Source organism: Nocardioides sp. Z13_37 (genome assembly GCF_058355585.1).
Window position 1 is genome coordinate 734,991 of sequence record NZ_JBZGDV010000001.1, and the last position, 57,671, is coordinate 792,661.

Annotated in this window: 46 protein-coding genes, 1 tRNA gene and 1 pseudogene (2 of these 48 cut by a window edge); 30 read left to right on the forward strand and 18 right to left on the reverse strand. The window is 72.2% G+C overall.

Annotation, left to right across the window (positions count from 1 at the left end; translation table 11 throughout):
* A protein-coding gene (locus AC4H2S_RS03450; protein WP_491495556.1) for an FAD-binding oxidoreductase crosses the window boundary here: on the forward strand, positions 1-638 show its 3' portion. The gene continues 748 nt to the left of window position 1, outside the view; the window shows 638 of its 1,386 coding nt (coding positions 749-1,386); its start codon lies off the left edge, out of view; it ends in the stop codon at positions 636-638.
* A 771-nt stretch (positions 639-1,409) separates the two neighbouring features.
* Here the strand turns inward: AC4H2S_RS03450 and AC4H2S_RS03455 are convergent.
* Positions 1,410-2,372: pseudogene (locus AC4H2S_RS03455) on the reverse strand (IS481 family transposase); the annotation flags it as partial.
* 62 nt (positions 2,373-2,434) lie between these two features.
* Between AC4H2S_RS03455 and leuE the strand changes: the two are divergent.
* From leuE to AC4H2S_RS03490, 7 genes are all read left to right on the forward strand, one after another.
* Complete coding sequence (leuE, locus tag AC4H2S_RS03460; protein WP_491495557.1) at positions 2,435-3,106, forward strand: leucine efflux protein LeuE; 672 nt, start codon at positions 2,435-2,437, stop codon at positions 3,104-3,106.
* Positions 3,107-3,225: 119 nt separating this feature from the next.
* Entirely contained in the window at positions 3,226-3,558 is a 333-nt protein-coding gene (locus tag AC4H2S_RS03465; RefSeq protein WP_491495558.1) for a YciI family protein, read from the forward strand.
* A gap of 3 nt (positions 3,559-3,561) precedes the next feature.
* Entirely contained in the window at positions 3,562-4,833 is a 1,272-nt protein-coding gene (locus tag AC4H2S_RS03470; RefSeq protein ID WP_491495559.1) for an RNA polymerase sigma factor, read from the forward strand.
* Positions 4,834-4,858: 25 nt separating this feature from the next.
* Positions 4,859-5,593 carry an SURF1 family protein gene (locus AC4H2S_RS03475; protein WP_491495560.1) on the forward strand — a complete coding sequence of 245 codons (735 nt, stop codon included), beginning with the start codon at positions 4,859-4,861 and terminating at the stop codon, positions 5,591-5,593.
* Between the two features lie 10 nt (positions 5,594-5,603).
* On the forward strand, positions 5,604-5,984 hold the full coding sequence (locus AC4H2S_RS03480) for a DUF3817 domain-containing protein (protein WP_491495561.1): 381 nt from the start codon (positions 5,604-5,606) through the stop codon (positions 5,982-5,984).
* Between the two features lie 19 nt (positions 5,985-6,003).
* Positions 6,004-6,834 (forward strand): patatin-like phospholipase family protein, encoded by an 831-nt coding sequence (locus AC4H2S_RS03485; protein ID WP_491495562.1) that lies wholly within the window; start codon positions 6,004-6,006, stop codon positions 6,832-6,834.
* Positions 6,831-7,847 carry a 1-acyl-sn-glycerol-3-phosphate acyltransferase gene (locus AC4H2S_RS03490; RefSeq protein ID WP_491495563.1) on the forward strand — a complete coding sequence of 339 codons (1,017 nt, stop codon included), beginning with the start codon at positions 6,831-6,833 and terminating at the stop codon, positions 7,845-7,847. Before AC4H2S_RS03485 ends, AC4H2S_RS03490 begins: the two co-directional genes overlap by 4 nt.
* Positions 7,848-7,963: 116 nt before the next feature.
* On the opposite strand, the gene AC4H2S_RS03495 is transcribed toward AC4H2S_RS03490, so the two are convergent.
* On the reverse strand, positions 7,964-8,776 hold the full coding sequence (locus AC4H2S_RS03495; RefSeq protein WP_491495564.1) for a hypothetical protein: 813 nt from the start codon (positions 8,774-8,776) through the stop codon (positions 7,964-7,966).
* A 203-nt stretch (positions 8,777-8,979) separates the two neighbouring features.
* On the opposite strand from AC4H2S_RS03495, the gene AC4H2S_RS03500 reads away from it, so the two are divergent.
* Positions 8,980-9,492, forward strand: coding sequence for a peptidylprolyl isomerase (locus tag AC4H2S_RS03500; protein ID WP_491495565.1), 513 nt, complete (start codon positions 8,980-8,982; stop codon positions 9,490-9,492).
* Between the two features lie 51 nt (positions 9,493-9,543).
* Positions 9,544-10,488: a rhomboid family intramembrane serine protease gene (locus AC4H2S_RS03505; protein WP_491495566.1), complete on the forward strand. Its 945-nt coding sequence runs from the start codon at positions 9,544-9,546 to the stop codon at positions 10,486-10,488.
* A gap of 357 nt (positions 10,489-10,845) precedes the next feature.
* On the opposite strand, the gene AC4H2S_RS03510 is transcribed toward AC4H2S_RS03505, so the two are convergent.
* The gene (locus tag AC4H2S_RS03510; protein ID WP_491495567.1) at positions 10,846-11,298 is read right to left on the reverse strand and encodes a cell division protein CrgA; all 453 of its coding nucleotides are present in this window, start codon (positions 11,296-11,298) and stop codon (positions 10,846-10,848) included.
* 92 nt (positions 11,299-11,390) lie between these two features.
* Here AC4H2S_RS03510 and AC4H2S_RS03515 point away from each other — a divergent pair, with 92 nt between their 5' ends.
* Positions 11,391-12,143 (forward strand): DUF881 domain-containing protein, encoded by a 753-nt coding sequence (locus AC4H2S_RS03515; RefSeq protein WP_491495568.1) that lies wholly within the window; start codon positions 11,391-11,393, stop codon positions 12,141-12,143.
* A gap of 86 nt (positions 12,144-12,229) precedes the next feature.
* Here the strand turns inward: AC4H2S_RS03515 and pknB are convergent, their stop codons facing one another.
* From pknB to AC4H2S_RS03550, 7 genes are read right to left on the reverse strand one after another with little or no spacing between them, the layout of a single operon-like run.
* Positions 12,230-14,056, reverse strand: coding sequence for a Stk1 family PASTA domain-containing Ser/Thr kinase (gene pknB, locus AC4H2S_RS03520; protein ID WP_491495569.1), 1,827 nt, complete (start codon positions 14,054-14,056; stop codon positions 12,230-12,232).
* Positions 14,053-15,591, reverse strand: a complete 1,539-nt coding sequence (locus AC4H2S_RS03525; protein WP_491495570.1) for a serine/threonine protein kinase — start codon at positions 15,589-15,591, stop codon at positions 14,053-14,055. Before AC4H2S_RS03525 ends, pknB begins: the two co-directional genes overlap by 4 nt.
* Positions 15,588-17,048, reverse strand: coding sequence for a peptidoglycan D,D-transpeptidase FtsI family protein (locus AC4H2S_RS03530; RefSeq protein ID WP_491495571.1), 1,461 nt, complete (start codon positions 17,046-17,048; stop codon positions 15,588-15,590). Before AC4H2S_RS03530 ends, AC4H2S_RS03525 begins: the two co-directional genes overlap by 4 nt.
* Positions 17,045-18,451 carry an FtsW/RodA/SpoVE family cell cycle protein gene (locus tag AC4H2S_RS03535; protein WP_491495572.1) on the reverse strand — a complete coding sequence of 469 codons (1,407 nt, stop codon included), beginning with the start codon at positions 18,449-18,451 and terminating at the stop codon, positions 17,045-17,047. Before AC4H2S_RS03535 ends, AC4H2S_RS03530 begins: the two co-directional genes overlap by 4 nt.
* Before the next feature lie 13 nt (positions 18,452-18,464).
* Positions 18,465-19,712, reverse strand: a complete 1,248-nt coding sequence (locus tag AC4H2S_RS03540) for a PP2C family protein-serine/threonine phosphatase (protein WP_491495573.1) — start codon at positions 19,710-19,712, stop codon at positions 18,465-18,467.
* On the reverse strand, positions 19,712-20,200 hold the full coding sequence (locus AC4H2S_RS03545) for an FHA domain-containing protein FhaB/FipA (protein ID WP_491495574.1): 489 nt from the start codon (positions 20,198-20,200) through the stop codon (positions 19,712-19,714). Before AC4H2S_RS03545 ends, AC4H2S_RS03540 begins: the two co-directional genes overlap by 1 nt.
* The gene (locus AC4H2S_RS03550) at positions 20,193-20,912 is read right to left on the reverse strand and encodes an FHA domain-containing protein (RefSeq protein WP_491495575.1); all 720 of its coding nucleotides are present in this window, start codon (positions 20,910-20,912) and stop codon (positions 20,193-20,195) included. Before AC4H2S_RS03550 ends, AC4H2S_RS03545 begins: the two co-directional genes overlap by 8 nt.
* A 211-nt stretch (positions 20,913-21,123) precedes the next feature.
* On the opposite strand from AC4H2S_RS03550, the gene AC4H2S_RS03555 reads away from it, so the two are divergent.
* Positions 21,124-21,210, forward strand: a tRNA-Leu gene (locus tag AC4H2S_RS03555).
* A 142-nt stretch (positions 21,211-21,352) separates the two neighbouring features.
* On the opposite strand, the gene AC4H2S_RS03560 is transcribed toward AC4H2S_RS03555, so the two are convergent.
* Both AC4H2S_RS03560 and AC4H2S_RS03565 read right to left on the reverse strand, forming a co-directional pair.
* On the reverse strand, positions 21,353-21,742 hold the full coding sequence (locus AC4H2S_RS03560; RefSeq protein WP_491495576.1) for a tautomerase family protein: 390 nt from the start codon (positions 21,740-21,742) through the stop codon (positions 21,353-21,355).
* 37 nt (positions 21,743-21,779) lie between these two features.
* Positions 21,780-23,252, reverse strand: a complete 1,473-nt coding sequence (locus AC4H2S_RS03565; protein WP_491495577.1) for an aminotransferase-like domain-containing protein — start codon at positions 23,250-23,252, stop codon at positions 21,780-21,782.
* A 126-nt stretch (positions 23,253-23,378) separates the two neighbouring features.
* Here AC4H2S_RS03565 and AC4H2S_RS03570 point away from each other — a divergent pair, with 126 nt between their 5' ends.
* Positions 23,379-24,008: a LysE family translocator gene (locus AC4H2S_RS03570; protein WP_491495578.1), complete on the forward strand. Its 630-nt coding sequence runs from the start codon at positions 23,379-23,381 to the stop codon at positions 24,006-24,008.
* A complete protein-coding gene (locus tag AC4H2S_RS03575; RefSeq protein WP_491495579.1) occupies positions 24,005-24,490 on the forward strand; it encodes an anthrone oxygenase family protein in 486 nt (161 codons plus the stop codon). The genes AC4H2S_RS03570 and AC4H2S_RS03575 overlap by 4 nt, the downstream gene beginning before the upstream one ends.
* Here the strand turns inward: AC4H2S_RS03575 and AC4H2S_RS03580 are convergent.
* Genes AC4H2S_RS03580 through AC4H2S_RS03590 form a run of 3 tightly spaced genes read right to left on the reverse strand, consistent with a single transcriptional unit; the run spans position 24,435 to position 25,301 of the window.
* Complete coding sequence (locus tag AC4H2S_RS03580) at positions 24,435-24,662, reverse strand: thiamine phosphate synthase (protein WP_491495580.1); 228 nt, start codon at positions 24,660-24,662, stop codon at positions 24,435-24,437. The two genes, AC4H2S_RS03575 and AC4H2S_RS03580, sit on opposite strands and share 56 nt — an antisense overlap.
* Entirely contained in the window at positions 24,659-24,808 is a 150-nt protein-coding gene (locus tag AC4H2S_RS03585) for a hypothetical protein (RefSeq protein WP_491495581.1), read from the reverse strand. Before AC4H2S_RS03585 ends, AC4H2S_RS03580 begins: the two co-directional genes overlap by 4 nt.
* A gap of 49 nt (positions 24,809-24,857) precedes the next feature.
* Positions 24,858-25,301, reverse strand: a complete 444-nt coding sequence (locus tag AC4H2S_RS03590) for a VOC family protein (protein ID WP_491495582.1) — start codon at positions 25,299-25,301, stop codon at positions 24,858-24,860.
* Between the two features lie 154 nt (positions 25,302-25,455).
* Between AC4H2S_RS03590 and AC4H2S_RS03595 the strand changes: the two genes are divergently transcribed.
* On the forward strand, positions 25,456-26,031 hold the full coding sequence (locus tag AC4H2S_RS03595) for a TetR/AcrR family transcriptional regulator (protein ID WP_491495583.1): 576 nt from the start codon (positions 25,456-25,458) through the stop codon (positions 26,029-26,031).
* A gap of 84 nt (positions 26,032-26,115) precedes the next feature.
* Here AC4H2S_RS03595 and AC4H2S_RS03600 read toward each other — a convergent pair whose 3' ends face one another.
* Complete coding sequence (locus tag AC4H2S_RS03600) at positions 26,116-27,156, reverse strand: LacI family DNA-binding transcriptional regulator (RefSeq protein WP_491495584.1); 1,041 nt, start codon at positions 27,154-27,156, stop codon at positions 26,116-26,118.
* Between the two features lie 155 nt (positions 27,157-27,311).
* Here AC4H2S_RS03600 and AC4H2S_RS03605 point away from each other — a divergent pair, with 155 nt between their 5' ends.
* The 14 genes from AC4H2S_RS03605 (at position 27,312) to AC4H2S_RS03670 (ending at position 52,129) form a co-directional block, all read left to right on the forward strand.
* Positions 27,312-28,829: a sugar ABC transporter ATP-binding protein gene (locus tag AC4H2S_RS03605; protein ID WP_491495585.1), complete on the forward strand. Its 1,518-nt coding sequence runs from the start codon at positions 27,312-27,314 to the stop codon at positions 28,827-28,829.
* On the forward strand, positions 28,826-29,917 hold the full coding sequence (locus AC4H2S_RS03610; RefSeq protein WP_491495586.1) for an ABC transporter permease: 1,092 nt from the start codon (positions 28,826-28,828) through the stop codon (positions 29,915-29,917). The genes AC4H2S_RS03605 and AC4H2S_RS03610 overlap by 4 nt, the downstream gene beginning before the upstream one ends.
* On the forward strand, positions 29,914-30,984 hold the full coding sequence (locus AC4H2S_RS03615; RefSeq protein WP_491495587.1) for an ABC transporter permease: 1,071 nt from the start codon (positions 29,914-29,916) through the stop codon (positions 30,982-30,984). The genes AC4H2S_RS03610 and AC4H2S_RS03615 overlap by 4 nt, the downstream gene beginning before the upstream one ends.
* Positions 30,985-31,005: 21 nt before the next feature.
* Positions 31,006-32,049 (forward strand): rhamnose ABC transporter substrate-binding protein, encoded by a 1,044-nt coding sequence (rhaS, locus tag AC4H2S_RS03620; protein WP_491495588.1) that lies wholly within the window; start codon positions 31,006-31,008, stop codon positions 32,047-32,049.
* Positions 32,050-32,138: 89 nt separating this feature from the next.
* Positions 32,139-32,582: an L-rhamnose mutarotase gene (locus AC4H2S_RS03625; RefSeq protein ID WP_491495589.1), complete on the forward strand. Its 444-nt coding sequence runs from the start codon at positions 32,139-32,141 to the stop codon at positions 32,580-32,582.
* A complete protein-coding gene (gene rhaI / locus AC4H2S_RS03630) occupies positions 32,582-33,745 on the forward strand; it encodes an L-rhamnose isomerase (protein WP_491495590.1) in 1,164 nt (387 codons plus the stop codon). Before AC4H2S_RS03625 ends, rhaI begins: the two co-directional genes overlap by 1 nt.
* 64 nt (positions 33,746-33,809) lie before the next feature.
* Complete coding sequence (locus AC4H2S_RS03635; protein ID WP_491495591.1) at positions 33,810-35,861, forward strand: bifunctional aldolase/short-chain dehydrogenase; 2,052 nt, start codon at positions 33,810-33,812, stop codon at positions 35,859-35,861.
* 38 nt (positions 35,862-35,899) lie between these two features.
* Positions 35,900-37,390, forward strand: coding sequence for a rhamnulokinase (locus AC4H2S_RS03640; RefSeq protein ID WP_491495592.1), 1,491 nt, complete (start codon positions 35,900-35,902; stop codon positions 37,388-37,390).
* Positions 37,391-37,394: 4 nt separating this feature from the next.
* Complete coding sequence (locus AC4H2S_RS03645) at positions 37,395-37,601, forward strand: hypothetical protein (RefSeq protein ID WP_491495593.1); 207 nt, start codon at positions 37,395-37,397, stop codon at positions 37,599-37,601.
* Between the two features lie 114 nt (positions 37,602-37,715).
* Positions 37,716-38,486: a (Fe-S)-binding protein gene (locus tag AC4H2S_RS03650; protein WP_491495845.1), complete on the forward strand. Its 771-nt coding sequence runs from the start codon at positions 37,716-37,718 to the stop codon at positions 38,484-38,486.
* Positions 38,483-39,973, forward strand: a complete 1,491-nt coding sequence (locus AC4H2S_RS03655; protein WP_491495594.1) for a lactate utilization protein B — start codon at positions 38,483-38,485, stop codon at positions 39,971-39,973. Before AC4H2S_RS03650 ends, AC4H2S_RS03655 begins: the two co-directional genes overlap by 4 nt.
* Positions 39,970-40,554 (forward strand): LutC/YkgG family protein, encoded by a 585-nt coding sequence (locus AC4H2S_RS03660; RefSeq protein ID WP_491495595.1) that lies wholly within the window; start codon positions 39,970-39,972, stop codon positions 40,552-40,554. Before AC4H2S_RS03655 ends, AC4H2S_RS03660 begins: the two co-directional genes overlap by 4 nt.
* A gap of 158 nt (positions 40,555-40,712) precedes the next feature.
* Positions 40,713-46,250, forward strand: a complete 5,538-nt coding sequence (locus AC4H2S_RS03665) for a family 78 glycoside hydrolase catalytic domain (RefSeq protein WP_491495596.1) — start codon at positions 40,713-40,715, stop codon at positions 46,248-46,250.
* Positions 46,251-46,318: 68 nt separating this feature from the next.
* Positions 46,319-52,129 carry a family 78 glycoside hydrolase catalytic domain gene (locus AC4H2S_RS03670; RefSeq protein WP_491495597.1) on the forward strand — a complete coding sequence of 1,937 codons (5,811 nt, stop codon included), beginning with the start codon at positions 46,319-46,321 and terminating at the stop codon, positions 52,127-52,129.
* 87 nt (positions 52,130-52,216) lie between these two features.
* On the opposite strand, the gene AC4H2S_RS03675 is transcribed toward AC4H2S_RS03670, so the two are convergent.
* Positions 52,217-52,579 (reverse strand): hypothetical protein, encoded by a 363-nt coding sequence (locus tag AC4H2S_RS03675; RefSeq protein ID WP_491495598.1) that lies wholly within the window; start codon positions 52,577-52,579, stop codon positions 52,217-52,219.
* A gap of 313 nt (positions 52,580-52,892) precedes the next feature.
* Here AC4H2S_RS03675 and AC4H2S_RS03680 point away from each other — a divergent pair, with 313 nt between their 5' ends.
* Entirely contained in the window at positions 52,893-53,189 is a 297-nt protein-coding gene (locus tag AC4H2S_RS03680; RefSeq protein ID WP_491495599.1) for a hypothetical protein, read from the forward strand.
* 407 nt (positions 53,190-53,596) lie between these two features.
* Here the strand turns inward: AC4H2S_RS03680 and AC4H2S_RS03685 are convergent, their stop codons facing one another.
* Positions 53,597-57,671, reverse strand: the 3' portion of a protein-coding gene (locus AC4H2S_RS03685; protein WP_491495600.1) for an alpha-L-rhamnosidase-related protein. It continues 1,874 nt past the right edge of the window; only the last 4,075 of its 5,949 coding nucleotides appear in the window; its start codon lies off the right edge, out of view; its stop codon occupies positions 53,597-53,599.

A 57,671-nucleotide genomic window follows, 5' to 3' on the forward strand; every position in this document is an offset into this window, starting at 1 on the left:
GTCCCTCGATGCTGGAGTTCATGGACAACACCTCCATCAACGCTGTGGAGGACGTTGCGCGGATGGGGCTCGATCGCTCCGCCGCCGCGATGCTCGTGATCCAGTCCGACGAGCCGGGGCCCCACGCTGCCGACGAAATCGCGCGGATCGAGGAGATCTGCGCCGGACACGCCGCGGACGAGGTCTACTCGACGGACGATCCCGAGACGGGCGAGCAGTTCGTCGGCGCACGTCGCATGGCTGTCCCGGCCGTCGAGCGGCTGGGCTCCCTGCTGCTCGAGGACGTCGGCGTACCGGTGCCGCAACTGGGATCGTTGGTGCGCGAGGTCGAGAGGATCAAAGCGGAGCGAAAGGTACTCGTCGCCGTGATCGCCCATGCCGGCGATGGCAACGCCCATCCCCTGATCGTGTTCGACCCTGCTGACCCTGAGGAGGTGGCCCGAGCGCAGCTCGCGTACGGCGACATCATGGACCTCGCCATGACCCTCGGCGGCACGATCACCGGCGAGCACGGGGTCGGTCGGCTCAAGAGGCCCTGGCTCGGCGCTTACCTCGGCCCGGAGGCACTCGCCCTCAACCAGCGGATCAAGAGCGCCCTGGATCCTGCCGGCATCCTCAATCCGGGGGCTCTGCTGTAACAGTGCTTGTTCAACAAGTCGTAAGAACTGTCAAGATTCGCAGCGAAGTCTGGAAACTCGACCTCGTTGTTGAACAACTGGGGTTATGTCGGGCCGACGGCGGTGGTTCCTGGTCGATCGCGCGATGAGGGGGATGCCTGTGTCCAGGGAGCGCGCGCTCAGCTCGCCGGACACGGAGAGGTCCTCGGCGGTGAGGGCGGGCTGCTCGACGTCCTCAGGTAGCGGGTCGCGCCTCGTGACCAGCGCGGCGTAGGTTCGCGGAGTGAACACCTGGCACAGCCGGGAGCGCCCGGAGCCTTGTCGCTGCCATCGGCCGCGTGGTCCGAGGGCGAGGTCTGCGCCGAGCAATGCCCGAGGGCGCGGATCCAGAGTTTGGGATCTACCTGCTCGCCGAACGGCCACCACCCGTACCTTGGGAGAGTCGATGGGTCCGCTGGCCAGACTTTCGGCTGCCCGCCGACCGCCGCGACGCTGAGGACGCAATGCGCGAGGCCTCGCGTCGTTCGGCATCGGAGCGGGTCGAGATCGCGTGCACGGGCGGCAGCGACAGGACAGGAACCGCTCTAGCCTGCACCTCCGTGCTGGACGGCGTACCCGCCACTGAGGCCGTCGCCTATGTCCGTGCGCGTGAACGACCACCGTGCCGTCGAGACTCCTTGGCAGCGTTGGTAGGTCCGCCGTTTCGCACGTGCTGCCGCTCCCCAGTAGCGGATCCGCTTGCGGTTTCGTGGCGCGGCGGCGCACCCTGCGGCTTTGACTCCTCCGCGTGGTCTATGGCCGCAAGTCTCGAAGGCCGACACGGAACCCTTCGCACCTAGGTGTATCGGTGAGGTTGGTCAGGCGGCTGATCGGCGCTGATCCTCCGATTGCGGGGTGGGGCCGGTGGTGGTTGTACTGGTGGAGCCATGCTGGCAGAGCTGCTCGGCGGGCTGATTCGGAGTTGTAGAACTTCTTGAATGCCCAGCCTTGGGCCATGGTGCGGTGGAAGCGTTCGATCTTGCCGTTGGTCTGCGGCCCGTAAGGACGGGTGCGCTTTGGAGTGATCCCGAGGTCGGCGCAGGTGTCGCGCCATAGGAAGCTTCGGTAGGCCGACCCGTTGTCGGACAGGACGCGTTCGACGATCACACCGCGGGCGGCGAACCAGGCCACGGCGCGGTGGAGCACACCGGCAGCGGTCGCGGCGGTCTCATCGTCGTGGATCTCGGCGTAGGCGACGCGGGAGTGGTCATCGATCACGGTGTGCACGAACGCGGTGCCCATCTTGGCGTGGTGCCACTGGTTGCGTGGCTTGCCCGGCGGTGCCTGCCTGTTGTGGCGTCCTTGCTGCCGTCCGACGTAACGCCAGCCACCACCATCGGGGACGTTGCCGAGCTTCTTGACGTCGACGTGGGTCAGGGAGCCGGGGTGGTCGTGTTCGTAGCGGCGGATGGGTTCACCGGTGGCTCGGTCGACGTGGGTGAGGCGGTTGAGCCGGCACCGGACCAGGACCTTGTGGACCGTCGAGGGAGCCAGACCGACCCGGTCGGCGATCTGCACGGGTCCGAGCCGGTGCTTCCAGCGCAGGTGCACGATCTTGCGGACCATCGGTTGGGGGACGCGGTTCGGCGAGTGATGTGGGCGTGAGGACGCATCACCCATTCCGTCCGGTCCGAGCTGGCGGTAGCGCTCGGCCCACCGCTTCGCGGTCGGCCAGGACACGTCGTACCGCTCAGCAGCTGCGCGCAGGGCGGTGTGACATCGCTTCCACAGCCCGGAATCCGCTGGGCGCGGGCGCTCCGGGGTCGCACACTGGTGCCGTGCTGGGCATCACCGACCTCCCGACCTACCTGGTCGGGCTCATCCTCATCATCCTGCTGCCGGGACCGAACTCGATCTACGTCCTGTCCGTCGCCGCGCGCCGCGGCGTGCGGAGCGGGTACGCCGGCGCGGCGGGCGTGTGGACGGGCGACGCGGTGCTGATGACCCTGTCGGCCGCGGGGGTCGCCTCGCTGCTCCAGGCCAACCCGGCGGCGTTCGCAGTGGTGAAGTGGGCGGGCGCGTCCTACCTGCTGTGGCTGGCGGTCGGGATGCTGCGCACCGGCTGGACGACCTGGCGCTCGCGCGTACCCGTCGCCGAGCAGATCGCCGACGCGGCGCAGGAGGCCGGCGTCGAGCCGCAGGCACGGGGCGAGCGCCCCTACCGGCGCGCGCTGGTGATCAGCCTGCTCAACCCGAAGGCCATCTTGTTCTTCGTCGCGTTCTTCGTGCAGTTCGTCGACCCCGCCTACGCCCACCCGGTGGTCTCGTTCCTGGTGCTCGGCTCGCTGGCGACGCTGGCCAGCGCGACCTACCTCAGCGTGCTGATCTTCGCCGGCAGCCACCTCGCCGCGGCGTTCCGGCGGCGGCGGGCGCTCTCGGCGGGCGCGACGTCGGCCGTGGGCGCGGTGTTCGTCGGGTTCGCCGTCAAGCTCGCCCTCGCCTCGGCCTGACGCCGGGCGAGGGACCGGAGGAAACCCGGCGTCGCGCGGTGTCGTATCCCGGTCACGCCGTTCGTGGTAGGGGTGAGAGGCCGTCCGACAGGGGCGGCCACCGACAACGGGAGACCGACATGCACTACCTCCTCAGCGTCATCGGCGACACCGACAACCCCGCCGACGACTCCGCGCCCGGCGCGATCGACGCGTTCAACGACCGGATGCGGGCCGAGGGCCGCTGGGTCTTCGCTGGCGGCCTCACCGAAGCGCACGACGCGACCGTGACCGACAGCCGTGGCGGCGAGCCGGTGTTCAGCGACGGGCCCTTCGTGGAGTCCAAGGAGTTCCTCGCCGGCTTCTGGGTGCTCACCGCCGACGACCTCGACGCGGCGCTCGCGCTGTCGGTCGACGCCTCGCGCGCCTGCCACCGCAAGATCGAGGTCCGCCCCTTCGGCGGCGTCGCCTGACCCGTGGCCGATCCCGACGCCGACGCCGACGCTGACGCCGACCGGGTCCTCACCCGGGTCCACCACGACGAGTGGGCCCGGGTGGTCGCCGCCCTAGCGCGGCGCTTCGGCGACCTCGACGTCGCGGAGGAGGCCGCCGCCGAGGCGTTCGCGACCGCCGTCGAGCGGTGGCGGGTCGACGGCGTGCCCCCCAACCCGGGCGCCTGGCTGACCACCACGGCCGGCAACAAGGCGCTCGACCGCCTGCGCCGCGAGGGCAGGCGCGAGGCCAAGCAGAGGCAGGCCCACATGCTCACCGACCAGCACGCCGGACCCCCCGAGCCCACCGGAGCCGTCGCGGACGAACGGCTGCGGCTCCTCTTCACCTGCGCGCACCCCGCGCTGGCGCCGGAGGCGCGCGTCGCCCTCACCCTGCGCCTGGTCGGCGGACTCACCGTCGCGGAGATCGCGCGCGCCTTCCTGGTGCAGGAGACGACGGTCGCGCAGCGGATCACCCGCGCCAAGTCCAAGATCCGTGCCGCGCGCATCCCGTGGCGGGTGCCGGACGCCGCCGACCTGCCCGCCCGGGTCGACGGCGTTCTTGCGGTGCTCTACCTCGTCTTCAACGAGGGCTACCTGGCCACGAGCGCCGACGCAGAGCCGGTGCGGGCCGACCTGACAGCGGAGGCGATCCGGCTGACGCGGTTGGTGCGCGAGCTGCTGCCCGACGACGGCGAGGTGGCCGGGCTCCTCGCCCTCATGCTGCTGACCGAGGCTCGTCGCGACGCCCGGGTCTCCGCCGGTGGCGAGCTGGTCACCCTCGACCAGCAGGACCGCGGTGCCTGGGACCGGACCCTCGTCGCCGAGGGGCACGCGCTGGTGCGGGAGCGCCTCGCCTCGGGCCGCGCGCCCGGGCGCTACCAGCTCCTCGCCGCGATCAACGCCGTCCACACCGACGCCGCCGACGCCCGCGACACCGACTGGTCGCAGGTCGTGGCCCTCTACGACCAGCTCGCGCGTCTCGACCCGTCCCCGATCGTGAGGCTCAACCGGGCGATCGCGGTCGCCGAGCTCGACGGCCCCCACGTCGCGCTGGCCCAGGTGGAGGCGGTGGCCGAGGCGCTGGCCGGCTACCACGCGCTCCACGCCACTCGCGCCGACCTGCTGCGCCGCATGGGCCGCAGCGCGGAGGCGCGCGAGGCCTACGACCGGGCGATCGGGCTGGCCGGCAACCGCGCCGAGATGGCGTACCTCACTCGCAGGCGGGACGAGCTGGCAGGCGCCGGGGGCGGGTGACCGGGCGGCTGGGACAATCGAGGCCGTGACCGCCCCGCGCCGCCCGAGCCTGCTGACCGACATCGGGGCAGCAGCACTGGCACTCGTGCTGGTGGGGATCGCCGGGATGCTCGGCAAGTGGCAGTACGACGCCTTCGAGGCCGACCGCGCGGCCGAGGCGCGCGACCTGACCGACGTCGCGCCGGTGCCACTGACCGACGTGATGGGCAACGACGACCCGTTCCGCGCCTCCGACCTCGGCCGCCCGGTCGAGGTGTCGGGCCGGTGGCTCGACGGCGGCTTCTGGGTCGCCGACCGCGAGGGGTCCGGCGAGCCCGGCTACTGGGCGGTGGCGCCGCTGCAGACCGGCGACGCCGCGGTGCTCGTCGTACGTGGGTGGGCGGCCGAGCCCGACCCCGACCTGCTCGCCGTGTCGGGCGAGGCCGAGGTGACCGGGTGGCTGCAGGCGCCCGAGGCGACGGTCGTCACCGACGACGACCCCGACGACGACGTGTTCCCCGAGATCCGCGTCGCCGACGCCGTCCAGCGCGTCGACGTCGACCTCTGGTCCGCGTTCATCATCAGCGACGAGCCCGGCCCCGGCCTCGAGGAGGCCGAGCTGGCGTCGCTGCCCGAGCCGAGCCGTTCGACCGGCATCCGCAATCTCCTCTACGCCGCCGAGTGGTGGGTCTTCGGGGCCTTCGCCGCCTACATCTGGTGGCGCTGGCGGCGCGATGCCACCGCTTCCGCTCCCGACATGCGCTCTCCGAGCGCTGGATAGGTTGACCGACGTGTCCCGCAACCTCACCGTCTACCGCGTCATGGCCTCCATCGTGGGGGTCCTGCTCGTGGTGCTCTGCCTGATCGGCGTGCCGCTGGCCAACTTCGACGGCTCCCCCATGTGGGGAATCTTCGACAGCACGCCCGCCTGGGTCACCCCCGGCTCCGACGCCCAGCACGTGGGCGAGCTGATCACGACCTACCTCGGCGTGGCCCACGGCTGGCTCTACATGATCTTCCTCTTCAGCGCGTTCCTGCTCTCGCGCCGCGCGGGCTGGGACCTGCCGTTCACCCTGGTGACGCTCCTGTGCGGCACGATCCCCGTGCTGTCGTTCTGGGCCGAGCACCGCGCCACCCAGCGCGTGCGCGCCGAACACCCCGAGCTCGCCTGATCCTCACTAGGGTCGAGCCATGGTCACCGCGTTCGTCCTCGGCGGCGGCGGCGTCCTCGGCGCGGTCGAGGTCGGCATGCTGCGCGCGCTGCTCGAGCGCGGCATCGTCCCCGACCTGGTCCTCGGCACCAGCGTCGGCGCACTCAACGGCGCGATGGTGGCCAGGCGCCCCGAGCCGGCGGTGGTGGACCGGCTGACCGAGCTGTGGGCGGCCACCGCGCGCGGGCGCGACGTCTACGGCGACCGCCCGCTGCGCACCGTCCGGCGGGCCGTCTCCAGCGGCACCCACATCTACTCCTCGGAGCCGCTGCGCGCGCGGCTCGAGGAGGAGCTCGGCGACCTCCGCTTCGAGGACCTCCCGGTCCACCTCGAGGTCTGCGCCGCCAGCATCGAGCGGGCCGCCGAGCACTGGTTCACCAGCGGGCCCCTCGTGCCGGCGATCCTCGCCAGCGCGGCCGTTCCCGGGTTGCTCCCGCCCGCGGAGGTCGACGGCGAGCACTTCCTCGACGGCGGGCTGGTCAACTCCATCCCGGTCGGGCGGGCCGTCGAGCTCGGCGCCACCCGCGTCTTCGTGCTGCAGGTGGGGCGCGTCGACCGCCCGCTGCGCGTGCCGACCCGACCGTGGGAGGTCGCACGCGTGAGCTTCGAGGTGGCCCGCCGGCACCGCTTCACCCGCGACATGGCGACGATCCCCGACGGCGTGGAGGCCCACGTGCTCCCGGCGGCCGGCACCTCGCCGCGCGACGACTCGCTGCTCGCCCACCGAGACTTCTCCCGCGTCCAGGCGCGCATCGACGCGACGTACGCCGCCTCGCGCGCCTACCTCGACGCCGAGCTCGGACCGTCGTGAGACGCCCCCTCGTCTGGGCGCTGCGGCGCCTGGTCGTGGCTCCGGCGGTGGTGGCCCTCACGGTGCTCCTGTGGGTCACGATGCCCGCGTGGCTGCTCGTGGCGGCCGCGCTGTCGCCCCTGCTGCCGGGACGGTGGCGGGCGCTGCGCGTGCTGTGGCTCGTGCTGCTCTACGCCACCTTCGAGAGCCTGCTGCTCGCCGTGCTGTTCGGGTTGTGGCTGGCGAGCGGCTTCGGCTGGCGGATCCGCTCGCCCTACTTCTCCGGGATCCACTACGACCTGGTGCAGGGCACGCTCATCGTGTTCTTCCGCGAGGCCCGCCGGGTGCTGGCGCTCCGCATCCGCACCGACGGGCCGCACCCCTCGCGCGTGCCCGACGGCCCGGTGCTCGTGATGTGCCGCCATGCCGGGCCCGGCGACTCGTTCATCTTGATGTACGCCCTGCTGCACTGGTACCACCGCGAGCCGCGCGTGGTGCTGAAGAACACCCTCGCCTGGGACCCCGCGATCGACGTGATCCTCAACCGGATCCCGGCGCGCTTCATCTCGCCCAACCCCGCTGCCGGCGAGGACCTCGAGTCGCAGATCTCCTCGCTCGCCGCGGGCCTCGACGTCAACGACGCGTTCGTGATCTTCCCGGAGGGCGGCAACTTCACCCCGGCGCGCCGCGACCGCGCCATCGCCCGGCTGCGCCGGCTCGGCCTGGAGCGAATGGCGGTGCGTGCCGAGGAGATGACCCACGTGCTGGCCCCCCGCCCCGGCGGCGTACTGGCCGCGCTCGAGGCCGCACCCGAGGCCGACGTGCTGATGGTGGCCCACACCGGGCTCGACCACATGCTCACCGTCGCCGACGTCTGGCGCGAGCTGCCGATGGACAAGCAGATCACCATGCGCTGGTGGCGGGTCGCCCGTGAGGAGATCCCGGCCGACCGCGACGAGCGCATCGAGTGGCTCTACCACTGGTGGGAGCGCATCGACGACTGGATCGAGGCCAACCGTCCCGAGCCGGTCTGAGCCATTTCCACCTCGCCCGGAGCCCGCGCTGGGGCCGGAGACGCAGACGGGCGGTGCGTGAGGCGGCTCCCGGTGGGGGCCGCTCACGCACCGCCCGATCGCGGTGTGGCTGGGTGTCAGCCCTTCTTCGGCACGTCGTCGATGTCGATGACCTCGGCGGGGCGGTCGGGGTCGGAAGGGCTGTGCGCCTCCTCGACCGAGTCGCTGATCGCCTCGCCCGGGGCGCCGCCGCCCGTGTCGTCGGTGGCCGGGGGCTCCGCGGTCACGACGTCGTCAGCGGTGACGTCGTCGGGCAGCGGGTCGGTGAGCGGGTCGCCACCGGGTGCGGCCGAGGTGCTCGCCGGGGAGGCGGGCGTCGGCGGCGGGGACGCCATCGTGGTCGTGGCCGACTTCGGCGGCGCGGGCGGCACGTAGGTCGACTGCCAGTTGGCGTCGGCGTCCCGCTTGGCGCGGAGCTTGCTGAAGACGAAGCCGCCGACCGCGAGCAGACCGCTGACGAGCAGCAGCTTCTTGAGCTTGCCGCCCTTGGGCTCGGGCTCGACGCCCCGCAGCTCGTTGACCTTGGCGACGGCCAGGTCACGTCCCTCGGCAGCGCGCTCGGCGGCGAGCGTGGCAGCGGCGGCCGCCTTCTCCGCAGCGCTGACCTTGGCCTCGGCCAGCAGCGGGCCGGCCTTCTCGCGCGCCTCGGCGGCCTTCACGGCGGCGAGCGCGGCGCCGGCGGCGGCCGCCTCGCTCGCGCGGGTGCGTCCCTCCTCGACCAGCGGCTGGGCCTTCTGGCGCGCGTCGGCCAGCGCGGGTCCGGCCTTGTCCACCGCCTGCTCCCACGTCGACTCCAGCTGGGGGATGACGGTGTCGGTGACGGTCTCCGAGAGCTGCTCTACGTAGTCCTGCGCGCGGTCCATCAGGGACTTCTTGCGGCCGAAAGGCATGCGTGACCTCCTCTGTCAGTGTGGGTCCATCTCACCACGGCCACCCTGACGCGACCAGCCCCGACCGGGTGGGCAGGAACGCACGCCGTCACGGGTCGCCCGCCTGGTCGTCGGATGGGTCCGACGTGGCAGGATCGAGTCGGACGGCAGCCGACTGCCGTGCCACCACAGATGGACCAGACCCACAGCTGAGAGGCACTTCCATGGCCGACCCCAAGGCGATCTTCAAGACCAACCGGGGCGACATCGTCGTCAACCTGTTCCCCAACCACGCGCCCGAGACCGTCGAGAACTTCATCGGCCTCGCCGAGGGCACGAAGGAGTACCGCGACGACGCCGGCCGGTCGGGTGAGCGCTACTACGACGGGCTCGGCTTCCACCGCGTCATCGACGGCTTCATGATCCAGGGCGGCTGCCCGCTCGGCACCGGCACCGGCGGCCCCGGCTACACGTTCAAGGACGAGATCCACCCCGAGCTCGTCTTCGACAAGCCCTACCTGCTCGCCATGGCCAACGCCGGCCCGGGCACCAACGGCTCGCAGTTCTTCATCACCGTGGCCGCCACCCCGTGGCTCAACCGCAAGCACACGATCTTCGGCGAGGTGGCCGACCAGGCCAGCCGCGACGTGGTCGACAAGATCGCCACCACGCCCACCGGCGCGATGGACCGCCCGCAGGAGCCGGTGGTCATCGAGTCGGTCGTCATCGAGCGCTGACCCACCGCCGCCGATCCGCGACGCGAGACACGACCCAGCCATGACGCAGCCATGACCGAGCCGCCCCAGGGGCCGGCTGCGGGCCAGTCCGCGGCCGGGGTGCCCACCTGCTACCGGCACCCCGACCGCGAGACCTGGATCCGCTGCCAGCGCTGCGACCGGCCGATCTGCCCCGACTGCATGCGCGACGCCGCCGTGGGCTTCCAGTGCCCCGACTGCGTCAAGGAGGCCGCCAAGGGCTCGCGCCAGAACCGCGCCATGTACGGCGGCGAGCGCAGCGCCGACCCGCGGCTGACGTCGTACGTCATCATCGGCATCAACGCGATCGTCTGGCTGGCCATCGCTGTCACCGGCGGCAGCCGCTCCAAGCTGGTCGACCTGCTGGCGCTGCGGCCCAACGGCTACTGCGCGCCCGGCGACGGCTACATCTACGACCAGACGCACCCGGTGTGCACCAGCGCCGTGGCGCGCGAGGTGCCCGGGGTGGCCGACGGCGCATGGTGGCAGCTGATCACCAGCGTCTTCACCCACGTCGAGATCTGGCACGTGGCGCTCAACATGTTCGCCGTGTTCATCCTCGGGCCGACGCTCGAGGGGATCGTCGGACGCAGCCGCTTCCTGGCGGTCTACCTCGTCAGCGGGCTCGCCTCCTCGGCGATGGTGATGTGGCTGAGCTTCGAGTACGGCTCGACGGTCGGGGCCTCCGGCGCGATCTTCGGGCTGCTGGGCGCCCTGCTCGTCACCGCCCGCAAGGCGCGGCTCAACTCCCAGTGGCTCGTGCAGAACCTCGTGCTCGGCGTCGTGATCACGGTCGTCGGCTGGCGGATGATCTCGTGGCAGGGACACCTCGGCGGGCTCCTCGGCGGCATCGCGGCCGCCGCGATCATCGCCTACGCGCCGAAGTCGAACCGCTCGGTCGTGCAGTGGGCCGGGCTCGGCATCCTCGCCGTCGCCCTCATCGCGATCTCGCTCGCCCGGGCCGCCTCCTTCGCCTGAGCGCCGGCTCTCCGGCCCCCGCCACCTCGTCGTACGACGGTGGCGGGGGCTTTCTGCGTGCGGGCGTCGTGCTCCCGGCCCTTGCGTCATGCGTAGCGGCACCCATGACTGCGGGTTCGTATGACGCACCAAGCAGCCACCGGAGGAGGAGGTCCGTCATGCACAGGTGTGCACACACCTGTGGACAACTACACCGGTGTAATTCTCCACAGGGGTTCTCCACAGTGTGGAGAGCCGACGACCCCACAGACGACTCGAGCGGTGGGAGAGACGCCTCCCCTTCCCCAGGAAGGCGCCTCACCCACCGCTCGAGGCGACGGATGTCGATCGGCCCGGATCACCGGGCCAGGGGAGAACCTACTCCCACTTGGTCGCGAAGCTGAACCCGACTGCCATGAAGGCGATGCCGACGACGAGGTTCCACTGGCCGAGGTCGTTGAGGATCCACAGCTTGGAGAGGTCGTCGGAGAAGACGTAGAAGGTGCAGATCCACAGCAGGCCGATCAGGAAGCACGCCAGCATGCCGACCACCACGCCGCGGCCACGGCCGAGCGGGGTCGAGGGGTGGGCCGAGACCATCAGGCCGAGCATCAGCAGGCCGAAGCCGATCGCGTAGTTCCACTTGCCGAGGTCGGCCATCGCCTTGGGGCTGCCCTCGACCGGGGGGAACGCGGTCGGGTTGCCGCGGCCCTCGACGTAGTAGAAGACCAGCCACGCGATGCCGACGACGACGAGGAGCAGGGCGATCAGGAACCTGGGGGTGAAGAGCGAGGTCTTCTCCGCAGAGGTGATCGTGGGGGACTTCGACACTGCTGCTCCTGGGGCTGGGTGTGCGGGTCACGGCGAGCTCAGAACGCCGGTCGCGGGCGGCAGGCGCCCGACGGGGGGTTAGCGTAGTCGTCATGCCGTCCCCGTCCCACCCGTCCCCCGGGCGCCGGCGCGTGTGGCGCGTGGCGACCCCGGTGGTGGTGCTGCTCAGCGGGGCGCTCTTCGCGGTGAGCGCCGAGCAGGCAGACGGCTTCGACCTGCGCGGCGGGCGCCTGACCGACCTGGCCTCCGTGGTCCGCGCCGAGCGCGACGAGGCGGCCGAGCTGACCGCACGGGCGTCCGCGCTCAACGCGGAGGTCGAGGCGCTGAGCACCGAGCTCGGCGACCGTTCGGTCCGCCGCGTCCAGGGCAAGGTCGCCACACTGGTCGACCCGGCGGGGCTGACGGAGAAGGCCGGGCCGGCGGTGCGGGTCACCCTCGACGACGCCTCCGAGGAGGCGCGCGCCTCCTACGAGGGCAACCCCAACGACCTCGTCGTGCACCAGCAGGACATCCAGGCCGTCGCCAACGCCATGTGGAACGCCGGGGCCGTCGCCGTCACCATCCAGGGCCAGCGCCTCATCTCGACCACCGGCATCAAGTGCGAGGGCAACCAGGTGACGCTGCACGGCATCCCCTACTCCCCGCCCTACGTCATCGTCGGCATCGGCGACCCGGCCGCGATGGAGGCCCAGCTGACCACCGACCCGATCCTCGCGGTCTACCGCGACTACACCGCGATCCCCGGCGGCGGCGTCACGTGGGACATGACCGCCGTCGACGCGGCCGTCGCACCGGCCTACGAGGGCCTGCTCGACCTCACCTACGCCACCCCGATGCCGGAGTAGCCGACCCGCCAGAGGGCCGCCGTACGACCGGCGTACGCGCGCCGCGCCGCCACCGTGCTCAGTCGCGCCGCCTCAGTCGCGCCGCCTCAGTCGCGCCGCACGGCCGGAGCGCGCTCCGGGTTGGGCGTCTCCGGCGTCTCGGTCGGTGTCTCGGTGGGCGTCTCCGGCGTCTCGGTGGGTGTCTCGGTCGGTGTCTCCGTGGGTGTCTCGGTCGGGGTCTCGACCGGCTCCTCGTAGTCGGAGACGAAGAGCGTCACGGTGCTGCCCTGGTCGGCCGTGCCGCCGGCGGGGATCTGGTCGACGACCGTCCCCTTGGGCTCGGTCGACGAGGCGTCGATGCGCACGCTGGGCACGAAGCCGGCCTCGGTGATCTGGCGCTCTGCCCTGCGCTGCGGCAGCCCGCGGACGTCGGGCACCTGCTCGGGCCCGTCGGAGAACACCAGGGTCACCGTCGTGCCCTCGGCGACGGCGGTGCCGGCGGCCGGCTCGGTGCGCAGCACCTGGAAGCGCGGCTCGTCGGAGTCCTCCTCCTGGAAGCGCACCTTGAGGTTCTGCGCCAGCATCGCGGCCCGCGCCTCCTTGCGGAGCGTGCCCACCACGAACGGCACCTCCACCTCGGGCTTGCCCAGCGACAGCACGAAGTCGACGGAGCTGCCGGGGTCGGCGAACACGTCGCGGTGGGGGTCCTGCTGGATCACGGTGTCGGCCGGGACGGTCTCGGAGGTCTCACGGGTGATGCGACCCACGGTGAAGCCCGCGTCGCCGATCGCGATGCGGGCCTCGTCCTCGGTGAGGCCGACGACGTTGGGCACGGCCTTGCGCTCCGGTGCGTCGTCGAAGAGCATCGTGTTGATCAGCCAGGCGCCGCCCGCGAGCAGCGCGACGACGAGGATGCCGCCGAGCACCCACCACGCGGTCCGGCCGCGGCCCGGCTCGTCGGGCCGCGGGGCCGGGGAGCCCCCGGAGGCCGCCATCGTGGAGGTCGCGTCGGACGGCGGGGTGGGCGGGACGTAGGCCGTCTCGGCCGTGGGCGGCGCGACCGCCGGTGCCTGGATCGGGTGGCCGGAGAGGTAGCGCTCGATGTCGGCGCGCATCGCGGCGGCGCTCTGGTAGCGGTCCTCGACCCGCTTGGCGAGCGCCTTCATCACGATCGCGTCGATCTCGGGGTCGAGCTGGTCGTCGAGGTCGGACGGCGGGGAGGCCGGCTCGCGCACGTGCTGGTAGGCGACCGCGACGGGGCTGTCGCCGATGAACGGCGGCCGGCCGGTGAGGAGCTCGTAGAGCAGGCAGCCGGTGGAGTAGACGTCGGAGCGCGAGTCCACCGTCTCGCCGCGGGCCTGCTCGGGGGAGAGGTACTGCGCGGTGCCCACGACGGCGGCCGTCTGGGTCATCGTCGACGACGCGTCGGACATCGCGCGGGCGATGCCGAAGTCCATCACCTTCACGTCGCCCGACGGCGTGAGCATCACGTTGCCCGGCTTGATGTCGCGGTGGATGATGCCGGCGCGGTGGCTGTAGTCGAGCGCCGACAGCACGCCCGCGGTGATCTCCAGCGCTCGCTCGGGCAGGATCTTGCGGCCCTCGCGCAGGATGTCGCGCAGGGTGCGTCCCTCGACGCACTCCATCACGATGTAGGGCTGGGCGACGCCGGACCCGTCGGTGGCCATCTCCTCGCCCGTGTCGTAGGTCGACACGATCGCGGGATGGTTGAGCGACGCCGAGGACTGCGCCTCCCGGCGGAACCGCGCCTGGAACGTCGGGTCGCTGGCGAGGTCGGTGCGCAGGCGCTTCACCGCCACGGTGCGACCCAGGCGGCGGTCCTTGCCCTTGCGCACCTCGGCCATGCCGCCTCGGCCGAGGAGCTCGCCGAGCTCGTAGCGGCCGCCGATCAGCGTCGGCTCCGGCTGCGTCATCCCTCGTCGTTCCCTTCGTCGTCCTTCTCCTGGCCGGCCGTGGCCGCGCCCCAGTAGCTGACCGTGACCCGGTCGCCCTCCTGCAGCGTGCCGCTCGGCTCGACCGACTCCACGATTCCCTCCGGCTGCTCGCCGGGGTTGTCCAGCTCCACCGGCACCGGCACGAGGCCCAGGCCGCGCAGCTCCTTCTCGACGTCGCCGTGGTCGCGGCCGACGTAGGCGCCCGGGTCGACGTCGACCGTGGGGGCCTCCGTCTCGGTGGGCGTCTCGGTGGGCGTCTCGGTCGGCGAGTCGGACGGGGTCTCCGACGGCGTCTCGGTGGGCGACTGGCTCGGCGTCCGCGTCGGCGACCGGGTCGGGGACTCGGACTGCTCGCTCGGGGTGTCGCTGGGCTGCTGCGAGGGTGATCGGTCGCCCGAGGTGGTGGGCTCGTCGGTGGGGGTCGTCGAGTCGCCGCCGCGGGTGCCGAGCCAGAACGCCACCAGCAGGGCCAGGACCACCGCGACGATCCCGATGACCAGCGCCCACGGGGTCCTGCGCCGTCCGGGGGGCGCGGGTTGCGCCTCGGGTGTGGGTGCCGGCGGAGCCGCCGCCGGGACGACCCGGGTGGCCGCGGTGTCGCGTGCAGCGTCGGGGGCGGCGACGGGCGCCACGACGGTGGCGTCCTCGTCGGGGGCGGGAGCCGCGGCGTACGACGCGGGCGAGCGCAGCGCCCGGGCGAAGGCCGTGCCGTCGGGGAAGCGGTCGCCGGGCGACTTGGCCAGCGACCGGCGTACGACCGCGGCGAGGTCGGCCGGCACGGTGTCGGGCAGCTCGGGCACCGGGTTGCGCACGTGGGCGATCGCGGTGGCGACCGGGGTGTCGGCGAGGAACGGCTTGCGGCCGGCGAGGCACTCGAAGGCGACGACGCCGAGGGAGTAGACGTCGGACGCGGCGGTGGCGGTCTCGCCCTCCGCCTGCTCGGGGGAGATGTAAGCCGGCGTGCCCATCACCTCGCCGGTCTGGGTCAGCGCCATGCCCTCGGCAGCGCGGGCGATGCCGAAGTCGGTGACCTTGATCCGGCGGTCGGGGGTCACGATCAGGTTGGCGGGCTTGACGTCGCGGTGCACGATGCCGGCCGCGTGGGCGGCGCCGAGGGCGTCGGCCGCCTGGGCGAGCAGGTCCTGGGTGGCGGCCGGGTCGAGCGGGGCGCTCGGGCGCAGCAGCGCCGAGAGCGGCTGGCCGTCGACGAGCTCCATCACCAGGTAGGGGCGCGGGGTGCCGGAGCCGTCACCGGGTGCGCCCTGGCCGTAGTCGAAGACCGCGGCGATCCCGGGGTGGTGCAGCGCGGCGGCGTTGCGGGCCTCGGTCTCGAACCGGCTGCGGAACAGCGGGTCGTCGGCGTACTCGGCCTTGAGCACCTTGACTGCCACCGCCCGGCCGAGCACGGTGTCGCGGGCCGACCACACCTCGCCCATGCCGCCGGTGGCGATGCGCGACTCGAGGACGTAGCGGTGGGCGTCGTCGACGTGGCCACCCGGGGCGAGCACGGTCATCGGGTGATCACCGCCTCCATGATCGCCTTGGCGATCGGCCCGCCGAGCCGGCCTCCACCGATCTCGGAGCGGGAGGTGTCGCTCGACTGCACGAGCACCGCGACGGCGACCTTGGGGTCGTTGGCGGGGGCGAAGGAGACGAACCACGCGTAGGGCGGGCGGTCGGCCGTGGACTGGGCGGTGCCGGTCTTGCCGGCCACCTCGACGCCCGGGATCTGCGCGGGGGTCGCGGTGCCCGAGTCGACGGTCGCGACGAGCATCCTGGTCAGCTCGTCGGCAGTGGTGCTGGAGATCGCCTTGCTGATGCTCTGCGGGTCGGTGCGGTCGAGGACCGACAGGTTGGGCGCGCGCACCTCGTCGACGACGTAGGGACGCATCACGTCCCCGTCGTTGGCGATCGCCGCGGCGACCATCGCCATCTGCAGCGGGGTCGCGGTGACGTTGGACTGGCCGATGCCCGACAGCGCGGTCTGCGGCGGGTCCATGTCGCGCGGGTAGAGCGACTCGGCCTGGCCGCCCAGGTCCTCCAGCGACGTGGAGTTGAAGCCGAACGCCTCGGCCTGGTCGGCCATCGCCTCGACCCCGAGCTCGTTGGCGAGGCTCAGGAAGGTGACGTTGCAGGAGACCTGCAGCGCCTGGGTCAGGGTGATCCGGCGTCCGCCGCAGTTGCCGCCGTCGTAGTTGCCGACGGTCGTGCTGGACTGCGGCAGCTTGAACCGGTAGCCGCCCGGCACCTGCGAGTCGGCGTCGTAGTTGCCCGACTCGATCGCGGCCGCGGCGGTGACGAGCTTGAACGTCGACCCCGGCGGCAGCGTGGTGCCGATCGCCCGGTTGACGAGCGGCTCGCGCGGGTCGGCGTTGAGCTCCTTGCTGAGCTCGGCGACGGCGCCGAAGTCGTGGGAGGCGAAGTTGTTGGGGTCGAAGGTCGGGGTGGACGCCATCGCCAGCACCCGCCCCGTCGTGGGCTCGAGCGCCACGACGGCGCCCTGGGCGTCGCCGGGGAGGTTCTCCAGGCCGGTCCACGCGGCGTCCTGCGCGGCCGGGTTGACGGTGAGCTGGACGTTGCCGCCCTTGGGGTCGGAGTTGCTCAGCATGTCGACGAGCCGGGTGACGAACAGGCGCGAGTCGTCGCCGGCGAGCACCGCGTTCTGGGAGCGCTCGACCCCGGTCGAGCCGTACCACGAGAAGTAGCCGGTGATGGGGGCGTACTTGAACGGCTGGGAGTAGGTGCGCTGGAACTTGTACTTGTCGTCGGAGGGCACGCTGCGCGCGATCGCGTCCTTGCCGACGAGGATCGCACCGCGCTCGCGGGAGAACGCCGCGGTGATGATCCGCCGGTTGCGCGGGTCGTCGGACAGGCTGTCCGCGCGGACGTACATCAGGTAGGTCGCGTTGACGAGCAGCGCCAGGAACAGGACCAGGCAGAACACCGAGAAGACCCGGATGGGCTTGTTCACCGCAGCCTCACCACCTGGGTGCTCTCGCTGTCGGCGCCGGCGTCGTCCACCGGGTCGAGGCGCGGGGCGGGTCGTCGGGCCTGGTCGGAGACGCGCAGCAGCAGCGCGATGACGACCCAGTTGGCCACCAGCGAGGAGCCACCGTAGGACAGGAACGGGGTGGTGAGGCCGGTCAGCGGGATGAGGCCGGTGACCCCGCCGATGACGACGAAGACCTGGAGCGCGACGATCGCGCCGAGGCCGACGGCCAGCAGCTTGCCGAAGCCGTCGCGCGAGATCAGCGCGATGCGCAGCGCTCGCTCCACGATGAGGCCGTAGCAGAGGATGATCGCCATCACGGCGGTCAGGCCGAGCTCCTCGCCGATCGCGGCGACGATGTAGTCGGACTCGGCGTAGGTGATCCGCTCGGGGAAGCCGTTGCCGAGGCCGCGACCGATGAGGCCGCCCCACCCCATGCCGAACATCGCCTCGACCGGCTGGTAGCTGCCCGGCGAGGAGTCGTAGTAGTCCATCGGGTGCAGCCAGAAGTTGAAGCGGTTCTGCACGTTGCCGACGAACGTGTACGCCGCGAGCGCGCCGACGGCGAACAGCAGCCCGCCCACGACGAGCCACCCCGGCCGCTCGGTGGCGACGTAGAGCATCACCAGGAACAGGCCGAAGAAGAGGAGCGAGGAGCCCAGGTCGTTCTGCAGCACCAGGATCATCATCGAGACGCCGAACATCGCCAGGACCGGGCCGAGGTCGCGCCCGCGCGGCAGGTCGATGAACACCACCCTGCGCCCAGCGAGCGCGAGGGCGTCGCGGTGCAGCACGAGGTAGCCGGCGAAGGTGATCACCAGCAGCACCTTGGCGACCTCGCCGGGCTGGAAGCTGAAGCCGGCGACGTTGATCCAGATGTTGGCGCCGTTCTTGCCGCTGCCGATGACGGGCAGGAAGGGCAGGATCAGCAGCACGATGCCGACCAGGCCGGCGGTGTAGGTGAAGCGCTGCAGGACCCGGTGGTCGCGCAGCAGCACCAGCGTGGCGACGAAGAGGAACACGCCCAGCGTCATCCAGGTCAGCTGCTGGCGCGCGAAGGTGTGGTTGTCGCGGCCCAGCGCCTCGTAGGTGAGGTCGAGGCGGTGGATGACGGCGAGGCCGAGCCCGTTGAGCGCCGCGACGAGCGGCAGCAGCACCGGGTCGGCGTAGGGCGCGACCAGACGCACGGTCACGTGGGCCACGACGATCAGCGCGGTCAGCCAGCCGCCGTAGCCGACGAGGTCGGTGGGCACCACGCCCTCCACGCCCAGGCCCACGGCCGCGTAGGCGCCGATGCCGACCACCAGCGCCAGCACGAGCAGGAACAGCTCCGCACCCCGGCGTCGCCGGTGCACGAAGCCCATCAGGGTTCCGGTCTGACTCATCGCACTCGTCCCGTCACCCTGGGTCGACGTCCTGGCGTGCGGCGTAGTTGTCCACGGTCAGGCGGGCGTCGTCGAGGTCGTCGGACTCGATGCCCTCGCGCACCGTCTCGGCGTCGATGTCGCTGAGCCGGCTGAGCTCGACGTCGGTCACCTCGTAGGGGTGGGACAGCGAGATGCCCGGGAGGTCGGCGTCGATGCCGCGGAAGATGGTCACCTTGCCGTCGTCCTCGGCGACGTAGAACTGCTGCTGGCTCCACGACCAGCCGGCGGCCAGCACCACCCAGCCCAGGCCGAGCAGGATCGCGGCGACCAGCAGCCGCCGCAGCCAGGCGTAGCGACCGGGGTCGCGGGGGGCGTAGCGCACGGCCTCGGGGTCGATGGGATCGGCGACGTAGGCGCCCTCGGGCACGTCGTCCGGCACGGGCGGGATCTCGCCGGTGTCGCCGGAGCGGTGGCCGCGGAAGAGCCCGCCGACCGCACCGCCGAGCGGGAGTCGCCGGGGCAGGTCTGCGGCCGCGCCGACGAGCAGCGGCGCGAGGTCCTCGGGCGGCGCCTCGTCGGCGACGTCGGCGACGATGCAGGTGACGTTGTCGGTGCTGCCCGCCTCCAGGCTCGCCCGGACGAGCTCGACGGCGGCGAAGTCGGGCGTGCCGGTGGAGAGGATGTCGGCCATCCGGTCGTGGGTGAGCGTGCCGCACGCGCCGTCGCTGCAGATGAAGATGCGGTCACCGGCCTCGGCGGGGACCTCGAAGAGGTCGGGCTCCTCGTGGCGCACGCCGTCGAGCGCCTTGAGGATGAGGTTGCGGTGCGGGTGGGTGCGCGACTGCTCCTCGGTGATGCGTCCCTCGTCGATGAGCGACTGGACGAAGGTGTGGTCGTGGGTGAGCTGGCGCAGCTCGCCGCCGCGCAGGAGGTAGGCGCGGCTGTCGCCGATGTGCCCGATGCCGAAGCGGGTGCCGTCGAAGAGCGCGACGGTGGCGGTGGTCGAGGTGCCGTTGAGGCCGGGGTCCTCCTCGACGAGCTCGGCGATGCGGTCGTCGGCGCGGTGCACCGCGCCCGCCACCTGGCCGAGGATGTCGTCGTCGGGCGCCTGGTCGAGCTTGCGCAGCGCCTGCACGGCGGTGCTCGAGGCGAGGTCGCCGCGCACGGCGCCGCCGACGCCGTCGCACACCGTGAGCAGCCACGGACCGGCGTAGCCGCTGTCCTGGTTCTCGCGGCGGACCCGGCCGACGTCGGAGATCGCGGAGTAGTGGAGGTACATCACTTCCTCAGCTCCAGGATCGTCTTGCCGACGCGGACCTGGACGCCGGGGCCGATCGTGGTGGGCTGGGTGATGCGGACGGGGCCGACGTAGGTGCCGTTGGTGGAGCCGAGGTCCTCCACGAACCACTCGTCGCCGCTCGCCGCGACGCGGGCGTGGCGGGTGGAGACGTAGTCGTCGTCCAGCTTGATCGCGGCGTCGCTGCCGCGGCCGATGAGGAGCGGGGCGTCGGCGAGCTCGGCGCGCACGCCGGCGTTCTCACCCTCGACCACGATGAGGTGGGTGGGCGCTCCGCGGCGCGGCTTGCGGGGCGCCTTGGTCTTGGCGGCCTTGGTCTTGCGGCTCGGCGCGGGGGCGCCGTTGCGGGCGGTCTCGGGCACGCGCGCACCGAACATGTCGGAGCGGATGACCGAGATCGCCGACAGCACGAAGATCCAGAGGATCGCCAGGAACGCCATCCGGATGAGGAAGAGGGTCAGCTCAGACATTCCAGCCCCCGGCCTCGTCGCGACCTCCGTCGATGCGGACCGTCATGTCGGTGTGGCCGATGCGGATGGTGGAGCCGTCGCGCAGCCGGGCCCGCGCCACCTTCGACCCGTCGACGAGGATGCCGTTGGTCGAGCCGAGGTCGACGGCCTCGACGCCGTCGATGCTCACCACGAGCTCGAGGTGGCGCCGGCTCACGCCGGGGTCGTTGATGCGCAGGTCGGCCTCGGTGCCACGACCGACCACCAGGCCGGGCGGGCGCAGCGGGTGGCGGGTGCCGTTGACCTCGAGGGTGGCGTGCGAGGAGCGCGTACGCGTGCGCTGGTCGTTGTCGGTCACGCTCGCCTGCGCCTTGGAGCGGATGCGGAAGCGGCCGGTCGTCAGGTCGCTCGCGGTCTCGAAGGCGATGCTGATGGGGCCGGTGAACACGTAGCCCTGGGCGTCCGCGTGGTCCTGGAGCTGGTCGACGAGGTCCTGCTCGAGCGCGCGGCCGAGGCCGACGATGCGCTCGAGGTCGGTGGCCGACAGCTCGACGTGGAAGTCGTTGGGGACGAGCCGGCGCTGGCGGCTGAGCACCTGGGCGTTGTTGTCGCACTCCCTCTGGAGGGCCGCGGCGATCTCGACGGGCTGCACGGCGCTGCGGAAGGCCCGGGCGAAGACACCGGAGATCACGGTCTCGAGCCGCTGCTCGAAGCGCTGCAGCGGGTTCGGCATCGGGCCTCCTCTCGTCGCGCTCGGTCGGATCGTCGTGGGCGGGCAGGCATGACCCCACCGCCCGGCCGGTGCCGCCGAGCGTACCGGCCGCTCGCCCCCTCGCCACGGTGCCGCCCCGGTCGGCCCGGGATCGCCACCGGCGCGTGCCCGCTCGACTCCGCGGCCGATTGGGAGCCTGCCTCGGCCGTGGGGTAGCCTGAGCCCGCTTCTGGCGCGAGTGGCGGAATAGGCAGACGCGCACGGTTCAGGTCCGTGTGTCCGAAAGGACGTGGGGGTTCAACTCCCCCCTCGCGCACCAGTGGGTAGCCCCGGGGATGACCTGGGGCTCTACTCATTTCCGGAGTTGGCCTGAACGCCGCGCCGGCACGGTCGTCGGCGGGGTCACCGCACTCGTCTGCGGGGTCGCCCTCGGTGGAACAGGTCGGGCCGAGCGGTGAGTCCTACACGTCGACCCGGTAGGTCAGGTCCAGGTCGGCGGCGTTCTGACCGCGGATCCCCCAGTTCACCCGCGGGGTCTCCATGATGGTGATCTCCAGGCTGTGGGGGTGGATCCCCGCTGCCTCCTCTGCCCGGGCGAACAGCTCGGCGACCAGCCTCCGCTTGGCCTCGACGCTGCGTCCCTCGAACATCGAGAGCTCGATGATCGTGTAGTCCCTGCCCCGGTCCGGTGGGTACACGAAGTCGGCCGGGTCGAGGTGGATGAAGCGCTGGAAGCGCTTCTCCGGGGGATAGTCGAGCGCGACGACGAGCGCCTCGTGGATCGCACCCGAGAGGGCGTCGCGACGCTGCTCGAGACGACCTCGTACCCCGTACACCACGACCTGTGCCACGCCAGCAGGCTACCGCCGTGCCCGCGGAGGGCCCGCGTCAGCCGGCGGGCGCGGTCCGCGTGGGACGCATGTCGAGCCAAGCTCGTTGCAGGCGGTCTGCCGTGGGGGACAGGACCTCCGGCGGGAGGTCGTACGGCACCCGGACGAAGGCGTCGTGGGCTCCGGACGGGTCGGTGAGGTGACCCGGGGTGACCTCCACGTCGTGCCGGAGCGCAACCGAGGCGAAGGCGCCGGCATCGGCGCCGGGCAGCTCGACCCAGAGCGCCGATCCCCCGTCGGGCTCGACCCATCGCCACTCGGGCATCCGCTCCCTGAGCAGGGACCCAAACGTGCTCAGGCGCTCGCGCCGCGCCGCGTCGCGGTGCCGCGCCCACTTCTCGAGCCTGGGCACCACGCGGGACGCGAGCGCCTGCTCGAGCACCGGGCTCCCCATGTCGGCGATGGCCTTGAGCCGGGCCAGCCGGTCGATGACCTCGACCGGACCACGGACCCAGCCCACGCGCAGCCCGCCCCAGACCACTTTGGAGAGCCCGGAGACGGTCAGGACCGGTGAGCTGTCGTCGGCTTCGGCGGCCAGCGGCCGGTGCGGGCGCCCCGGGTCGCTCGGATGGCTGTGGTCCTCGATGAGGGGCACCCGAAACCGGCGGGCGAGCTCGGCGACCTGACGGCGACGGCCGGCCGACATCAGCACCCCCGTGGGGTTGTGGAAGGTGGGGGTGACGAACAGGAGCGCGGCGCCCTCACCGAGGGCGGCCTGGAGCCGGTCGGGTCGGATGCCCTCCGCATCGAGGGGGACGCCGCGGAGGTCGGCCTCGTGCAGGCGGAAGAGGTCGGTGCAGCCTGGCCAGCTCGGTGACTCCACGACCACCACGTCGTTGCGGCGGAGGTAGAGCTGTGCCGAGAGGGCGATGGCCTGGGTCGCTCCAGTGGTGACGAGGACCTGGTCAGGGCTGGTGGGCAGACCCTGCACCTCGTAGTGACGGCTGATCGCGGCCCGCAGCTCGGGGAGGCCGCGGGGGTGGTAGCCGGCCTCGCCCACCAGGCCCGGTAGGTCGGTGGCGAGGAGGTCTGCGATCTGGGCCGTCAGCTCGTCCAGCAGTGGAGGAGCGACGCCCTGCCCGACCGAGGACAAGGAGATCACGTCCTTGCGCGTGTCGATCATGCGCTCGAGCAGCCCGCTCGCGCCGCCGCCCGGGACCCGGCCGTCGTGGCGTCCGTGCGGCGACCCCCCCGAGGGAAGCACGACGGTGCCGCTGCCGCGCCGGCTCTCGACTCGGCCCTGCGTGCGCAGGAGGTCGTATGCACCGACGACCGTGGTGCGGCTCACGCCCAAGGAGGCCGCAAGGGCCCGCTCGGACGGGAGCCGGTCGCCAGCCGCGAGCCCGCCCGAGTCGACCAGCCGGCCCAACGCCTCGGCGAGCGAACGGTAGAGAGGCGCCGGTCGCGAAAGCCGATCTCCCACCAGTGCGGCGATGCCGGCGGCGTCCGGAGATCGGTCCACTTTCGCCACGAGTGGCACTGTACCGAGAGCGAGCGGGGGCCGAGGCTCGACGCATGACACGTACGACGGCGCCGCCACCCCCCATCCTCGAGCGCGGATCCGCGGGCCGCCTCCGCATCCCGGGGCCGGTGCCCCGTGCCTGACGTCGTCACGCTGGTCGCCTTCGGCCTGGCTTCAGCCACGCTCATCCTCGTCCCGGGGCCGAACCTCGTCTTGATCGCGACTCGGAGCCTCCACCAGGGGACTCGGGCCGGTGTCGCGTCCGCGCTGGGCGTCGAGACGGCCACCGCGATCTTCGTCGCCGCGACCGCCGCCGGCGTCGCGGGGGCGGTCGCTCGATCCGACGCTCTGGTCGCCACGATCGAGGTCGCGGGTGCGGTGTACCTGCTCCATCTGGCGGTGGGCGCCCTTCGCAGGAAGCCGATCGACACTGCGGCTCCGACGACCTCACGGTCGGGCGCGCGTGCGTACGGCGAGGGCCTGGTGGTGAACCTGCTCAACCCGAAGGTGCTGGTGTTCTTCCTTGCCTTCCTCCCGCAGTTCGTCAGTCACGAGAGCGGGGCGCCTGCCGCCACCCAGCTACTCGTCCTCGGCATCGTGTTCCTTTGCCTCGCCCTGGTTCTGGACCTGCTGGTCGCCGTCGCCGGGGGCGCGGTCGCCTCGCGGGTCGCGCAGGCCTCCCGTGACGTGAGATGGACTCGGCTTCCCGTCGCGACGGTGTACCTGGCGTTGGCGGTCTCGGTGGCGTGGAGCGTGGGGCGATGAGGGCGGTCCTGGTCTCGTCCCTTCTCGCAGGCACTGTCGCCGCGGGACTGACCGCCGGCTTCCTGACGGCCTTCGCGCACACGGTGATGCCGGGACTCGCCAAGGTCGACGACCGGGCCTACGTCGCCTCGTTCCAGGCGATGGACCGCGCCGTCTACAACCCGTGGTTCATGGTGCCCTTCGTCGCCGTCCCTGCTCTTGCCGGTGTCGCGCTGCTGACGGCGTGGGGCCAGAGGACCGACCTTCTCGTCCTCCTGGCGATCGCGTTCGCGTGCACGCTCGCCACCGTCGTGATCACGGGGACCGTGCACCTGCCGCTGAACCGGGAGATCGCCGAGCTGGGCCCGGGCGCCTCGGCCACGGACCTCGCCGCGGCCAGGGAGCGTTTCGAGGACCGCTGGGTGACCTGGAACGTCCGCCGCGCGATCACCGCCACCGGAGCGTTCCTGCTCCTGGGTGCGGCGCTGCTACGCAGCTCCTGACCGCCGCGCGGACCCGGCTCACCACGGCGACCCCACACCGTGGGATGGTCAGGTGCGCGGGACCCGCGACCAGGCGTACGGCTGCGATGGGCAGGTCGCCTGCGCCCAGATGGGTTCCCGCCGCGCCCACGGCGAGCGCCACATCGACGCGGTCGTTGACGATGCAGGTCACCCGGCCGGTGCGCAGAGCTCCACCACCCGATGCGCGAAGTCGTGGAGCATCCGGTCGGTGCAGTCCTTGGCACGCACCTGGACCACCGGGGCCCCGGCGCTGACCGCCGCGGCGACCACACCGAGCGCGTCCCTGCCTCCGTGCATCGGTGAGCACGTGCAGGCGACCGATGCGGATGTCCCGCGCGGTTGGTTCCTACCGAGCATCCCGCTCGTAGGGAGCACCTGAGCTCGGAGCGGCCGTGGGGTGGTCCGCGGTGACGGCGACGTGGCCAGTGAACTGACCGGCGAAGTCCCCCGTCGCCTCGATCGGCGTGATCACGTCCACGAGGACGCCATCGGGGGCGGCGACGATGAAGTGTCGTTGCCCGAAGTCTTCGGAACGCAGCGGCAGAACTGCGTCGAGGGGTCCGTTGGTGACCAACCGCTCGTACTCCGCGTCGACATCATCGACCTCGAGGTTGAGGAGCATGCCGGCCGCCGGCTGACCCTTCACCGGAATGGACGGGTGCGTCGCATCGACGATGGCCAGCTCCCAGCGGTCACGCCGGAGGCTGACGTACCAGTCGGTTTGGAAGACGGCCTCGAACCCGAAGTGCTCGCGGTAGTAGGCGGCGGTGGCCGTGACGTCGGTGGCCATGAGGACTGGATAGATGCTCGTGCATGTCATCGGACTCGCTCCTTTACGTACAGAGTGTATGTATCCGGGTACGGTATACATACGGTCGGTATGAATCAAGGGGGTGGAGATGGCTCGAAGAACACGAGCGGAGAGCGACGCCACTGCTGCCCAGGTGCTCGCGGCCGCCAGCTCGCTCTTCGCGAGCGATGGCTACGGTGGTGTGGGCTTGGAGAAGGTGGCCCACGCGGCGGGCGTCACCCGCGGGGCGGTGTATCACCACTTCACGAGCAAGAAGGGCCTGTTCACGGCCGTCCTCGCGCAGGCTCACAGCGACGTCGCTCGCGACGTCGTCGCCGCGGCGGAGCGGGCGCAAGCGACCAGCGCTGATCCGTGGCTGGCCCTGGAAGCGGGATGTCGGGCATTCCTCGACGTCAGCTCAGCCGCCCCCACGCGGCAGATCCTTCTGATCGACGGGCCCGCCGTCGTCGGGTGGGATGCCTGGCGCCGCTATGACGCTGCCAGCTCGGGTCGCCACCTGGACGAGGCGCTCAACGAGTTGGCCGACCACGGACAACTCGCTCCAGCGAACGTCGCTGCGACAGCTGCGCTGCTGTCCGGGGCAATGAACGAAGGCGCTCTCTGGGTCGCGTCGCAGCCCCGGGCGCACAGGCAACGGGCTCTCGACGACGCGTGGACCGTCCTCGGCCGTCTTCTCGGTGCGCTCCGCGCAACCGACGCCGTCTCCTGACGTCCGTGACATGGCGCGGGCGACGGACGTGATCGAGGTCAACTCAATCGATCCGGACCCCCCTCGAGGACCGCGGCGAGGGGCCTAGCCCAGCGTCGAGGTGCGAGCGATCAGCTCGGGGGTGAACTCGATCTGCTGGTGGCGGTGGCCGGGATCGTTGATCTCCTCGATGAGGAGCTCGGCCGCGGCCGCGCCGAGGGCCTGGCGCGGCTGGCGCACCGAGGTGAGGGGCACGGCGGCGCCCGCCGCGAAGGCGATGTCGTCGTAGCCCACGATGGCGAGGTCCTCGGGCACCCGCTGGCCGGTCGAGACCACCTGCTGCAGCAGGCCGAGGGCGATGAGGTCGTTGGCGCAGAAGACCGCGCTCGGACGGCTGCGCCGGGGCAGGCCGGCGAGGCGCTCGCCGGCGAGGCGTCCCTCCTCGAAGTACAGGCCGTCGGTCTCGACGTGGAGGAGGTCGGACTCGGCGAGGCCGGCCTCGTCCCACGCGGCCCGGGCGCCGTCGTAGCGGTCGCGCACCTGGCCGAGCGAGGAGGGGCCGCCGACGAAGGCGACGCGGGTGTGCCCGCGGTCGACGAGGTGCTCGATGGCCACCCGTCCGCCGAGCCGGTCGTCGACCGTGACCGAGCAGAACCCGCCCGTGGTGTTGGCGCGGTCGACGATCACCACCGGCGTGCCGTGGGCGGTGATCCGCGCGAGCGTGGCGGACTCGGGGTCGACCGGCGTGATCAGGATGCCGTCGACCCGCTGCTGCTGCAGGTGCGCCAGGTGGGCGCCCTCGCGGGCGTCGCGGGCGTCGCTGTTGCACAGGAACAGCGAGAGGTCGGCCTTCTCGGCCGCCAGCTCGATGCCGCGGGCGACGTCGGTGAAGAACGGGTTGGTCGCGTCGAGCATGACGTAGGCCAGGGTGTCGCTCCGGCCCATCCGCAGCTGGCGGGCCGACTCGTTGAGCACGAAGCCGAGCTCGCTCATCGCCCGCTCGACGCGCTCACGCGTGCCGGCGCTGACCCGGTCGGGACGGTTGAGCACGTTGCTCACGGTGCCGAGGGAGACCTGGGCGAGCTCGGCGACGTCCTTGACCGAAGGCCGACGCCCGTTGCGCAACACGTGGTTGCTCTTCGCCATCGGTCTCCTCGGGTGTGCGGTCCACAGGAGCGTAGACCAACGCGGGGGTGAATGAAACGTCACAAGAAAGTCCGCGGATGTGCTTGACGCCTGTGACGACCGCCACTTACGGTGCTTCCCACCTGAAACCTTTCAATACCCCCGGGAAGAGGGCCATGTCCGCCAGCAACACCGTCGCACCGGTGCTCGCGCTGCACGACGTCTCCAAGTCGTTCGGGCCCGTGGTCGCCCTCCGGTCGGGAAGCATCGTCGTCGAGGCGGGCAGCATCCACGCCCTCATCGGCGAGAACGGCGCGGGCAAGTCGACCCTCGTCAAGGTCGTCGCCGGCGTGCACCGCCGCGACTCCGGCACCTTCGAGCTCGACGGCGGTGCCGTCGACTTCGGGTCGACCGCGGAGTCCAAGCAGGCGGGCGTCGCCGTGATCTACCAGGAGCCGACGCTCTTCCCCGACCTGTCGGTCACCGAGAACATCTTCATGGGCCGCCAGCCGCTGGCCCGGGGTCGCCGCATCGACCGCCCCGCGATGTACGCCGAGGCCGAGCGGCTGTTCGCGCGCCTCGGCGTGCGGATCGACCCGCGCCGTCCCGCCGAGGGCCTGTCGATCGCGGACCAGCAGATCATCGAGATCGCCAAGGCGATCTCCCTCGACGCCCGCCTGCTCGTGATGGACGAGCCGACCGCCGCGCTCAGCGGCGTCGAGGTCGAGCGGCTGTTCGCCGTCGCCCGCAGCCTGCGCGACGAGGGCCGGGCGCTGGTCTTCATCTCCCACCGCTTCGACGAGGTGTTCGCGCTCTGCGACACCGTCACGGTGATGCGCGACGGCTCCTACGTCGACACCCGCCGCATCGACGAGACGACGCCGGCCGAGCTCGTCTCGCTGATGGTCGGCCGCGACGTCGACGAGCTCTTCCCCAAGGTCGCCGCGGAGGTCGGCGAACCCGTCCTGGAGGTCCGTGGGCTCAACCGCACCGGCGTCTTCCACGACATCGACTTCGAGGTCCGCGCCGGCGAGATCGTTGCCCTGGCCGGTCTGGTCGGTGCCGGTCGCAGTGAGATCGCGCGTGCCGTGTTCGGCGTCGACGCCTACGACTCCGGCTCGGTGACGCTGTCCGGCAGGACCGTGAAGCCTCGCGACCCGCGCTCCTCGATCCGCGCCCGGATGGCGTTCATCCCCGAGGACCGGCGCAAGCAGGGACTGGTCATCGACGCCTCGGTCACCCGCAACGTCGCCGGCGTCATCCGCCGCAGCATCGCGCGCGCCGGGCTGCTGACGGGCGCGATGGAGACCCGGGCCGCCGCGCCGTGGGCCGGCAGGCTCGAGGTCAAGACCAGCGCCCTCGACATGAACGCCGCGACCATGAGCGGCGGCAACCAGCAGAAGGTCGTCATCGCCAAGTGGCTCGCGACCGACCCCAGGCTGCTCATCATCGACGAGCCCACCCGGGGCATCGACGTCGGCACCAAGGCCGAGGTGCACCGCCTGCTGTCCGAGCTGGCCGGGCAGGGCCTCGCGATCTTGATGATCTCCTCCGAGCTGCCCGAGGTCCTCGGGATGGCCGACCGCGTCCTGGTCCTCTGCGAGGGCCGGATCACCGCCGAGCTCGACCGCGCCGAGGCCACCCCGGAGGCCGTCATGCACGCCGCCACCCACCACCTGGAGGACGCCCGATGAGCCACACCGACGTCGAGCGCCCCGACTCGGGCCCCGGGGCCGCCGAGGTGTCCGCAGGCGAGGCGCTGCTGGTGGAGCCGAGCCGGCTCTCACCGACGCGCCGGGCGATCACCACGGTGCTCCGATCGCGCGAGCTCTCGATCTTCCTGGTCCTGGTCGCGGTCGTCGTGCTCGCCACGACCAAGAACAACGGCTTCCTCTTCAGCTCCGACGGCTGGCGCAACTTCCTGCTCAACCCGTCGATCCTGCTGCTGCTCGCGGTGGGTCAGGCCGTCGTCATCATCACCCGCAACGTCGACCTGTCGGTCGGCTCGGTGATGGCCCTCACCGCCTACCTCACCGGCCGGCTGTTCATCGAGCAGCCCACCATCCCGATCGTCGCGGTCGTCGCGGCCTGCCTCCTGCTCGGGGCGCTCCTCGGCCTGGTCAACGGCGTGCTGGTGGCCTACGGCAACGTGCCCGCGCTCGTGATCACGTTGGGCACCCTCTACATCTACCGCGGCATCATGCTCACCTGGGCCGGCAGCGACCGGATCAACGCCGGCGACCTGCCCCGCGAGTTCCTGCGCCTCGGCACGCAGTCGGTGCTCGGCATCCCGCTGCTCACCATCGTCGCGGTGCTGGTGCTCGCCGCGGTGGGCTACTACCTCCACACCTCACGCGGCGGCCGCGAGCTCTACGCGATCGGCTCCGACCCCGACGCCGCCGTGCTCTACGGCCTGCCCGTACGCCGCCGCCTGCTGGCCGCGTTCGTGCTGAGCGGCGCCCTGGCCGGTCTCGCGGGCGCCCTCTACACCGCCCGCTACGGCACGGTGAGCTCCAGCGTCGGCAGCGGCATCGAGCTGCAGGCCGTCGCCGCGGCCGTCATCGGCGGCATCGCGATCTTCGGCGGCAGCGGCACCGTGTGGGGAGCGGCCATCGGCGCGTTCCTCCTGATCACCATCAACCGCGCCCTGCCCAGCCTCGGCATCGAGGACTTCTGGCAGCGCGCCGTCGTCGGCGTGCTGATCCTGGGCGCGATCGTGCTCGACCGCGTCCTCGCCCGCCGACAAGCACGCAAGCTCGCCGAATCGAGGGACCACACATGAGCACCCAGGCCACGCCAGCCACCCGCACCTACGCGGCGCACGCGGCGCCGCTGTGGCAGCGCTGGCTGCTGACCCGCGAGACGGCCGTCATCGTGCTGACCGCCGCGGTCGTCCTCTACTCGATCCTCAACGTGCCCAACTTCGACGGTCCGCTGACGCTGAAGTTCCTCCTCCAGGACATCGCGCCGATCCTGCTGATCGCGCTGCCGATGACGCTGGTGATCATCACCGGCGAGATCGACCTGTCGGTGGCCAGCATCATGGGCCTGAGCAGCGTGCTGCTGGGGGTGCTCCACGACGGCGGGATGTCCGTGCCCGCCGCCGCCCTCCTGGCCCTGCTCGCCGGTCTGGCGTGCGGCGCCCTCAACGGCTTCCTCATCGCCTACGTGGGCCTGCCGTCGCTGGCGGTGACCATCGGCACGCTCGCCCTCTTCCGCGGCATCGCGGTCGGGCTGCTCGGCACCACCGCCATCACCGACTTCACCGAGAAGTGGGCCGACCTCGCCACCGGCACGATCGGCGAGACCCGCATCCCGCTGGTGATGATCCCCTTCGCGGTGCTGGCCGTGGGCTTCGTGGTCCTGCTCCACTTCTCGACGTTCGGCCGCGGTGTCTACGAGATCGGGCTCAACGACGAGGCCGCCCACTTCACCGGCGTCGACGTGCGGCGCACCAAGCTGATCGTGTTCGTCCTCTCCGGCGTGGTGTCCGCACTCGCCGGCATCTACTTCACCCTCCGCTACGGCTCCGCCCGTGGCGACAACGCCACCGGCTACGAGCTGCAGGTCATCGCCGCCGTGCTGCTCGGCGGCGTGTCGATCTTCGGCGGCCGCGGCCGGCTGCACGGCGTCCTCGCCGGCGTCGTGCTGATCGGCGTCATCTCCAGCGCACTGCGCCTGGAGAGCGTGACGGTCAACGTCACCAACGTCATCGTCGGCCTGCTCCTCGTGGCCTCGGTGATCCTCCCCAGCGTCCTTGGGTGGGCCGGCTCGCGGCTGCCCCGCAAGGCGTCAGCGGACCCATCGGGACCGCGCCCCGACAAGGACACGGCGACCGCCGGCGTCTGAGACATCGAAAGGTAGAGACACATGAAGTTCCAGAAGAGGCGGCCCGCTGCCCTCGCCGCGCTCGCCCTGACCGCCACCTTCGCCTTCGCCGGCTGTGGCGGCGACGACGACAGCTCGGCCGACAACGGCTCCGGCGACAGTGGTGGCGCCCTCAGCATCACGATGCTGCCGAAGAACCTCGGCAACCCCTACTTCGACACCAGCACCGACGGTGCCGAGGCGGCCGCCGAGGAGATCGGCGCCGACCTCGAGGAGGTCGGTCCCGAGACCGCCAGCCCCGACGCGCAGGTGTCCTACATCAACACCGTCGCCCAGCAGGGCCAGGACGCGCTGATCCTCTCGGCCAACGACCCCGACGCCCTCTGTGACGCGATCGACGAGGCCCGCAGCGCGGACGTCAAGGTCGTCACCTTCGACGCCGACACCAACCCCGAGTGCCGCGACCTGTTCATCAACCAGGCCACCGCCGAGGGCATCGCCGCCAAGCAGCTCGAGCTGATCTCCGAGCAGATCGGCGGCAAGGGCGAGATCGCGATCCTCTCGGCCGCGGCCAACGCGACCAACCAGAACGCGTGGATCGAGATGATGGAGGCCGAGCTCGCGGACAACCCCGACTACGCCGACATCGAGCTCGTCGACACCGTCTACGGCGACGACGAGGACCAGAAGTCCTTCGACCAGACCGAGGCCCTGCTGCAGAACCACCCCGACCTCAAGGGCATCGTCTCGCCCACCACGGTCGGCATCGCCGCGGCCGCGCGCTACCTCTCCGACAGCCAGTACAAGGGCAAGGTCGCGCTGACCGGCCTCGGCACCCCGAACCAGATGCGTGAGTACGTCGACAACGGCACCGTCGAGGCGTTCGCCCTGTGGAACCCGGGCGACCTCGGTGCCCTCGCGACCTACGCCGCGGCCGCCCTGGCCAACGGCGACATCTCCGGCGAGGAGGGCGACACCTTCGAGGCCGGCGACCTGGGCGAGTTCGAGGTCGAGGCCGACGGCGTCGTCCTGCTCGGCGAGCCGTTCACCTTCAACGCCGACAACATCGCCGACTTCGACTTCTGAGTCGGATCACCACCGCGTCCCGGGGCCGACGGCCGAGCGCCGCCGCCGGCCCCGGGCACACCCCCTTCCCCAGCCGAGAGGAGACCGTGATGCAGCGCGTCTGCTTCACCCTCCAGGTCCGCAAGGACCGCATGGAGGAGTACGCCGCGCGCCACGCGGCCGTGTGGCCCGACATGCTCCGCGCACTCCGCGACACCGGCTGGCACAACTACTCCCTCTTCCTGCGCGAGGACGGCCTGCTCGTCGGCTACCTCGAGACCCCGGACCTCGCCGCCGCCCAGGAGGGCATGGCCCGCACCGACGTCAACGCGCGGTGGCAGGCCGAGATGGCGGAGTTCTTCGAGGACCTCGACCTCCCGCCCGACCAGGGCTTCTGGCAGCTCGCCGAGGTCTTCCACCTCGAGGACCAGCTCGCCGCGCACGACCCGGCGCACGACCCCCCGCACCACCCCCCGCACCACTCGGACGCCAGCTCCGAGGACTCCGCCCGCACGAGCTCCACCTCGAGCTCCACCTCCAGCCAGGACCAGTGATGACTTCCTTCTCCCAGATCAGCGACCGACTCGGCGACCTCGCCATCGAGGTCCCGTCCTGGGCCTACGGCAACTCCGGCACGCGCTTCAAGGTGTTCGGATCCGCGGGCACCCCGCGCACCGTCGAGGAGAAGATCGCCGACGCCGCCACCGTGCACCGCTTCACGGGCCTGGCCCCGACGGTCGCGCTGCACATCCCGTGGGACAAGGTCGACGACTACGCCGCGCTCGCGGCGTACGCGGAGGAGCAGGGCGTCACGCTGGGCACCATCAACTCCAACACCTTCCAGGACGACGACTACAAGCTCGGTGCGCTCACCCACACCGACCCGCGGGTCCGCCAGAAGGCGATCGACCACCACCTCGAGTGCATCGAGATCATGAACCGCACCGGGTCGCGCGACCTGAAGATCTGGCTCGCCGAGGGCACCAACTATCCCGGCCAGGGCGACATGCGCGCCCGGCAGGACCGGCTGGCCGAAGGGCTGCGCACGATCTACGACCAGCTCTCCGACGACCAGCGACTGGTGCTGGAGTACAAGTTCTTCGAGCCGGCGTTCTACCACACCGACGTCCCCGACTGGGGCACGTCGTACGTCCACGTCGCCGCGCTCGGTGAGCGCGCCAAGGTGTGCCTCGACACCGGCCACCACGCGCCGGGCACCAACATCGAGTTCATCGTCGCCCAGCTCCTGCGCCTGGGGAAGCTCGGGTCGTTCGACTTCAACAGCCGCTTCTACGCCGACGACGACCTGATCGTCGGAGCGGCCGACCCGTTCCAGCTGTTCCGGATCATGGTCGAGGTGATCCGTGGCGGCGGCTTCGGGCCCGGGAGCGACGTCGCGCTGATGCTCGACCAGTGCCACAACATCGAGGACAAGATCCCGGGCCAGATCCGCTCGGTGCTCAACGTCCAGGAGATGACCGCGCGGGCCCTGCTCCTCGACACCGAGGCGCTCGACGAGGCCAGGTCGGCCGGCGACGTGCTGCTGGCCAACGAGGTCTTCATGGACGCCTTCTACACCGACGTCCGCGCCGACCTCGCGACCTGGCGCGAGGAGCGCGACCTGCCCGCCGACCCGATGCGCGCCTACCTCGCGTCCGGCTACCAGCAGCAGATCGAGGCCGACCGCGTCGGCGGCTCGCAGCTCGGCTGGAACTGATCCCCGGTCAGGTGAGGTCGCCCGCGACCCCCTCGACCAACGTCCACAACGAAGGAACCGCACCGTGAGTGACCTCAACCCCACCGTCGCCGCGCTCGTCGAGCGCTCGAACCGGCTGGGCGCCGACCCCAAGAACACCAACTACGCCGGCGGCAACACCTCCGCCAAGGGCACCGAGACCGACCCGGTCACCGGCGAGGACGTCGAGCTGCTGTGGGTGAAGGGCTCGGGTGGCGACCTCGGCACGCTCACCCCCGGCGGCCTGGCCGTGCTGCGCCTGGACCGGATGCGCGCGCTCGTCGACGTCTACCCCGGCGTGGAGCGCGAGGACGAGATGGTGGCGGCGTTCGACTACTGCCTGCACGGCAAGGGCGGCGCCGCTCCCTCGATCGACACCGCGATGCACGGCCTCGTCGACGCCGCCCACGTCGACCACCTGCACCCCGACTCCGGCATCGCGATCGCGACCGCGGCCGACGGCGAGCAGCTGACCGCCACGATCTTCGGCGACCAGGTCGTCTGGGTGCCGTGGCGCCGGCCCGGCTTCCAGCTCGGCCTCGACATCGCCGAGATCAAGCAGAGGAACCCGCAGGCCCGCGGCTGCATCCTCGGCGGCCACGGCATCACCGCGTGGGGCGAGACCACCGAGGAGGCCGAGGCCAACTCGCTGTGGATCATCGACACCGCCGCCGCCTACATCGCCGAGCACTCGAAGGCCGAGCCGTTCGGTCCCGCGCTCGACGGGTACGACGCTCTGCCGGAGGCCGAGCGTCGCGCCAAGGCCGCCGCCCTCGCGCCCACCATCCGCGGCATCGCGTCGGCGGACCGCCCGATGGTCGGCCACTTCACCGACGCCGACGTCGTGCTGGACTTCCTCGCGCACGCCGAGCACCCCCGCCTCGGCGAACTCGGCACCTCGTGCCCCGACCACTTCCTCCGCACCAAGGTCAAGCCGTTGGTCCTCGACCTGCCGGCCTCCGCGTCGGTCGAGGAGAGCATCGAGCGCCTGCAGGAGCTGGCCGTCGCCTACCGCGAGGACTACCAGGCCTACTACGACCGCAACGCCGAGGCGCTCGGCGGCGACTGGCCCGCGATCCGCGGCAAGGACCCGCTGATCGTCCTCGTGCCGGGCGTCGGCATGTTCAGCTTCGGCAAGGACAAGCAGACCGCCCGCGTGGCCGGTGAGTTCTACGTCAACGCGATCAACGTGATGCGCGGTGCCGAGGGCCTGTCGTCGTACGCCCCGATCGACGAGTCGGAGAAGTTCCGCATCGAGTACTGGGCGCTCGAGGAGGCCAAGCTCCAGCGGATGCCGAAGCCCAAGCCGCTCGCCACCCGCGTCGCGCTCGTCACCGGCGCGGCGTCCGGCATCGGCCTCGCGACGGCGAAGAAGCTCGCCGCCGAGGGCGCGTGCGTGGTGATCGCCGACCTGTCGCTGGAGAAGGCGCAGGCCGCGGCGGCCGAGATCGGCTCGACGGACGTCGCCGTCGGCGTCGAGGCGGACGTCTCCGACGAGGCCGCCGTCCGGGCCGCGGTGGAGGCGACCGTCCTGGCGTTCGGTGGCGTCGACCTGGTCGTCAACAACGCCGGGCTCTCGCTCTCGCGCTCCCTGCTCGAGACCACCGAGAAGGACTGGGACCTCCAGCACGACGTGATGGCCAAGGGCTCCTTCCTGGTCGCCAAGGCGACCGCGAAGGCCATGATCGAGCAGGGGATGGGCGGCGACATCGTCTACATCTCCTCGAAGAACTCGATCTTCGCCGGCCCCAACAACGTCGCCTACGGCGCCGCGAAGGCCGACCAGGCCCACCAGGTGCGGCTGCTGGCCGCCGAGCTCGGCGAGCACGGCATCAAGGTCAACGGGGTCAACCCCGACGGCGTCGTCCAGGGCTCGGGCATCTTCGCCGGCGGCTGGGGCGCCTCGCGCGCTGCCGTCTACGGCGTGGAGGAGAAGGACCTCGGCAAGTTCTACGCCCAGCGCACGCTTCTCAAGCGCGAGGTGCTGCCGGACAACATCGCCAACGCGGTCTTCGTCCTCTGCTCCGACCAGCTCAGTCACACCACCGGCCTGCACGTCCCCGTCGACGCCGGCGTCGCAGCGGCGTTCCTCCGCTGACGGTGGCCGGCGACCGAGCGGATCGAGTCCCTCCCACCATGTCCGAGCCCATTCGCGTCGCCGCGGTCGACCTCGGGGCGACCAGCGGTCGCGTGATGGCCTGCCGGGTCGGGGCGGGAACGCTGGACCTCGAGGAGGTGCACCGCTTCCCCAACGGCGGGGTGCCGGTGCGCGGTGCGCTCCACTGGGACGTGCTGGGCATCCATCGCGAGGTGCTGGCGGGGATCCGCGAGGTCGCCCGGACCGGCCCCCTCCACGGGATCGGGATCGACACGTGGGCGGTGGACTACGGCCTGCTCGACGCGACGGGGCAGCTGCTGGCCAACCCGCGCAGCCACCGCGACCCGCGCACCGACGGAGTGGCGGCGCGCGTGCGTGAGCTGGTCGCCGACGCGGAGCTCTACGACGTCACGGGCCTGCAGCAGCTGCCGTTCAACACCGTCTACCAGCTGGCCTCCGAGCTCGGCACACCCGCGTTGGAGGCGGCCTGGCGACTGGTGCTGCTGCCCGACCTGCTGGCCTACTGGCTGACCGGCGAGATCGGTGCCGAGCGCACCAACGCCTCGACGACCGGCCTCTACGACGTGCGCTCCAGGACCTGGTCGCACGACCTCGCGGCGCGGATCGGCATCCCGTGGTCGATCCTGCCCCCGCTGCGCGACCCCGGCACCGTGGTGGGACCCCTGGTGGACGAGGTGGCGGCGTACGTCGGCGCGGCCGGCGTGCCCGTCATCTCGGTCGGGTCGCACGACACCGCCTCGGCGGTCGTCGGCGTCCCGGCGGAGCGCGACGACGTCGCCTACATCTCCTCCGGCACGTGGTCACTGGTCGGTCTCGAGCTGGACGGCCCGGTGCTGACCGAGCAGGCGCGTGCCGCCGACTTCACCAACGAGACCGGGGTCGACCAGACGATCCGCTTCCTCAAGAACGTCACCGGCCTGTGGGTGCTCTCGGAGTCGCTGCGCACCTGGGCCGACCACGGGCTGCGCGACGCCACGCTGCCGTCGCTGCTCGCCGGCGCTGCCGCCGCACCCGCCCTGCGGACCGTCGTCGACATCAACGACCCGCGCCTGCTGCCCCCCGGCGACATGCCCGCGCGCATCCAGCAGCTCGCCGCCGAGGCGGGCGAGCCGGTGCCGCGCACCCCGGTCGACGTCACCCGCACGATCCTCGACAGCCTGGCGCTCGCCTACCGCCGCAACGTGCGGCTCGCCGCCTCGCTCGCCGGCCGCGACGTGGGCGTCGTCCACGTGGTCGGGGGTGGCTCGCAGAACGAGCTGCTGTGCCAGCTCACCGCCGATGCGTTGGGCGTTCCCGTGCTCGCGGGGCCCGCGGAGGCGGCGGCACTGGGCAACGGCCTGGTCCAGGCCCGCGCGCTGGGCGCCGACCTGCCCGACCTGGCCGCGATGCGCTCGTTGATCCGGCGTACGCACGACATCCGCCGCCACGAGCCGCGCACGGGGCTCGACTGGGACCGCGCGGCGGCGCGCGTGTTCCCCGACGACCCGCCATCCGCGGCGGGGTGGTGACGACGTGGCCCCCGCGACGCCCGACCTCGACCCGATCGACGAGCAGCTCCTCCGACTGCTGTCCGAGGGGTCGACGCTCGAGGTCGCGGCCCGCCGCACCGGGCTGTCCGAGCGCACCGCCCGCCGTCGGCTCCGTGCGCTCGCCGACGACCTGGGTGTCGACACGACCATGCAGCTGGTGGTCCACGTCGTGCGCGCCGGCCTGATCTGAGCGTTCGCCCCGGGTCCGGAAGCCTCGCGGGCCCGTAGTATGTGAAACGTTTCGCCGACCGAGCCGACGCTCGCCGGCCGACCGAAGGAAGGGGATCGTGTGCGCGTCGCGCTGATGGTCACCTGCGTCAACGACGCGATGTTCCCCGACACCGGGAAGGCCGTGGTGCGCCTGCTGCGGCGGCTCGGGGTCGACGTCGAGTTCCCACGCGCGCAGACGTGCTGCGCCCAGCCCATGGTCAACACCGGCTACCTCGACGAGGCCGTGCCGGTGGTGCGCACCTTCGTCGACGCCTTCGCCGGCTACGACGCGATCGTGACGCCGTCGGGCTCGTGCGCCGGATCGGCGCGCCACCAGCACTCGATCGTGGCCGAGCGGTCGGGCGATGCGGCCCTCGCCGCCGCCGTGGAGACCGGTCCGCGCACGTACGAGCTCAGCGAGTTCCTCGTCGACGTGCTCGGCGTGAGCGACGTCGGCGCCTACTTCCCGCACCGGGTGACCTACCACCCGACCTGCCACAGCCTGCGCATGCTCGGTGTGGGCGACCGCCCGCGGCAGTTGCTCGAGGCGGTGCGCGGGATCGACCTGGTCGAGCTGCCCAACGCCACCGAGTGCTGCGGCTTCGGCGGCACCTTCGCGCTCAAGAACGCCGACACCTCGGTGGCGATGGGCGCCGACAAGGCGCGCCACGTCCGCGACACCGGCGCCGAGGTGCTGGTCGCCGGGGACAACTCCTGCCTGATGCACATCGGCGGAGTGCTGTCGCGCCAGCGGGCGGGCGTCCGCGTCGTGCACCTGGCCGAGATCCTGGCCGCCACCGAGGAGACCGAGTCGCGCTCGAGCGGCCCGGCCGTCGGTCACCGCGCGGGAGGGCCCACGACATGAGCGGCACCTTCGTCGGCATGCCGGCCTTCCCGGCCGCGGCGCGCGAGGCGCTGGGCGACACCCAGCTGCGCCGCAACCTCGCCCACGCCACCCACACGATCCGCGACAAGCGCGCCCGCGTCGTCGCGGAGGTGGAGGACTGGGAGGACCTCAGGCTCGCCGGCGCCGGGGTCAAGGAGGCCGCGCTGCGCGACCTCGCCACCCACCTCGAGACGCTCGAGGCCTCCCTCGTCCGTGCCGGCGCGACGGTCCACTGGGCCAACGACGCCGAGGAGGCGTGCGCGATCGTCGCCTCGATCGCCCGGTCGCACGACGTCGACGAGGTCGTCAAGGTCAAGTCGATGGCCACGATGGAGATCGGGCTCAACGAGGCGCTGGAGGCCGAGGGCATCGCGGCCTGGGAGACCGACCTGGCCGAGCTCATCGTGCAGCTCGGCGACGACCTGCCCTCCCACATCCTGGTGCCCGCGATCCACCGCAACCGTGCGGAGATCCGCGAGATCTTCCTGCGCCGGATGGGCGACGTCGGTCGCCCCGCTCCTGCCGGGCTCACCGACGACCCCGTCGTGCTGGCCGCAGCGGCGCGCGAGCACCTGCGCGAGAAGTTCCTGCGCGCGAAGGTCGCGGTCAGCGGAGCCAACTTCGCCGTCGCCGACACCGGCACCCTCGTGGTGGTGGAGTCGGAGGGCAACGGCCGGATGTGCCTGACCCTGCCCGAGGTGCTGGTCAGCGTCGTGGGCATCGAGAAGGTCGTCGCCTCGTGGGCCGACCTCGACCCGATGCTGCGGCTGCTGCCGCGCTCGTCGACCGGTGAGCGGATGAACCCCTACACGTCCACCTGGTCCGGGGTCACCCCCGGCGACGGCCCGCAGGAGGTGCACGTCGTGCTCCTCGACAACGGCCGCACGCGCGCGCTCGCCGACGACGTGGGGCGCCAGGCCCTGCGCTGCATCCGCTGCTCGGCCTGCCTCAACGTGTGCCCGGTCTACGAGCGCGTCGGCGGCCACGCCTACGGCTCGGTCTACCCCGGTCCGATCGGGGCGATCCTCAACCCGCTGCTCAACGGCGTCTCCGACGAGCAGACGGCGTCCCTGCCCTACGCCTCGTCGCTGTGCGGCGCGTGCTTCGAGGTGTGCCCGGTGCGCATCGACATCCCGTCGGTGCTCGTCGACCAGCGCGCCGCGGTGGTCGACTCCCACCGCGGCGACCGCGTCCCCAAGGCCGAGGCGATCGCGATGCGCGCCGCCGCCTGGGCCTTCTCCGACTCGCGTCGCCTGGCGTGGGGCGAGCGCGCGTCGGGCCTCGCCGGCCGGGTCCTCAGGCGGTTCTCCCGTACGACGCTGCCGGGCGGCCGCGCCGCCGCCGGCCGCCTGCCCGGGCCCGCCGCGGGGTGGACCGGTGCCCGCGACCTGCCCGCACCGCCGGCGGAGTCCTTCCGCGACTGGTGGGACCGCACCGACGGTGGCCGCGAGGGAGACCGACCGTGAGCGCCCGCGACGACATCCTCGGGCGCGTCCGCGCCGCGCTCGCCGACGTCTCGCCGGCAGTGTCGGTCCCCCCTGCGCCGCGCGCCGGCGACCGCGGCGACCTCGTCGCGCTGTTCGAGGAGCGGGTCGCCGACTACCGCGCGGTGGTCACCAGGTGCTCGGCCGCCGACCTCGCGGCGACGGTGGCCGACGTGCTCGGCGGGGCACGCGCCGTCGTCCCTCCTGCGCTCGGCCTCGAGGTCGCCGGCTCGGTGGCCGACGACGGCCTGTCCGCCTCGGAGCTCGACGGACTCGACGCCGTCGTCACCCGGGCCGCGGTCGGCATCGCCGAGACCGGCACGATCGTGCTCGACCACCAGCCCGACCAGGGCCGTCGGGCGATCAGCCTGGTCCCCGACCTGCACGTGTGCATCGTCGACGCGACCCAGGTCGTGGCCGACGTGCCCGACGCGATCGCGCTGCTCGACCCGGCCCGGCCGCAGACCTGGATCAGCGGCCCGTCGGCGACCAGCGACATCGAGCTCGACCGGGTCGAGGGAGTCCACGGGCCGCGCACGCTGCACGTGCTGCTGGTCGGCTGACGGCTCTCCCGGCGACGGGCGGCGCCAGCGCCGTCGGCCGGATCCGGCCAACTGCCCGCCGACCCGTTGTGACGGCCGTCACGGGCACCTAGCATGACCGTTCTGGAACGTTTCAACGGCGTTCCGGTCGTGCCTTTCGCCCTGGACCTGGAGATGCCGTGCCCCCGAACGACCCTCAGCCCGCCCGTTCCCGTCTCGGATCGGCGCTGACCGCGCTGGTCGTGCTGGCCGCCGGGCTCATCGGCGTCGGTCTCGCCGGCACGACAGCCCCGGCCGTCGCGGCCGAGGGGGTGTCCCTGACCGAGCTCGAGGTCGAGCGCAAGGCGACCCCGGTCGGGATCGACCTGCAGCGCCCCCGCTTCGGCTGGGTGATCGAGTCCACGGCCCGCGGCGTGGTGCAGGAGTCCTACCGGGTCCGCGTCGCGACCGAGGCCGAGGGCCTCGACGGCGACCTCGTCTGGGACAGCGGCACCGTCGAGGACCCCCGCTCCTTCGACGTCGAGTACGACGGTCCCGCGCTCGAGTCGGCCACGGGCTACGTGTGGGACGTCGAGGTCGTGACCAACGCCGGTACGGCGCGCTCGACGAGCGCCTTCCGCACGGGCATGGTCGACCAGGCCGACTGGGACGGCGCCGCCTGGATCGGCGCCCCTCCGCCGGCCGACCCCGCGCTGCGCTGGACCGACTACACCGCCGAGTTCGACTTCTCGATCCAGCGCCACGCGTTCGGCGTCTTCGTCCGCGCCAACGGCCTGTCCAACGCGCTCATGTGGCAGGTCTCGGTCGCCGACGGCGTGCCGGCGCTGCGTCCCCACCGCCGTGTCAACGGCGGCTACGCGCTGCTGGAGAACAAGAACATCTCGCAGCACTTCACCGCCGCGCAGCTGAGCCAGGGCCAGCACACCCTCAGCATCACCGTCGGCGCCGGGGCGGCGGCCGACACCACCCGCGTCGTCACCCGCATCGACGGCGTCGAGGTCGACGACCGCCAGGTGAGCGGCACCGGCGCCATGCCGCGCGGCCTGGTCGGCTTCCGGTCCAACACCCACAACGGCACCAACGAGCAGTTCACCGTGCACGGCGTCCGCGTCACGCGTACGGGTGACGGCGCGCAGCTGCTCGATACCGACTTCTCCGACGGCAACCCCTTCGGCGGCGGCACCCTGGTGGGCAGGGAGCTCCGGTTCACCAGCTCCACCGAGACCCTGCTCGCCGGGCCCGACAAGCCGGCACCGCTGCTGCGCAAGGAGTTCGCGGTCTCCAAGCCCGTCGCCAACGCCACCTATTACGTCGCCGCCGGCGGCTACGCCGACGTCACCCTCAACGGCGAGCGGATCAGCGACGACACCCTCTCCCCGGGCTTCACCGACTACGACGACACCGTGCAGTACGTCGGCACCGACGTCACCGACCAGGTCGCCCAGGGCGACAACGTGCTCGGCCTCGAGCTCGGCCGTGGCTTCTACGGGATGCTCGGCGGCAACGTCTGGAACTGGCAGAACCCGCCGTGGCACGGCGAGCCCCGCGCCCGGGGCGTCCTGGCCCTGCAGTACGCCGACGGCACGAGCGAGCGCGTCGTCACCGACGACTCGTGGACCACGCACGGTGGCCCGACCCGCCTCGACGACCTCTACGCCGGTGAGCGCTACGACGCCCGCCACGAGGTGCCCGACTGGGACACCACAGGCTTCGACGACTCCGCGTGGGACGCCGCTGCCGAGGTCGACGGACCGCGGGGCGAGCTGGTCAACCAGCGCCAGCAGCCGATCCGGGTGACCCGTGAGCTGAAGCCGGTCGCCATCACCGAGCCCGCCGACGGCGTCTACGTGGTGAAGTTCCCCAACGTCATCGCCGGCCGTACGACGATCACCGCCCAGGGTCCCGCCGGCACCACCATCACGGCCGCACACGCCGAGAAGCTGCGCGCCAACGGCCGGGTCAACCTCGACAACAACGGCGGCTTCCAGCTCGGCCTGCAGACCGACACGTTCACCCTCGCCGGCACCGGCGCCCCGGAGACCTTCGAGCCGCGGTTCTCCTACAAGGGCTACCAGTACGTCGAGGTCACCGGCTGGCCCGGCGAGGAGCCGCCGCCGCTCAGCGCCTTCACCGCGCAGTGGCTGCACACCGACGCCGAGCGGACCGGCGAGTTCGACAGCTCGAGCGACATCATGAACCGCACGCACGAGGTGGTCGTCAACACGCTCTACAACAACATCCACGGCATCCCGACCGACACCCCGATGTTCGAGAAGAACGGGTGGACCGGCGACGCCGCGGTCGGCGCCGAGATGTTCATGATGAACCTCGACACCCACGAGCTCTTCGCGAAGTGGATGCGCGACGTCGACGAGACCCGCGAGGCCAACGGCGCGCCCATGGTGATCGCCCCGAGCTCCGGCACCTGGGGCGCCTGGGGTCCCTCGCAGCCGTGGCACGCCGCCTACATCCTCACCCCGTGGTGGCTCTACCAGTACGGCGGCGACGAGCGGGTGATGACCGAGCTCTACGACAACATGCTGGCCTACGTCGACCTCGAGTACGGCCGGCGCCAGGCCGACGGCCTCGTCATCAGCAACCGGCTCGGTGACTGGGTCAGCCCGGAGGCCAGCCCGGGCGGCGGACACGCACCCGGCGAGGACCAGCGCGTCGAGGGAAGCGCCTACCTCTACCTGATGCTCGACTCGATGGCCCGCACGGCCGAGCACCTCGGCAAGGACGCGGACGCCACCCGGCTCGCGACCCGCGCCGGCGTGGTCAAGGACGCCTTCAACGCCGCCTACCTCGACGGCGACCGCTACCGCGGCGCCGGCCAGGACGGCAACCGCTACCGCCAGGTGCACAACGTGCTCGCACTCGCCTTCGGCCTGACCCCCGACGAGGAGACCACCGACGCCGTCGCGGCCCGCCTGGCTGCCGACGTCGAGGACCGGGGCTACCACCTCGACACGGGCACCCTCGGCACGAAGTACCTGCTGCCGGTGCTCACCGAGCACGGCTACGCCGACGTCGCGGTGCGACTGGCCGAGCAGACGACCTACCCGAGCTGGGGCTTCAAGCTCGCCAACGGCGCCACCACCGTGTGGGAGCACTGGTCGCTCGAGTCACGCTCGCTGGGCCACCACTTCCTCGGCACCGTCGACGACTGGTTCTTCCAGCACGCCGCCGGCATCCGGCCGTCGGTCGACGAGGGCTTCGCCCACATCACCATCGCGCCCGGCACGACCGAGCAGATGGACCACGCCCGCGCCGGCCTCGCGACGCCGTACGGGCGGGTCTCGTCCGACTGGCGCACCCGCGGGCGCAGCCTCGAGCTGGCCGCGGAGGTGCCGGTCGGCGCCACCGCCACCGTGCGGCTGCCGATGGGCGACGCCACCTCCGCCGAGGAGGTGCTCGAGGGCGGGGCTCCCGCCGCGGACGCCGACGGCGTCGAGTCCGTCGAGATCGTCGACGGCGTCGCCGAGATCACCGTCGGGTCCGGCTCCTACGACTTCCGGGTCCAGCCCGAGGCCGACCCCGAGCGCGACGTGTGGGTGACGCTCGCCCCGCTCACCGAGCCCGTGGTGCGTGGCCAGGAGGCAGCGGGCAGCATCGTGGTGACCAACTGGGGCGGGGAGCCCGTCACGGGCCTGCAGGCCGAGGTGGACGCCGGCGACCTGGTGGTCACGGGCGACCTCCGGGCGGCCGAGCTGGCGCCCGAGGCCTCGACCGAGCTGCGCTTCGACGCCGACGTGCCCCCCGACGCCCGCCTGGGTGAGCGCGAGGTGGAGGTCGTGCTGACGTTCACCAGCGGCGGCGAGGAGCACCGGGTCACCGAGACCACGACGTGGGCGGAGATCGTCGCCGGTGTCGCCGTGGACGGCGTGACCGGGTCGGTGACCGACCCGAGCGGCACGCTGGTCCCCGTCGACGTGGTGCTGCGCAACGAGGGCACCCAGCCGCAGACCGGGCAGGTGCGCGCCACGGTGCCGGCCGGCTGGCCGACGCCACCGGCAGGACCGAGCCTCACCCTGGAGCCGGGGGAGACGCGCACGGTGACCACGCGCCTGCGGGTCGCGCACCGCGTCGTCGCCGGGGCGCAGCAGGTGGGTGCCCAGATGGTCGACGGCGACCAGGTCCTCGCCAGCGGAGAGGGCTCGCTGGCGGTCACCCTGACCACCCCGCCGGCCAACGCGAGCGACCACGTCGACTTCGGCAACCCGGCCTCCGAGACGGCCCACCAGGTGCTCGCCGGCCCCCAGAGCGGCACCAGCTCCGAGGCCGGCCTGACCCGTCGCTACGCCCACTCCCTCTATCCCGGCTCGTGGTTCTCCGCGCTCGTCGACGTGCCGGCGGGTGAGCCGTTCGGGGTCCGGATGATCGAGACCTTCGACGGTGCCCGCACCAAGGAGTTCAACCTCTACGTCGACGACGTGCCGGTGGGTCGCTACTTCGTCAAGCGCACCCAGGGTGGGCTGGGCTGGCTCGCCCACGACCTGCTCGTCGACGACCCGGCGGCTCTCGCGGCCACCGCGGACGGCAAGGCGCGGATCAAGATCGAGTTCCCGACCGACCCCACCGACTACGACCCGTCGGTCGCCGACCTGTGGATCGTGCCGGACGTCACCAAGGACACCGCGGCCCCCGTCGTGGGCGCCCGGACGGTCGGCACGCCCGGGCGTGACGGCTGGTTCACCAGCCCGGTCCGGGTCGAGGTCGACGCCATCGACGATGACGACGAGCGGCCCCAGGTGGAGATCCAGGACGGCGCCGGCTGGCTGCCCTACGTCGCCCCCGTCGAGATCACCGCGGACGGCGAGCGCTCCGTCACCTACCGCGCCTCCGACGCGGCCGGCAACGTCTCGGAGCCCGCCTCGGTGCAGGTCAAGGTCGACCAGACGGCACCCGTGACGGTGGCCGAGGTGGTCGCCCCGACGTCCGGCTCGGCGACGGCCCAGGTGCGCCTGAGTGCCACCGACGCCACCAGTGGCGTCGGCGCGACCATGGTCAGGATCGACGACGGTGAGTGGCAGCCGGCCACCGCCCCGGTCGCCCTGCCCGGCCGCGGCGCCCACCGCGTCGCGTGGTTCAGCGTCGACGTGGCCGGCAACGCCGAGACCGTCCAGCACGCGCAGGTCGCCGCGCTGCCCGCCGAACCGCCTGCTGACGGCGGTCAGCAGCTCGTCGCGCTGGCCCCGCCGCAGGTCAGCGGGACCGCCGAGATCGGCCGCAGGCTCACCGCCTCCGACGGCTCCTGGAGCCGTCCCGACGTGGCCGTCACCCACCAGTGGCTGCGCGACGGGGAGCCCATCCCCGGCGCCACCGCGGCGACCTATCGGATCGGCAAGCGCGACCGGAAGGCCAGGCTCTCGGTGCGCGTGAGCGCGACGGCCGGCACCGCCCGTGCCGACGCGACGTCGCTGCAGACCGATCGGGTGCGCAAGGCGACCACGACGGTGCGGGTGTCGGTGCTCGACAAGTTGGTCAAGGGACGGTTCGTGCGGTTGCGGGTCGCCCTGTCCGCCGTAGGTGTCAGGCCTCGGGGCACCGTCGTCGTCCGGGTCGCCGGCAAGCGGGTCGCACGGGTGAAGTCCCGTGGCACGACCACGATCCGGGTGCCGATCGGGCGAGGCGCGCGCCACCGCGTGAAGCTCGCCTACCTCGGCTCGACGACCGCCGCCCGCGCCAGCACGACGGTCGTGATCCGCCGGCGCTGAGGCCCCGGCGCTCCCAGCTCCTCCCGACAACCCCACCGCTCCACCTGGCTTGCTCCGAAAGGCGACCCATGCTCCGCACCTCCCGAGACCTCTCGCGCCTCCTGGTCGGCGCGCTCGCGCTCGGCCTCGGCGTCGGGGCCCTGGCCCCGACGTCCGCGTCCGCCGAGCCGACGAGCACGGCGGCCGCCGCCGCGCCGCTGACGGTCACCGGACTGGAGACCAACGCCCGCGTCGACCCCATCGGCATCCCCGGTGAGGACCCGAGCCTGTCGTGGTACTCCACCTCGACCGGGCGCGGCGCGGTGCAGTCGGCCTACCAGGTGCGGGTGGCCAGCAGCGAGGAAGCGCTCGGCGACGCCGACGTGTGGGACAGCGGCAAGGTCGACTCCGACCGGCAGGTCGACGTCGGCTACGGCGGTCCGGACCTGACGGCCGGCACGCGCTACGTGTGGCAGGTGCGGGTCTGGAACGGCGACGACGAGGCGTCGGGCTGGAGCGAGCCGGCGTCCTTCGAGACCGGTCTCCTCACGAGCGGCGACTGGGGGAGCGCGGAGTGGGTCGGCGCCGGCACCGGCGCGGAGCTGAACAGGTGGACCGACTACACCGCCGAGTTCGACTTCACCCTCGACAACCTCGCCTTCGGCGCGTTCGTGCGGGCCGCCAACCTCGACAACGGCTACATGTGGCAGCTGAGCGTCGCCGACGGCACGCCCCGCCTGCGCCCGCACGTGCGGGTCAACGGCGGCTACGCGCTGCTCGCCAACGTGGACATCTCGGCCGTCATCACCGCCCAGCAGCTGCGCACCGGCCGGCACACGATGGCCGTGACGTTCGACGGGTCGCAGGTCACCACCCGCCTCGACGGCGTCGTGATCGACACCCGCACGCACGCCGCCCACACCAAGGGCTTCGTCGGCTTTCGCGCCGACACGGCCACCGAGGGCACCGAGCGCTCCACCGTGCACGACGTGCGGGTGACGGCCGAGAACGGCGACGTGCTGCTCGACACCGACTTCGCCGCCCAGGGCAACCCGTTCACCGGCGGCACCGTCGTCGACGGTGCGCTCAAGATCGAGGGCCGCACCGACGTGCTGTGGCGCTCGCCCGACGCCAACATGCCGCTGCTGCGCACCGACTTCGACACCTCCGCCGGCAAGACCGTCGAGAGCGCGCGGGTCTACGCCACCGCCCGGGGGATCTACGAGCTCACGCTCAACGGCGAGAAGGTCGGCGACCAGCACCTGGCCCCCGGCTGGACCGACTACCTCGACCGCTTCCAGAGCCAGACCTACGACGTCACCGACCTCGTCGCCTCCGGGGACAACACGCTCGGCGCCGAGCTCGGCAGCGGCTGGTGGGCCGGACGCGTCGCCCACCTCGGCACCGGCAACTACGGCACCCAGACCTCGCTGCTCGCCCGCCTGCGGATCACCTACTCCGACGGAAGCACGCAGTGGGTCGACACCGACGACGCCACCTGGAACGCGGCGACCGGCGGCTACACGCTCGCCGATCTGATCGACGGCGAGACCTACGACGCCCGCCTGGCCAGGCCCGGCTGGGACGAGCCCGGCTACGACGACTCCGGCTGGACCGCCGCGGTGGTCCGGACCGCCCCGGCGGCCGCCGTCGTGCCGCAGCCCGACGAGCCCGTGCGCACGACCGAGGAGCTGCCGGCCGTCGCCCGGACCGAGCCGGCTCCGGGGCGCTGGACCTACGACCTCGGCCAGAACATGGTCGGCGTCGCGCGGATGAGGCTGACGGGTGAGGCGGGCACGACCGTCACCATCCGCTACGGCGAGGAGCTCAACCCCGACGGGACGCTCTACACCGCCAACATGCGCTCGGCGAAGGTCACCGACCGCTACACCTTCGCCTCGACCGGGACGGTGACCTACGAGCCGCGCTTCACCCAGCACGGCTTCCGCTACCTCGAGATCGTGGGCACCTCCACGCCGCCGTCCGCGACCGACGTCACCGGCGTCGTGTGGGGCTCCGACCTCGACGCGACGGGCGACCTCGAGACCTCCGACCCAATGCTCAACCAGCTCGTCAGCAACATCTCGTGGGGCCAGCGCGGCAACTTCCTGTCGGTCCCGACCGACACCCCGGCGCGCGACGAGCGGCTGGGCTGGAGCGGCGACATCAACGTCTTCGTCCCGACCGCGTCCTACCTCACCGACACCCGCGCCTTCCTGTCCAAGTGGATGATGGACATGCGCGACACCCAGGACGCCAACGGCGACTACCAGGGTGTGGCGCCGACGCCGCCCAACTTCAAGGCCGGCACCGGCACCGGCTGGTCCGACGCCGGCATCACGGTGCCCTACGCCCACTGGGCGAGCTACGGCGACATCAGCACCGCGCGGCGCTACTGGGCCGACATGAAGAGGTTCCACGACGTGCTGCGCGCCAGCGCGGGTGCCGACCTGCTCGAGCAGGGCCGCGGCACCTGGGGCGACTGGCTCAACCTCGACGACCCCACTCCCAGCGGCGTCCTCGGCACGGCGTCGTACGCCCGCACCACCCGGATGATGGCCGAGATGGCCGCGGTGCTCGGGGAGGACGCCTACGCCGCCGAGCTGTCCGCGCTCGACGAGGAGATCCGGGCCGCGTTCGCCGAGGCCTACATCGCCCCCGACGGGACGGTCCAGGGCAACAGCCAGGCCGCCTACGCGGTGGCGCTCGGCATGGGCCTGGTGCCCGACGAGATGGTGGACGCGGTCGGCGCCAAGTACGTCGCCAAGCTCGCCGCCAGCGGCAACAGCCTCCGCACCGGCTTCCTCGGCACACCCTGGCTGCTCCCGGCGCTGAGCGCCATCGGCCGCGAGGACCTGGCCTGGGTGCTGCTGACCCGCAAGGAGTACCCCTCCTGGGGCTACGAGGTGGAGCAGGGCGCCACCACGATGTGGGAGCGCTGGAACTCGATCATGCCCGACGGCAGCTTCGGCGACGTCAGCATGAACTCGTTCAACCACTATGCCTACGGCGCCGTCGGCGACTGGATGTACCAGAACATCGGCGCCATCAAGGCCGTCGAGCCGGGCTACCGCAGGATCCGGGTCGAGCCCAACCCCGGTGGCGGGGTGACCCACGGCAAGGGACGGCTCGAGTCCGTCTACGGCGTGATCGCCACCGACTGGACCCTCGAGGGCGACGACATGTCGCTCGCCGTGGAGGTGCCGGTCGGCACCACCGCCGAGGTCGTCCTGCCGGCGGCCAACGAGCACGCCGTGCTCGAGGGCGGCGCGCTGCTCGACGAGGTGGACGGCGTCCAGGACGTGGTCGACGCTGGTGAGACCGTCACCGTCACTGTCGGCTCGGGCAGCTACGACTTCGACGTGGTCGCCGGCAACGCCCGGCTCGGCTCGGTGCTCGAGTCGCTCGACGCCCTGAAGGCGCACGTCGGCGACCTCGCCGACGCCGGTGACCTCGACGCAGGCGACCGCGGGGCGATGGACGAGGGCATCGACACCGTGCGCGGCCACGTCTCGACCGCGCTCCTCGCCGCGGTCGACGGCGACGGTTCCGCATCGACCCTCGCCCTGCGCGCCGCGCTGGGCGAGGTGCGCGACCTGCGCTCCTGGCTCGGATCGTCGTCCGTCGACGCGCCTGTCAGGAGCTCGCTCGACGGCGGCCTCGGCGCCATCGAGTCCAGCCTGGTGCTGGCGCTCACCTCGGCGCTCGGCGTCACGATGACGCTGCCGCCGGTCGACGGTGCGGTGCTCCCGAGCGGCACGGTCTCCGGCACGGTCGATGTCACCAACGACGGCTCCGTCGCGCTCACCGGCCTCACCGGCACGGTGTCGGTCGACGGGATCGGCGACGCCGAGGTGCAGGGCGGCCCGGTGGGCGCCGGCGCGACCGTGCAGCTGCCCGTCACCGTCGAGGTCCCCGACGACGCGACCCCCGGCAGCCACGACGCCACGCTGTCGCTGACCTACACCGCCGGCGGCGACACCTTCACCGTCGAGCAGTCCACGGCCGACTGGGCCACCGTCACCTCCGGCCTTCGGATCGGCGACCTCACCGCCGACCTCGACGGCCCCGACCCCAGCGAGCACGCGACCGTCTCGGTCCCGGTGAGCAACACCGGCATCGCCGACGTACGTGCGCACGCGAGGCTGACGCTCCCGGCCGGGTGGAGGTCCGTGCCGTCGGCCGACGCCGTGGTGCCGGCAGGCGAGCAGGTCGTCATGGAGGTGCCCGTGGTGGTGCCGCTCGACCTGGTCGGCGGCGCCGTGCCGGTGACCGTCGAGGTGGTGCGCGGCGGCGACGAGCTTGCCGACGCAGAGACCACCGTCGCGGTGGCCCGCCCGCGGCCGCCCGAGGCCGACGTGGTGGACCACGTCGACTTCGGCGACACGGCCTCCGAGGGTGCCCACGGCATCCAGGCCTCGCCCAGCAGCGGGACCAGCGTCGAGGCCGGACTGACGCGTCGCTACTCGCACGCGGGCGTGCCGGGCTCGTGGTACTCCGTGGAGATCGACGTGCCGGCCGGCGAGCCGTTCATCCTGCGCAACGTGGAGACCTTCGACAAGGCGACGACCAAGCAGTACGACGTCTACGTCGACGGCGTGCGGGTGCGCACCCAGCAGGTGCCCCGCAGCGAGGGCGGTCAGGGCATCAAGGTCTACGACGCCCTCATCGACCACCCGTCGCTGGCGGGCAACGACGGCAGCGTCCGGGTCCGGTTCGAGTTCCCCGCCGACGGCTCGAGCCAGGGCGACGCGTCCCTCGCCGACCTGTGGGTGCTCGAGGTGCCGGACGACGCCCAGGCGCCGGACGTCTCCGCGACCGTCGCCAGCGGCCGTCACGGCAGCAACGGGTGGTATCGCTCGGACGTGACCGTGCGGCTCGACACCGTCGACAACCGCGACGACGCACCGGTCGCGCAGACCGGCGTGGACGGCGGCTGGCAGGACTACGTCGGTCCAGTCGCGGTCACCGGCGAGGGCCGGCACGAGCTGTCCTACCGAGCGAGCGACGCCGCGGGCAACGCGTCCACGACGCGCACCCTCGCCGTCGGCATCGACGCCACCGCGCCGAGCACGGAGCTCTCGGTGGCCAAGGCGAAGGGGGGGCAGGGAGCCGACACGGCCACCCTGTCCTTCGCCGCCACCGACGCCGTGAGCGGTGTCGCCACCACGCGCTACCGCATCGACGGCGGTGCCTGGCAGGTCGCCGGCAGCGCCCCCGTGGTCGTCGAGGGAGTGGGCGACCACACGGTCCAGTACTCCTCGACCGACGTGGCGGGCAACGCCGAGCCCGTCCGGCAGGCGGTCCTGTCCCTGGCCGCCGCGCCGACCGCGCCGGGCGTACCCGAGGCCGTGACCTCGGTCCTCGCGCCGCAGGTCTCCGGCACCGCCCGCATCGGGCAGCGACTGACCTCGACCACCGGGTCGTGGAGCACCGGCGGGCTGCAGCACGCCCACCAGTGGCTGCGCGACGGGACGCCGATCGCCGGCGCCACGTCGGCGTCGTACAAGGTGGGCCTCGCCGACCGCGGTCGCCGGCTCTCGGTGCAGGTCACGGCCAGCAAGTCCGGCGCGACCCCGGCCAGTGCGACCTCGGCCGCGACGGCACCGGTCCGCAAGGCCGCGGCCACGGTCAGGGTCAAGGTCGCCAGGACGAAGGTGAGGGCCGGCACCCGGGTGTGGGTCACCGCGAAGGTCACGGCGGCCGGCGTGCGGGCGCGCGGCAAGGTGCGGTTCGTCGTCGACGGCAAGGTCGTCGCCACCACCAAGGTGGCGAGGAGCGGCAAGGCACTGGCGTCGGTCGTGGTCCGCCGCGGCAGGCACAAGGTCGTCGTCCGCTACCTCGGCTCGCCGGCCGTCAAGGCGTCCGCCTCTGCGAAGCAGGTCCTGCGAGGGACCTGACCCCACCCACCGGCCGAGGTGGCGACGACGCAGGGGGCCACGCGAGTCTGCGTGGCCCCCTGTGGCGTGCCTCGCCGCCGAGCGGTCTCAGCGAGTCCCCGACGTGTTCCCCCACCGGAGGGCGACCACCCCGTCGTCCGCCACGGTCCGCTCGGCAGTCTCGACCATGCCGGTGTCCAGCTCCTCGTCGATAGCCCAGACGACCTCCTGCGCCCAGCCGTCCACGGACGTGCACACCTCGCCGGTCTGCGGTCCCTCAGGCATGAGGTCGAGCGCGAACCGCACAGCGAACAGCTCGGGCTGCCCTCCGTAGCGGAACACGACCACCAGGTCGCTCCCGTCCGTCGTGACCTCCACGGGGCGACAGGCCACGCGCGCCTGCCGGTCCATCCGGTCGAAGAGCGAGCGAACGGCTGCTGCCGCGTCGTCGGCCGGCCAGAACAAGTCCATGGCTGATCGTCGCGGCCGGGCACAACGTCCGCAACTGCCGCGATCCGAGCATCCGCCACATGCCGAGATGCGGATGCGCCCGTCAACGCGACTTTGGGCACCTCCGTCGCATGCGATCCTTACAAGAGGTCGGAAGACGGGGGACGAAGTGCACGCGAGATGGGCAGTACAGATCGCTATCGCCGGGCTCGTCTTCCCGCCCTTGAGCGGTTGTTCGAGCGCGACAAGTGGTTCCGGCGCCACCGAGGGGAAGGAAGGTGGGGGCGTCGTCACGGGACCGCTGCTGACCTCCGTAGGTACTTCGGAGGAGGGCATGTTCGCCGGAATCTCCGGACGAGTGTCGTTCCGAGGTGGCTGTCTCCGGCTGCGCGGTATGCCAGTCGTGTGGCCCGAAGGCACGACGTGGGCTCCACCAGACGTCCTCACGCTGCCGAACGGGGACGTAGTCGCGATGGGTGACAGAGTCGAAGGCGGTGGTGGCTATCTCTATCTTGATGCGGTCACCAAGGCCTTCGGTGAGGAAGTGGGCCAGGAGGCCCAGCGCTGTCTGGGAGAGACGGCGGAGATCGCGGTGTTCAACCTCGGGTGGGAAGTCGACCGCGTCGGCTAGAAGTGCGCCAACCGGACGTCCGGATCTGCCGCGTTGAGGGCGGCTACGCTCGCCCGGATCTGCCGCGTTGAGGGCGGCTACGCTCGCCCGGATCTGCCGCGATGAGCTCACCCGGGTTGCCCACATCCGGACGTTGCCGAGCCGTCGCCGGCGACGGGCTGCTGGCTCGTGCCCGTCCTGCACGTCGCTCAGGTGCGTCCAGGTGGCGGTCGTCGTGGCGGGTGGTCGGGCGCGCTGGGACGTCGGCTGTGTGCCGACCTGGCCTCTGCGGGCCACGAGGTCGAACGTCCTGACGCGTCGGCGCCCTTGTGCTCATCGTCAGGTCGAATGGCACGGAGGACCCCGTCACGCCACACAGCACCCCGCCCGAGGGCGGGGTGCTGTGTGTGCGCGGAGAGATCGAGGTGCTACCTCACGGTGACGGTGTAGCGCCGGCTCACGCCGCCGGCCCGGACCACGATCGTCGTCGTGCCCTTCTTCACCGCCACGATCCTGCCGGCGGCGTCGATGGTGGCCACGCCGGGCTTCGAGGACCGGTAGGTCACCTTCACCCGGGTCGCCGCGGCCGGGTGGTACTTCCCGGTCACGTCGACGACCTTCCCGACCCGCATCGTCCTGGGCACGGACGCGCTCACCCGGGCGACCTTCACCTTCGACGCCTTCGGGACCACCGTGACCTTGATCCTGGCGCTCAGCTCCCTGCCGGACGCCCCGGCAGCCAGCGTCGTGACCGTGATGGTCACCTTGCCGGGCCTGCGCGCCTTGACCACGCCGCTCGCGCTGACGGTCGCGACCTTCGGGTCGGACGAGGTCCACCCGACCTTGCCGGCGTAGGACGCCCCGCCCTCGGCGTCGTAGACGCCCTCCTCGAGCCGCAGCGACTGGCCCTTCGCCAGGCGCAGCTGCTTCTGGTTGAGGGTGACCCGGACCGGCACCGCGTCGACCGGCGGCTGCACCACCGGGGTGGGCGTCAGGCCGGCCACCGCCGCGGTGAGGTCAGCCGCCGCCGCGTCCACCCGGGCCTGGGTCGCGCCCGGGTCGGCGAGGACGACGCGCGCGGCCTCGACCGCGGCCTGGAGCCGTGCCCACGAGTCAGCGGTGAACCTGCCGTCGGCGTTGGTGAGCGCCGCCGCCTGGTCGTGGACCCGCTGGAGCACCGACCGGTCGACCGCAGGGGCCTTGGCCTCGAGGCCGTCGAGCGCGGCCTGCAGGGCCGTGGTGGCGGCGTCGAGCTGCGCCTGCGTCCGGTCGTCGCGAGCCGCGTGGACCGCGACGGCGTCGGCCAGGGCCGCCCGGAAGGCATCCGCCGAGGCGTCGGTGTAGCCGCTCAGGTCGCCCGCGAGCTGCTGGGCGGCGGTGAGCAGGGTCGCCAGCGCCGTCGGGTCGCCGCGCTCGACCAGCTGCGCCAGCGCGTCGGTCACGGCCCGGGTCGCCGCGGCGACCTGTGCCTCGGTGAAGGTCGTGCCGTCGTAGACCGCCTGGGCACCGTCCGGGCCGTCGACGACCGCGCGCAGCGCGGCCCACGACGAGGTGGTGTAGTCGGCCGGGTCCAGTGCCGAGACGCCGTCGAGCGCCGCGCCGAGGGCGCTCTTGTCGATCGCGACGACCTCGTAGTCGAGGGTCGCGGTCGCCCGGAGCCCTGCCCTGTCCACGACGACCTGGGTGAGCGTGTGCTCGCCGACGGCCGTCGAGTAGCCGGTGATGGTGCAGGACGCGACACCGGAGGTGGCGTCGGTGGCCGCGCAGGCGGGCTCGGCGGGGACCTCGCCCTCCTTGATCTCGCCGCTCGGGAACGTCCCGAACGACGGCACCGGTGCGGTCGTGTCGACCTTGACCGCCAGCTCCTGGACCTCGGAGGCGTTGCCCGCCGCGTCGGTCGCCGAGTAGCGGACGACGTGGGTGCCGTCGTCGCCGACCGCCACCGGGCCGTCGTACGCCGCCAGGGGAGCGTCGTCGACACCCAGCTCGATCGACGGCTCGGGGTCGGTCTCGTCGACCGCGGTCACCTCGACCTCGGTCGGCGCGGTGATCCAGCCGTTGCGGCCGTACTCGGCGGAGTCGACCGGGGCGGCCGACACGGTGGGCGCGCGGCCGTCCGCAGGCCCGTCCGGCGCGGGCGAGACCCACACGTCGGTCAGCGACGCGTCGTAGAAGCTGTCGCTCCCGTCGACGTAGCGGAACGTCACGGTGGCCGTGCCGTCGCCGTCGACGTCCAGTGCCTCGGGGTCGTCGACGAGCACCTGGTAGTTGGCGAGCGTGTTGCCCACGACGCCCTCGTTGGGCATCAGGTACCTCACGCGCTGGACGACGACGTCGTCCACGAGCACCTGGTAGGCCTTCGGCCGGGTCTGCACCAGCGACAGCGTCGACGGGGCCGAGGTGTCGGCGGTCTCGCGCATGGTCAGGACGAACGGCTCGCCCTGCTCGACCGCCACGTCGACGCTGAACCAGCTGCCCTCGCGCGACCAGGTGAAGCGCCGGGTCAGGCCGCCCTCGGTGTTGGTGCCCCCGACCGGGATCGCCGGGTCGTAGTTCCACCGCAGGTTGTGGGCGAGCTCGGTCGGCCCCGGCCGTACGTTGGCCGGGGCGTTGCCCGTCGACCCGGTGCCGCCGTCGCCGAGGTCGACGAAGTCGGTGGCGCCCTGGACCGCGGCGGCTCCCGTGGCGTTCCAGCCCTGGCCCTGCGGGCCGTACCACTTCACCCGGGTGCTGCTGGTGCCCGTGGCGAGCACGGACCCCCGGTCGCGGAAGTCGACGACGACCGCCTGCATGATCGGCAGCCAGTGGCGGCCGCCGCCGTGCACGGTGACCGGCACCTCGACGCTGCCGCCGGCCGGCACCGTCACCAGCCGTGACGGCGCACCGGCCTCGAGGACGTCGTCCACCGACCGGGCGACGACGCGCCCGGTCACCGGCGACGTGCCGTCGTTGCGGACGGTCGCGGTCGCGGTCCACTGCCCGGTGGCCGGGTAGGCGCCCACACGGTCGCCGACGACCACGGAGGCGACCGCCACGTCGGCGGCGACCTTCGCGAAGCCGGTGACCGAGGTGGTCGAGGTCCGCTCCTGGTCGCCGTAGGTCACCGTGGTCCGCACCTCGGCGTCGTAGGTCGCGCCGCTGCGCGCGCCCTCCGGCACCGAGATCGAGTAGGGCAGGTCGACGCTGCCGCCGACCGGGACCGGACCGCCGGTGAGCTCGACCGGGTCGATGAGACCCGGCACGTCGAGCTCGGCGGAGACCGTGTCGAGGACGGCGGTGCCCGTGTTGGCGACCGTGACGACGCCGGTCGCGTCCTGGCCGGGCTGGAGGGTGCCCAGCCTGGCGAGCGTGACGGTCGCCGGCGGCGAGGCCGCGGCGAAGGCATGCTCGCCGGCCGACACCCGGACGACGGTCTCACCGGCGGCGGCGTCGACGGTCGTGCCGAGCACCCCGGCGGCCTCGTCGAGCGACTGCCCGTCGAGCGTGATGTCGTCGACGACCACGGTCGGGAGGTGCACCTGCGCGACGGTGCCGGTGGGCACCGTGACCGCGAGGTCGTAGGTCGTCGGGTCGCTGGCGTCGATGGCGACGGCGATCTCGCCGTTGACGCTGTGCACGTCGGCGGAGACCTTCTTCATCGTCCCGAGCTGGGGCCGCACGGCGAACTCGGTGAACCCCGGGTCGACCTGCTGGATGCCCGCGGCGTAGCGGCTCATCATCGTCAGCGGGCCACCGGTCCAGGCGTGGTTGAAGGTGCCGGCGGCGTCCTGCTCGGGGCCGGCGAAGAACTCCCACAGCGTCGAGTGCTCGGTGCTGTTGACCATCGGCGCGTAGCGGTCCTTCATCCGCGCCATCGCCTCGTCGGGGTAGCCCATGAGGTAGAGCGCCTCGAGGACGTACTTGTCCATGTAGGGGCTGGACTTCTTGATGTTGACCAGCACGTCGCGGATCTGGTCGTACTGCGAGGGCTTGGCCAGCCCGGCGTAGACGGCGAGCGCGTTGGCGCGGTCGTCGGCACGGCCGTCGCCGGTGGACTCGTAGAAGCCCTTGCCGTCGACCCAGAGCTTGTCGATGTTGTCGCGGATCGACGCGGCGCGACCCTGCATCCAGGCGACGTCGGCGTCGTCGGCCGCCACGCCGATGGCGTCGGCCGACTTCAGCGCCGACTCCAGCGCGATGTAGTACCAGAGCGTGTCGATGAGGCGGCCGTCCTCGTTGTAGCCCCAGTCGTGCCAGTGCCACGTGCCGCCGTGGTCGTGCCGCAGCAGCCCGTCGGCGGCCATGTTGTAGGTCCGCAGGTAGGCCACGGACGGCAGGTAGGTCTCGTCGAGCACGGTCTCGTCACCGGAGTACTCGTAGAACATCCAGAAGCTCATCACGCCGGCCAACGACTGCGCGGGCAGCTCCGAGAACGTCGCGGCGGGTGCCTGGGTCGGGATCAGGTCGCCGTTGCGGAACCCCATGACGTTGCTGATGCCCTTGCGACCGAGTGCGGCCGCGGCG

Excerpts from the sequence above, each read along its gene's own strand:
- AC4H2S_RS03535 (WP_491495572.1), bottom strand. The coding sequence starts at position 18,451 with ATGAGTCAGACCGGAACCCTGATGGGCTTCGTGCACCGGCGACGCCGG.
- AC4H2S_RS03590 (WP_491495582.1), bottom strand. The coding sequence starts at position 25,301 with ATGGCCACCGACGTCACGGCCACCGCCGCCTACTACCGCGAGCACTTC.
- AC4H2S_RS03675 (WP_491495598.1), bottom strand. The coding sequence starts at position 52,579 with ATGGACTTGTTCTGGCCGGCCGACGACGCGGCAGCAGCCGTTCGCTCG.
- rhaS (WP_491495588.1), top strand. The coding sequence starts at position 31,006 with ATGAAGTTCCAGAAGAGGCGGCCCGCTGCCCTCGCCGCGCTCGCCCTG.
- AC4H2S_RS03655 (WP_491495594.1), top strand. The coding sequence starts at position 38,483 with ATGAGCGGCACCTTCGTCGGCATGCCGGCCTTCCCGGCCGCGGCGCGC.
- AC4H2S_RS03545 (WP_491495574.1), bottom strand. The coding sequence starts at position 20,200 with ATGTCTGAGCTGACCCTCTTCCTCATCCGGATGGCGTTCCTGGCGATC.
- AC4H2S_RS03575 (WP_491495579.1), top strand. The coding sequence starts at position 24,005 with ATGAGGGCGGTCCTGGTCTCGTCCCTTCTCGCAGGCACTGTCGCCGCG.
- AC4H2S_RS03640 (WP_491495592.1), top strand. The coding sequence starts at position 35,900 with ATGTCCGAGCCCATTCGCGTCGCCGCGGTCGACCTCGGGGCGACCAGC.
- AC4H2S_RS03610 (WP_491495586.1), top strand. The coding sequence starts at position 28,826 with ATGAGCCACACCGACGTCGAGCGCCCCGACTCGGGCCCCGGGGCCGCC.
- AC4H2S_RS03515 (WP_491495568.1), top strand. The coding sequence starts at position 11,391 with ATGCCGTCCCCGTCCCACCCGTCCCCCGGGCGCCGGCGCGTGTGGCGC.
- rhaI (WP_491495590.1), top strand. The coding sequence starts at position 32,582 with ATGACTTCCTTCTCCCAGATCAGCGACCGACTCGGCGACCTCGCCATC.
- AC4H2S_RS03625 (WP_491495589.1), top strand. The coding sequence starts at position 32,139 with ATGCAGCGCGTCTGCTTCACCCTCCAGGTCCGCAAGGACCGCATGGAG.
- AC4H2S_RS03605 (WP_491495585.1), top strand. The coding sequence starts at position 27,312 with ATGTCCGCCAGCAACACCGTCGCACCGGTGCTCGCGCTGCACGACGTC.
- AC4H2S_RS03615 (WP_491495587.1), top strand. The coding sequence starts at position 29,914 with ATGAGCACCCAGGCCACGCCAGCCACCCGCACCTACGCGGCGCACGCG.
- AC4H2S_RS03680 (WP_491495599.1), top strand. The coding sequence starts at position 52,893 with ATGTTCGCCGGAATCTCCGGACGAGTGTCGTTCCGAGGTGGCTGTCTC.
- AC4H2S_RS03500 (WP_491495565.1), top strand. The coding sequence starts at position 8,980 with ATGGCCGACCCCAAGGCGATCTTCAAGACCAACCGGGGCGACATCGTC.
- AC4H2S_RS03485 (WP_491495562.1), top strand. The coding sequence starts at position 6,004 with ATGGTCACCGCGTTCGTCCTCGGCGGCGGCGGCGTCCTCGGCGCGGTC.
- AC4H2S_RS03650 (WP_491495845.1), top strand. The coding sequence starts at position 37,716 with ATGGTCACCTGCGTCAACGACGCGATGTTCCCCGACACCGGGAAGGCC.
- AC4H2S_RS03670 (WP_491495597.1), top strand. The coding sequence starts at position 46,319 with ATGCTCCGCACCTCCCGAGACCTCTCGCGCCTCCTGGTCGGCGCGCTC.
- AC4H2S_RS03550 (WP_491495575.1), bottom strand. The coding sequence starts at position 20,912 with ATGCCGAACCCGCTGCAGCGCTTCGAGCAGCGGCTCGAGACCGTGATC.
- AC4H2S_RS03540 (WP_491495573.1), bottom strand. The coding sequence starts at position 19,712 with ATGTACCTCCACTACTCCGCGATCTCCGACGTCGGCCGGGTCCGCCGC.
- AC4H2S_RS03600 (WP_491495584.1), bottom strand. The coding sequence starts at position 27,156 with ATGGCGAAGAGCAACCACGTGTTGCGCAACGGGCGTCGGCCTTCGGTC.
- AC4H2S_RS03525 (WP_491495570.1), bottom strand. The coding sequence starts at position 15,591 with ATGACCGTGCTCGCCCCGGGTGGCCACGTCGACGACGCCCACCGCTAC.
- AC4H2S_RS03495 (WP_491495564.1), bottom strand. The coding sequence starts at position 8,776 with ATGCCTTTCGGCCGCAAGAAGTCCCTGATGGACCGCGCGCAGGACTAC.
- pknB (WP_491495569.1), bottom strand. The coding sequence starts at position 14,056 with ATGACGCAGCCGGAGCCGACGCTGATCGGCGGCCGCTACGAGCTCGGC.
- AC4H2S_RS03505 (WP_491495566.1), top strand. The coding sequence starts at position 9,544 with ATGACCGAGCCGCCCCAGGGGCCGGCTGCGGGCCAGTCCGCGGCCGGG.
- AC4H2S_RS03585 (WP_491495581.1), bottom strand. The coding sequence starts at position 24,808 with ATGCACGGAGGCAGGGACGCGCTCGGTGTGGTCGCCGCGGCGGTCAGC.
- AC4H2S_RS03465 (WP_491495558.1), top strand. The coding sequence starts at position 3,226 with ATGCACTACCTCCTCAGCGTCATCGGCGACACCGACAACCCCGCCGAC.